Annotated in this window: 52 protein-coding genes (1 of these 52 running past the window's edge); 33 read left to right on the plus strand and 19 right to left on the minus strand. The window is 39.5% G+C overall.

Features of this window, described 5'->3' with window-relative positions:
- On the minus strand, nt 1–591 hold a 591-nt coding region (guaA, locus tag ACTF5Q_RS10495; protein WP_438954564.1), incomplete at its 3' end, for a glutamine-hydrolyzing GMP synthase.
- A 218-nt stretch (nt 592–809) separates the two neighbouring features.
- On the opposite strand from guaA, the gene ACTF5Q_RS10500 reads away from it, so the two are divergent.
- From ACTF5Q_RS10500 to ACTF5Q_RS10510, 3 genes are all read left to right on the plus strand, one after another.
- A complete protein-coding gene (locus ACTF5Q_RS10500) occupies nt 810–2,357 on the plus strand; it encodes a trimethylamine methyltransferase family protein (protein ID WP_438954565.1) in 1,548 nt (515 codons plus the stop codon).
- A 107-nt stretch (nt 2,358–2,464) separates the two neighbouring features.
- Entirely contained in the window at nt 2,465–3,418 is a 954-nt protein-coding gene (lipA, locus tag ACTF5Q_RS10505) for a lipoyl synthase (protein ID WP_438954566.1), read from the plus strand.
- Between the two features lie 49 nt (nt 3,419–3,467).
- Nucleotides 3,468–4,454, plus strand: a complete 987-nt coding sequence (locus tag ACTF5Q_RS10510) for an aldose epimerase family protein (RefSeq protein ID WP_438954567.1) — start codon at nt 3,468–3,470, stop codon at nt 4,452–4,454.
- An 8-nt stretch (nt 4,455–4,462) separates the two neighbouring features.
- Here the strand turns inward: ACTF5Q_RS10510 and mnmA are convergent, their stop codons facing one another.
- Complete coding sequence (mnmA, locus tag ACTF5Q_RS10515) at nt 4,463–5,602, minus strand: tRNA 2-thiouridine(34) synthase MnmA (RefSeq protein ID WP_438954568.1); 1,140 nt, start codon at nt 5,600–5,602, stop codon at nt 4,463–4,465.
- Nucleotides 5,603–5,895: 293 nt separating this feature from the next.
- Here mnmA and ligA point away from each other — a divergent pair, with 293 nt between their 5' ends.
- From ligA to ACTF5Q_RS10530, 3 genes are all read left to right on the plus strand, one after another.
- The gene (gene ligA / locus ACTF5Q_RS10520; protein ID WP_438954569.1) at nt 5,896–8,022 is read left to right on the plus strand and encodes an NAD-dependent DNA ligase LigA; all 2,127 of its coding nucleotides are present in this window, start codon (nt 5,896–5,898) and stop codon (nt 8,020–8,022) included.
- Nucleotides 8,019–10,112: an ATP-dependent DNA helicase RecG gene (gene recG / locus ACTF5Q_RS10525; protein ID WP_438954570.1), complete on the plus strand. Its 2,094-nt coding sequence runs from the start codon at nt 8,019–8,021 to the stop codon at nt 10,110–10,112. The genes ligA and recG overlap by 4 nt, the downstream gene beginning before the upstream one ends.
- A gap of 93 nt (nt 10,113–10,205) precedes the next feature.
- A complete protein-coding gene (locus ACTF5Q_RS10530; RefSeq protein ID WP_438954571.1) occupies nt 10,206–10,328 on the plus strand; it encodes a hypothetical protein in 123 nt (40 codons plus the stop codon).
- A gap of 28 nt (nt 10,329–10,356) precedes the next feature.
- Here ACTF5Q_RS10530 and ACTF5Q_RS10535 read toward each other — a convergent pair whose 3' ends face one another.
- Nucleotides 10,357–10,818, minus strand: coding sequence for an iron-sulfur cluster assembly scaffold protein (locus ACTF5Q_RS10535; protein ID WP_438954572.1), 462 nt, complete (start codon nt 10,816–10,818; stop codon nt 10,357–10,359).
- A 79-nt stretch (nt 10,819–10,897) separates the two neighbouring features.
- On the opposite strand from ACTF5Q_RS10535, the gene hisI reads away from it, so the two are divergent.
- Entirely contained in the window at nt 10,898–11,251 is a 354-nt protein-coding gene (gene hisI, locus ACTF5Q_RS10540; protein WP_438954573.1) for a phosphoribosyl-AMP cyclohydrolase, read from the plus strand.
- A 31-nt stretch (nt 11,252–11,282) separates the two neighbouring features.
- Here hisI and gluQRS read toward each other — a convergent pair whose 3' ends face one another.
- The 4 genes from gluQRS to ACTF5Q_RS10560 are packed head-to-tail and all read right to left on the minus strand — an operon-like array spanning nt 11,283 to nt 14,927.
- A complete protein-coding gene (gluQRS, locus tag ACTF5Q_RS10545; protein ID WP_438954574.1) occupies nt 11,283–12,122 on the minus strand; it encodes a tRNA glutamyl-Q(34) synthetase GluQRS in 840 nt (279 codons plus the stop codon).
- Nucleotides 12,119–12,706 carry a class I SAM-dependent DNA methyltransferase gene (locus ACTF5Q_RS10550; protein WP_438954625.1) on the minus strand — a complete coding sequence of 196 codons (588 nt, stop codon included), beginning with the start codon at nt 12,704–12,706 and terminating at the stop codon, nt 12,119–12,121. Before ACTF5Q_RS10550 ends, gluQRS begins: the two co-directional genes overlap by 4 nt.
- Before the next feature lie 57 nt (nt 12,707–12,763).
- Nucleotides 12,764–14,110, minus strand: coding sequence for a methylenetetrahydrofolate--tRNA-(uracil(54)-C(5))-methyltransferase (FADH(2)-oxidizing) TrmFO (gene trmFO, locus ACTF5Q_RS10555; protein ID WP_438954575.1), 1,347 nt, complete (start codon nt 14,108–14,110; stop codon nt 12,764–12,766).
- Between the two features lie 31 nt (nt 14,111–14,141).
- Nucleotides 14,142–14,927: an enoyl-CoA hydratase gene (locus ACTF5Q_RS10560; RefSeq protein WP_438954576.1), complete on the minus strand. Its 786-nt coding sequence runs from the start codon at nt 14,925–14,927 to the stop codon at nt 14,142–14,144.
- Nucleotides 14,928–14,985: 58 nt separating this feature from the next.
- Here ACTF5Q_RS10560 and ACTF5Q_RS10565 point away from each other — a divergent pair, with 58 nt between their 5' ends.
- Nucleotides 14,986–15,411, plus strand: coding sequence for a PaaI family thioesterase (locus tag ACTF5Q_RS10565; protein ID WP_438954577.1), 426 nt, complete (start codon nt 14,986–14,988; stop codon nt 15,409–15,411).
- A gap of 3 nt (nt 15,412–15,414) precedes the next feature.
- Here the strand turns inward: ACTF5Q_RS10565 and ACTF5Q_RS10570 are convergent, their stop codons facing one another.
- From ACTF5Q_RS10570 to ACTF5Q_RS10580, 3 genes are all read right to left on the minus strand, one after another.
- The gene (locus ACTF5Q_RS10570) at nt 15,415–15,969 is read right to left on the minus strand and encodes a bactofilin family protein (protein WP_438954578.1); all 555 of its coding nucleotides are present in this window, start codon (nt 15,967–15,969) and stop codon (nt 15,415–15,417) included.
- Nucleotides 15,959–17,260 (minus strand): DUF5930 domain-containing protein, encoded by a 1,302-nt coding sequence (locus ACTF5Q_RS10575; RefSeq protein WP_438954579.1) that lies wholly within the window; start codon nt 17,258–17,260, stop codon nt 15,959–15,961. Before ACTF5Q_RS10575 ends, ACTF5Q_RS10570 begins: the two co-directional genes overlap by 11 nt.
- Nucleotides 17,261–17,343: 83 nt before the next feature.
- Nucleotides 17,344–17,805 carry a peroxiredoxin gene (locus ACTF5Q_RS10580; protein ID WP_438954580.1) on the minus strand — a complete coding sequence of 154 codons (462 nt, stop codon included), beginning with the start codon at nt 17,803–17,805 and terminating at the stop codon, nt 17,344–17,346.
- Between the two features lie 189 nt (nt 17,806–17,994).
- Here ACTF5Q_RS10580 and ACTF5Q_RS10585 point away from each other — a divergent pair, with 189 nt between their 5' ends.
- The 5 genes from ACTF5Q_RS10585 to lpdA all read left to right on the plus strand — a co-directional run bounded on the left by ACTF5Q_RS10585 (nt 17,995) and on the right by lpdA (nt 25,631).
- Nucleotides 17,995–21,132: a hypothetical protein gene (locus tag ACTF5Q_RS10585; protein WP_438954581.1), complete on the plus strand. Its 3,138-nt coding sequence runs from the start codon at nt 17,995–17,997 to the stop codon at nt 21,130–21,132.
- On the plus strand, nt 21,129–22,187 hold the full coding sequence (gene queA / locus ACTF5Q_RS10590; protein ID WP_438954582.1) for a tRNA preQ1(34) S-adenosylmethionine ribosyltransferase-isomerase QueA: 1,059 nt from the start codon (nt 21,129–21,131) through the stop codon (nt 22,185–22,187). The genes ACTF5Q_RS10585 and queA overlap by 4 nt, the downstream gene beginning before the upstream one ends.
- Nucleotides 22,188–22,230: 43 nt before the next feature.
- On the plus strand, nt 22,231–23,487 hold the full coding sequence (locus ACTF5Q_RS10595; protein WP_438954583.1) for an MFS transporter: 1,257 nt from the start codon (nt 22,231–22,233) through the stop codon (nt 23,485–23,487).
- A 105-nt stretch (nt 23,488–23,592) separates the two neighbouring features.
- Nucleotides 23,593–24,168: a DUF924 family protein gene (locus ACTF5Q_RS10600; protein WP_438954584.1), complete on the plus strand. Its 576-nt coding sequence runs from the start codon at nt 23,593–23,595 to the stop codon at nt 24,166–24,168.
- 68 nt (nt 24,169–24,236) lie between these two features.
- Nucleotides 24,237–25,631 carry a dihydrolipoyl dehydrogenase gene (lpdA, locus tag ACTF5Q_RS10605; protein ID WP_438954585.1) on the plus strand — a complete coding sequence of 465 codons (1,395 nt, stop codon included), beginning with the start codon at nt 24,237–24,239 and terminating at the stop codon, nt 25,629–25,631.
- Nucleotides 25,632–25,683: 52 nt separating this feature from the next.
- Here the strand turns inward: lpdA and ACTF5Q_RS10610 are convergent, their stop codons facing one another.
- The 3 genes from ACTF5Q_RS10610 to ACTF5Q_RS10620 are packed head-to-tail and all read right to left on the minus strand — an operon-like array spanning nt 25,684 to nt 27,990.
- Nucleotides 25,684–26,742: a methyltetrahydrofolate cobalamin methyltransferase gene (locus ACTF5Q_RS10610; RefSeq protein ID WP_438954586.1), complete on the minus strand. Its 1,059-nt coding sequence runs from the start codon at nt 26,740–26,742 to the stop codon at nt 25,684–25,686.
- A gap of 17 nt (nt 26,743–26,759) precedes the next feature.
- Nucleotides 26,760–27,674 carry a methylenetetrahydrofolate reductase gene (locus tag ACTF5Q_RS10615; protein ID WP_438954587.1) on the minus strand — a complete coding sequence of 305 codons (915 nt, stop codon included), beginning with the start codon at nt 27,672–27,674 and terminating at the stop codon, nt 26,760–26,762.
- A 19-nt stretch (nt 27,675–27,693) separates the two neighbouring features.
- Nucleotides 27,694–27,990 carry a virulence factor gene (locus ACTF5Q_RS10620; RefSeq protein ID WP_153693610.1) on the minus strand — a complete coding sequence of 99 codons (297 nt, stop codon included), beginning with the start codon at nt 27,988–27,990 and terminating at the stop codon, nt 27,694–27,696.
- A gap of 190 nt (nt 27,991–28,180) precedes the next feature.
- Here ACTF5Q_RS10620 and ACTF5Q_RS10625 point away from each other — a divergent pair, with 190 nt between their 5' ends.
- The 8 genes from ACTF5Q_RS10625 (at nt 28,181) to ACTF5Q_RS10660 (ending at nt 37,389) form a co-directional block, all read left to right on the plus strand.
- On the plus strand, nt 28,181–29,308 hold the full coding sequence (locus tag ACTF5Q_RS10625; protein WP_438954588.1) for a Ppx/GppA phosphatase family protein: 1,128 nt from the start codon (nt 28,181–28,183) through the stop codon (nt 29,306–29,308).
- A gap of 41 nt (nt 29,309–29,349) precedes the next feature.
- Nucleotides 29,350–30,069 carry an RlmE family RNA methyltransferase gene (locus ACTF5Q_RS10630; protein ID WP_438954589.1) on the plus strand — a complete coding sequence of 240 codons (720 nt, stop codon included), beginning with the start codon at nt 29,350–29,352 and terminating at the stop codon, nt 30,067–30,069.
- A gap of 187 nt (nt 30,070–30,256) precedes the next feature.
- Complete coding sequence (locus tag ACTF5Q_RS10635; protein WP_438954590.1) at nt 30,257–31,168, plus strand: 3-keto-5-aminohexanoate cleavage protein; 912 nt, start codon at nt 30,257–30,259, stop codon at nt 31,166–31,168.
- 1 nt (nt 31,169) lies between these two features.
- Nucleotides 31,170–31,931: an SDR family oxidoreductase gene (locus tag ACTF5Q_RS10640; RefSeq protein WP_438954591.1), complete on the plus strand. Its 762-nt coding sequence runs from the start codon at nt 31,170–31,172 to the stop codon at nt 31,929–31,931.
- Nucleotides 31,932–31,962: 31 nt separating this feature from the next.
- Nucleotides 31,963–33,360, plus strand: a complete 1,398-nt coding sequence (locus ACTF5Q_RS10645; protein ID WP_438954592.1) for a carnitine 3-dehydrogenase — start codon at nt 31,963–31,965, stop codon at nt 33,358–33,360.
- Nucleotides 33,361–33,367: 7 nt separating this feature from the next.
- Nucleotides 33,368–34,528, plus strand: a complete 1,161-nt coding sequence (locus tag ACTF5Q_RS10650) for an acyl-CoA dehydrogenase family protein (RefSeq protein WP_438954593.1) — start codon at nt 33,368–33,370, stop codon at nt 34,526–34,528.
- A 16-nt stretch (nt 34,529–34,544) separates the two neighbouring features.
- A complete protein-coding gene (locus tag ACTF5Q_RS10655) occupies nt 34,545–36,590 on the plus strand; it encodes an acetate--CoA ligase family protein (protein ID WP_438954594.1) in 2,046 nt (681 codons plus the stop codon).
- A gap of 13 nt (nt 36,591–36,603) precedes the next feature.
- On the plus strand, nt 36,604–37,389 hold the full coding sequence (locus ACTF5Q_RS10660; RefSeq protein WP_438954595.1) for a carnitinyl-CoA dehydratase: 786 nt from the start codon (nt 36,604–36,606) through the stop codon (nt 37,387–37,389).
- Between the two features lie 18 nt (nt 37,390–37,407).
- On the opposite strand, the gene hpt is transcribed toward ACTF5Q_RS10660, so the two are convergent.
- Nucleotides 37,408–37,947 carry a hypoxanthine phosphoribosyltransferase gene (gene hpt, locus ACTF5Q_RS10665; protein ID WP_029208010.1) on the minus strand — a complete coding sequence of 180 codons (540 nt, stop codon included), beginning with the start codon at nt 37,945–37,947 and terminating at the stop codon, nt 37,408–37,410.
- Between the two features lie 68 nt (nt 37,948–38,015).
- Between hpt and ACTF5Q_RS10670 the strand changes: the two genes are divergently transcribed.
- On the plus strand, nt 38,016–38,462 hold the full coding sequence (locus tag ACTF5Q_RS10670) for a type II toxin-antitoxin system RatA family toxin (protein WP_438954596.1): 447 nt from the start codon (nt 38,016–38,018) through the stop codon (nt 38,460–38,462).
- Here ACTF5Q_RS10670 and ACTF5Q_RS10675 read toward each other — a convergent pair.
- From ACTF5Q_RS10675 to ispD, 4 genes are read right to left on the minus strand one after another with little or no spacing between them, the layout of a single operon-like run.
- Nucleotides 38,459–38,935 carry a CinA family protein gene (locus ACTF5Q_RS10675; RefSeq protein ID WP_438954597.1) on the minus strand — a complete coding sequence of 159 codons (477 nt, stop codon included), beginning with the start codon at nt 38,933–38,935 and terminating at the stop codon, nt 38,459–38,461. The two genes, ACTF5Q_RS10670 and ACTF5Q_RS10675, sit on opposite strands and share 4 nt — an antisense overlap.
- Nucleotides 38,936–38,937: 2 nt before the next feature.
- Nucleotides 38,938–39,423 (minus strand): phosphatidylglycerophosphatase A family protein, encoded by a 486-nt coding sequence (locus ACTF5Q_RS10680; RefSeq protein ID WP_438954598.1) that lies wholly within the window; start codon nt 39,421–39,423, stop codon nt 38,938–38,940.
- Entirely contained in the window at nt 39,420–39,899 is a 480-nt protein-coding gene (gene ispF, locus ACTF5Q_RS10685; RefSeq protein ID WP_438954599.1) for a 2-C-methyl-D-erythritol 2,4-cyclodiphosphate synthase, read from the minus strand. The genes ACTF5Q_RS10680 and ispF overlap by 4 nt, the downstream gene beginning before the upstream one ends.
- A gap of 2 nt (nt 39,900–39,901) precedes the next feature.
- Nucleotides 39,902–40,552, minus strand: a complete 651-nt coding sequence (gene ispD / locus ACTF5Q_RS10690) for a 2-C-methyl-D-erythritol 4-phosphate cytidylyltransferase (RefSeq protein WP_438954600.1) — start codon at nt 40,550–40,552, stop codon at nt 39,902–39,904.
- 178 nt (nt 40,553–40,730) lie between these two features.
- Between ispD and dusB the strand changes: the two genes are divergently transcribed.
- The 9 genes from dusB to hflX all read left to right on the plus strand — a co-directional run bounded on the left by dusB (nt 40,731) and on the right by hflX (nt 52,402).
- Nucleotides 40,731–41,702 carry a tRNA dihydrouridine synthase DusB gene (gene dusB, locus ACTF5Q_RS10695; RefSeq protein WP_438954601.1) on the plus strand — a complete coding sequence of 324 codons (972 nt, stop codon included), beginning with the start codon at nt 40,731–40,733 and terminating at the stop codon, nt 41,700–41,702.
- Nucleotides 41,699–42,763, plus strand: coding sequence for a two-component system sensor histidine kinase NtrB (locus ACTF5Q_RS10700; RefSeq protein ID WP_438954602.1), 1,065 nt, complete (start codon nt 41,699–41,701; stop codon nt 42,761–42,763). Before dusB ends, ACTF5Q_RS10700 begins: the two co-directional genes overlap by 4 nt.
- Nucleotides 42,764–42,775: 12 nt before the next feature.
- Nucleotides 42,776–44,161, plus strand: a complete 1,386-nt coding sequence (locus tag ACTF5Q_RS10705) for a response regulator (RefSeq protein WP_438954603.1) — start codon at nt 42,776–42,778, stop codon at nt 44,159–44,161.
- Nucleotides 44,162–44,228: 67 nt separating this feature from the next.
- Nucleotides 44,229–46,445, plus strand: coding sequence for an ATP-binding protein (locus ACTF5Q_RS10710; protein ID WP_438954626.1), 2,217 nt, complete (start codon nt 44,229–44,231; stop codon nt 46,443–46,445).
- Between the two features lie 22 nt (nt 46,446–46,467).
- Complete coding sequence (ntrX, locus tag ACTF5Q_RS10715; protein WP_438954604.1) at nt 46,468–47,850, plus strand: nitrogen assimilation response regulator NtrX; 1,383 nt, start codon at nt 46,468–46,470, stop codon at nt 47,848–47,850.
- A gap of 66 nt (nt 47,851–47,916) precedes the next feature.
- Nucleotides 47,917–49,293: a Trk system potassium transporter TrkA gene (gene trkA / locus ACTF5Q_RS10720; protein WP_164377353.1), complete on the plus strand. Its 1,377-nt coding sequence runs from the start codon at nt 47,917–47,919 to the stop codon at nt 49,291–49,293.
- A gap of 64 nt (nt 49,294–49,357) precedes the next feature.
- On the plus strand, nt 49,358–50,791 hold the full coding sequence (locus ACTF5Q_RS10725) for a potassium transporter TrkG (RefSeq protein ID WP_438954605.1): 1,434 nt from the start codon (nt 49,358–49,360) through the stop codon (nt 50,789–50,791).
- Nucleotides 50,792–50,891: 100 nt separating this feature from the next.
- Complete coding sequence (gene hfq, locus ACTF5Q_RS10730) at nt 50,892–51,131, plus strand: RNA chaperone Hfq (RefSeq protein ID WP_020044817.1); 240 nt, start codon at nt 50,892–50,894, stop codon at nt 51,129–51,131.
- Complete coding sequence (hflX, locus tag ACTF5Q_RS10735) at nt 51,128–52,402, plus strand: GTPase HflX (protein ID WP_438954606.1); 1,275 nt, start codon at nt 51,128–51,130, stop codon at nt 52,400–52,402. Before hfq ends, hflX begins: the two co-directional genes overlap by 4 nt.
- On the opposite strand, the gene ACTF5Q_RS10740 is transcribed toward hflX, so the two are convergent.
- Nucleotides 52,394–54,871, minus strand: a complete 2,478-nt coding sequence (locus tag ACTF5Q_RS10740) for a penicillin acylase family protein (RefSeq protein ID WP_438954607.1) — start codon at nt 54,869–54,871, stop codon at nt 52,394–52,396. The genes hflX and ACTF5Q_RS10740 overlap by 9 nt on opposite strands.
- A gap of 71 nt (nt 54,872–54,942) precedes the next feature.
- Here ACTF5Q_RS10740 and ACTF5Q_RS10745 point away from each other — a divergent pair, with 71 nt between their 5' ends.
- Both ACTF5Q_RS10745 and ACTF5Q_RS10750 read left to right on the plus strand, forming a co-directional pair.
- Nucleotides 54,943–55,839: an NAD(P)-dependent oxidoreductase gene (locus tag ACTF5Q_RS10745; RefSeq protein ID WP_438954608.1), complete on the plus strand. Its 897-nt coding sequence runs from the start codon at nt 54,943–54,945 to the stop codon at nt 55,837–55,839.
- A 403-nt stretch (nt 55,840–56,242) separates the two neighbouring features.
- On the plus strand, nt 56,243–57,671 hold the 5' portion of the coding sequence (locus ACTF5Q_RS10750) for an Rne/Rng family ribonuclease (protein ID WP_438954609.1). 1,259 nt of this gene lie beyond the right edge of the window; 1,429 of the gene's 2,688 nt are visible here — the first part of the coding sequence; it begins with the start codon at nt 56,243–56,245; its stop codon lies beyond the right edge, outside the window.

Genomic DNA, 57,671 nt, shown 5'->3' on the forward strand with positions numbered 1-57,671 from the left:
AAAGCCGGCTATGCGGCAAAAGTTTTCCAAAAGTGTTGAGCCCTTGGGAGTATGATGAACTTCAGGGTGAAATTGAACTGCGTACAGCTTTCGCTCATGATTTGCTATGATTGCAAAAGGTGCATTTTGAGAAGTAGCAAATACTTCAAAGCCTGGCGCAATCTTACTGACATGATCACCGTGGCTCATCCATACTTGTTCTTGATTTGTTGAAAACCACCCCTCAAGTAATGGCGTTTCACGATCTGTCTTATGCAAAATAGCTCTACCAAATTCGGCAGTGCCGATCCCTTTATCTACGTGACCTCCTAGCATCGCCATCATTACCTGTTGTCCATAACAAATACCAAGGACTGGTATATCTAGTTCGAAAACTAAATTAGGCGGTTTCGGTGAATTTTCGTCAGTGATACTAGATGGTCCACCTGATAAAATAATGGCTTCAGCTTTAAACTCTTGTAGAAATTTTTTAGTAACATTTTGGAATGGGTGTATTTCACAATATATTGACAGTTCTCTTAAACGCCTGGCGATTAGTTGAGTAACTTGGCTACCGAAATCTATAATAAGTAAGCGTTGGTGATTTTGCATGTTGAGGCTAATAAGCTTAACGTTCGATTGACGCAAGTAGCGTCGCGTTATTATGATAACAAACTTTCAAAACAGGATTTTTTGCAGTCATTTTGATCAACTTAATCAAGTTTCGTTAAAATGTCGCTTTCACGTCTGATTAGCCGTAAATTTCATATGGGATTTTAACATTGGATTATAGAACCTTAACGCATACAAAAATTGAAAGGCGCTAGGTAATGTCTGACTCTAAGGCAGTGAAAAGACGCTCTCGTGGTGGTGGTGGAGCAGCACGGAGAGCGGAGCGTACATCCGTAAATTTTGAGACTGCCAAGTATATTGAGCGCAACATTCCATTGTTTAATGTTTTAAATGATGAAGCGTTGGAGATAATTGAGACGAATGCAGAAGCAATACTAGAAGATGTTGGAGTTAATTTTGTAAATAATCCTGCAGCGCTTAAACGTTGGCAGGATGCTGGTGCTGAAGTTGATGGAGAAAGAGTGAGGCTGCCAAAGGGGTTAGCCAAAAGTCTAATGAGCACCGCTCCAAGCAAATATGTTCAGTATGCGAGAAATCCCTCAAAGAATGTCGCGATTGGGGGTAACAGCTTAGTATGCGCTCCTGTTTACGGTCCTCCCTTTGTGAGGGATCTTCAGGGTGGACGTCGCTATGCGACAATGGATGATTTCAAAAAATTTGTTAAACTAGGATACATGTCGAAGTGGCTGCATCATTCTGGGGGAACAGTATGTGAACCGACCGACATCCCGGTAAACAAAAGACATTTAGATATGCTCCATGCTCATATGACTTTATCAGATAAGCCGTTTATGGGGTCGGTTACCGAGCCAAGCCGTGCACAAGATAGCGTTGAGATGTGTGAAATATTATTTGGTAAAGACTTTGTTCAAGAGAACGCAGTAATGACTTCGTTGATAAATATCAACTCACCCATGACCTTTGATGATGTTATGATGGGCGCATTAGAAATTTACTCCAAGAACAATCAAGCCTGTATAGTCTCGCCCTTTATTGTTGGGGGAGCTATGGCGCCAGTTTCTGTTGCTGGAACTTTGACGCAGGTACTGGCGGAAGTAATGGCCGGGATTAGCTATTCTCAGTTAGTAAGACCAGGTGCGCCAGTTATTTTTGGCGCTTTTGTGTCTTCGATCGATATGAATTCTGGTGCCCCAACTTTTGGAACTCCAGAAGCATCTCAAATTTTATACGGAGCGGGGCAGCTAGCTAGGCGCTTCAATTTGCCGTTTCGCTCTGGTGGAAGTCTTTGTGGATCTAAACTGCCAGACGCTCAGGCAGCATACGAAACGACGCACACCTTGAACGCAGCGCTTCTTGGTGGCGTGAATTTTATGTTGCACGCGTGTGGCTGGTTAGAAGGTGGTTTGGTCTCATCTTTTGAAAAATTTGTTTTAGATGCAGATCAGTTAGGTATTTTACACCATCTCGCAAGAGGTGTGAGTATAACTGAAAATGATCAGGCGTTAGACGCGATACACGAGGTTGGCCCTGGGGGACACTATCTCGGTTGCGCGCATACTCAAGCGAATTTTAAAGAAGCATTCTGGCGTACTGAGGTGCTCGATTATAAACCTTTTGAAACTTGGGAAGAGGAAGGCGCAAAAGATAGCATGAATTTGGCTGCATTAAGAGTAGAGCAAATGCTAGCAAACTACCAAAAGCCTACTTTAAGCCCTGATATTTCAGAAGCTTTGGATACATACATTGCAAATAAAAAATCATCTATGCCTGATAGTTTTCTTTAAATTGACTGATATATGTGCTTTTTCCAGGATGCATAGCTGGTATGTAATATAATATTTTCACTTTATGAAAATATTTGATAAAATTTGGTTGGAGTACAGGAGTTAAAATGCGCAATTTAAAAATTCCAGCTGAGCGCCATCCGGAAAAAGCACATCGGTCGGATAATAAGCAACCTAAAAAACCGAGTTGGATACGGGTTAAAGCACCAACGAGTAAAGAGTATTTAAAAACAAAGAATTTGATCCGAGAGAATGGATTAGTCACTGTCTGTGAAGAGGCGGGGTGTCCCAATGTTGGTGAGTGTTGGAGCCAAGGGCACGCAACTATGATGATAATGGGTGACATTTGCACACGCGGTTGTACTTTTTGTAATATTGCCACAGGACGGCCAGAAGGACTTGATGTTTTTGAACCTGTTAAAGTAGCGGATACGGTTCAAAAGCTTGGGTTAAGTCATGTAGTTATTACGTCAGTTGATAGAGATGATTTGGAGGATGGTGGTGCGCAGCATTTTGCAAAGACAATAAAAGCTATTCGAAATAAATGTCCCAATACGACGATCGAAATACTGACACCAGATTTTCTGAAGTGTGACGAGACTGTTTTAGAAATTGTTGTTAACGCATCTCCAGACGTTTTTAACCATAATTTGGAGACAGTTCCTGGTCTGTATCCTGAAGTTAGGCCAGGGGCTCGATATTTTCATTCTCTACGTCTACTTCAGCGGGTAAAGGAAATAGCCCCAACGATGTTCACTAAGTCAGGGATAATGGTCGGCTTGGGTGAAGACAGACAGGCAGTGCTTCAGGTTATGGATGATATGAGGGCGGCAGACATAGATTTTTTAACTATAGGCCAATACTTGCAGCCCACTCCTAAACACCACAAAGTTGATCGATTTGTAAATCCAGATGAATTTTTATCTTATGAAAAAGCAGCTTTAGGTAAAGGGTTTTTAATGGTATCTGCAACTCCTTTAACGCGTTCATCCTATCATGCTGGAGAAGATTTTAAAAAACTACAACAAGCACGTAATAAGTTGTTTTCTGTGGAGCTTTAGGTTTTTAGTATTGGTCAAAAGAAATTACAGACAAAATTTATTTTGCTAAATGCCAGGCATTTCAAAAATAGGAACACATAATCAAGGCTTTGATGTCTTTTCGATTAGTTTAGAGAGCGACATATTGCAGGCCGAAATACTTAATTTTGGCGCAACTCTCAAAGATCTTAGGTTCAGTGGTTTTGAAAATTCTATAGTTCTAGGATATGCTTCGCTCCAAGATTATTTTTCTGATAAGAACTACTTAGGCGTAATAATTGGACGATATGCTAATCGTATTTCCAATGGTCAATATTTTTTTGAATCTAAGAAATTCGAACTAGATAAAAACGAATTTTCGACAACCCTGCACGGTGGCTCTCAATCCTGCCATAATGGGCCTTGGAAAATAGAGAACTATGATGATGATTTTGTTGAACTGTCATATCAATTCAATGATGGGGACATGGGGTTTGGCGGAAGTTTGTCTGTAAAGGTGAGATACGAGTTAGATGGCGCTAAATTAAAAATAATTATCGAAGCCAGAACTCCTCAAATAAGCCTGTGTAACTTTACCAATCATAGTTACTTCAATTTAGATTACTCCGGTAACTTAAAAAACCATTACCTTTTGGTTAAATCTGATGAAATTGTTGAGATCGATAATAATAAATTACCCACTGGAAGATTAATAAACGTTGGTGGGTCAAAGTTTGATTTTCGAAGAGAGACCAAACTTTCAGATCAGCGCGGGGCTGTAGCTTCGTTAGATAACAATTTTTGTTTTTCTTCCAGCGTGACTGAGCTGCGTGAGGTTGCAGAGTTGGTAGCTTCTGGATGCAAAATGGTTCTATCTACAACAGAGCCGGGTTTACAAGTTTATACTGGCTCGTCTCTTAATCCTCCTTTGAAGCCATTTCAAGGAATCGCCTTAGAACCACAACTTTGGCCAGATAGCCCAAATAACGAGGGGTTCCCGAATGCATTCTTAAGGGCCGGAGAAATATACAAACAAATGACAGAGTACACTTTTACCAATACTCGCAGCTTTAAGTGATCTTCAAATCAATTTTTTGATCGAGTAATCCAACCGCCGCCAAGTACCCGAGTTCCGCTTCGCTCGTAAAATACGCAGGCCTGTCCAGGTGAAACGCCTTCTTCTGGAGTAATTAGTTCAACAGAGGCAGAATAGTCGTTAATTGGTCTTAAAATTGCCTCACTAGGTGGTCTAGTTGAGCGAACTTTCACTGATAAATACCACTCTTTTTTGCTCTGAAGGGACCCATCTCCCAACCAGTTTATCTGCTCAATAGGTACATGAGTAGTTTTTAAAAGAGCTTTAGGTCCTACAATCACCTTTTTTTCTTCTACGTCTAATTTGATAACATATAGTGGTTTTTCTAAACCTCCAATGCCCAAGCCACGTCTTTGTCCTACGGTGTAATGAATTACGCCCTGGTGGGTTCCCACAAAATTTCCCTCATGATCCACAATCTCACCAGGATCCATAGCTTCTGGACGCAGTTTTTCGATGACAGACGCATAATTTCCATTGGGCACGAAACAAATATCTTGGCTATCTGGTTTATCGGACACACTTAGATTAAATTTTTTGGCAAGCATCCGAGTTTCTTTTTTTGAACCAAGACTTCCCAATGGAAATCTTAGGAATTCAAGTTGCTCATTTGTGGTGGAGAATAAAAAGTAACTTTGGTCTCTAGAATAATCCGCAGCGCAATGTAATTCCGCCTTATTAATGCCTTGAGTGCGGCGTATGTAATGGCCGGTTGCCATACAATCTGCGTTTAAATCTCTTGCAGTTTCTAAAAGGTCTTTAAATTTTATGCGTTCATTGCATCTTATACACGGTACCGGCGTAGCTCCGGCCAGGTAACTTTCAGCGAATTCATCAATTACCTGTTCCTTGAATACATTCTCATAGTTTAAAACGTAATGAGGGAAATTTAATTTTTCCGCGATGCGTCGTGCGTCGTGAATATCAATACCAGCACAACAGGCTCCTTTTTTTGATAATGCAGCGCCATGATCGTAAAGTTGCAGTGTTACACCAATAACATCATAACCCTCTGATTTAAGCATTGCTGCTACCACTGAGCTATCAACGCCTCCCGACATTGCAACAACTACTCTTGTTTCAGCCTCTGGTTTTTTAAAACCTAAAGAATTTAATTTCTGTAATCCCATAAGGTAGCTGTTCCTAAGACTATTTGGCCCTACTATGTGATAAATATAGTGTAATTAACTAATTTAACAGCCAAGAAATATACAAAATTTATTGATCCTCATCAATTTTAGTTGGCATAAACAACTAAAGAAAATAATCAGTGACTGTAGGTTTCATTAATGTTCTAGTAATCTACCTTTCGATGGTAATTGTTCACTTAAGTTAATACTATTAAAGGATAATGAAGTTTTTTTTATCTTTGAGATAGATAGGATTTAAAGTAAAAATTATTTTTGAATAAGAAGGTTTGAAGGTGATCAGAAATAAAAATATTTTAGATCTGTCCGAGCATGAAGCGGAAATAGAATTAAAAATATTGGCTAAAGAAATAAAGGATGCTGATAAAAATTATCATGAACTTGATGATCCTAAAATTTCCGATGCTGAATATGATCGGCTCAAAGTTCGCAATAAAGAAATTGAAGATCTTTTCCCTCATTTAAAGTTAGTAAATAGCCCATCTGATCAAATTGGCTCCACGGTCTCTAATGCTTTCGCAAAGGTCGTTCATGAAGTCAAAATGATGTCACTAAGTAATGCATTTAGTGAAGATGATATAGTAAGTTTTGATGAGAGATTGAAAAAGTACCTAAATATGTCGGGTAGTCAAAACTTGGAATACACTGCCGAGCCTAAAATTGATGGCCTATCACTCAGCATAAGATATGAAGATGGACGATTGGTATTAGCGTCCACAAGGGGTGACGGCTCTGTCGGTGAAAATGTAACTGAAAATGCAAAAACGATCGCTGACATACCTCACACACTAATAAATGCGCCTAAACTTTTGGAAGTTCGCGGAGAAGTGTATATAGGACACAAAGATTTTAATGACTTAAATGCTAGACAGGTGTCAGCGGGTGCCAAAGTTTTTGCTAACCCGAGAAACGCAGCAGCAGGGTCTCTTAGGCAACTAGATCCGCTTATTACAAAGGAAAGACCACTGCGGTTTTTCGCGTATTCTTGGGGATCAATTTCAGAGCATTTTGCTTCTAGTCAATATTTAGCAATTAGCAAGCTCGCGGAGTTTGGATTTTCTACTAATCCGCTTACTGAAACTTTTCAAAAAGTTGAAGATCTGATCAAATATTATGAAAAGATAGAAAAACAAAGAGCTTCTTTAGATTATGATATCGATGGCATTGTTTATAAGGTAAACAACCTTGAGGCCCAAAGAAGATTAGGATTTAGAACGACTACGCCACGTTGGGCAATTGCTCATAAATTTGCTGCTGAAAAAGCCTGGACTCAAATTTTATCTATAGAAATCCAAATTGGTCGCACAGGCGCTTTGAGCCCTGTCGCTCGGCTCCTCCCTGTGACAGTAGGTGGAGTGGTGGTATCGAATGCAACTTTGCACAACGAAGATTATATTTCCGGTTTTGATAATGTTGGAAAGCCAATAAGAGATGGGAAAGATATCCGTATTGGAGACTCGGTTCAGATTTATCGAGCTGGAGACGTAATACCCAAGATATCCGATGTGGACCATTCAAAGAGAGAAGAGAAATCGGAAAAGTTCGAATTTCCAACTGTTTGTCCAGAATGTGGTTCAGCAGCTTTAAGGGAGGTGGGTGACGCTGTTCGTAGATGCAGCGGGGGTCTTATTTGTCCGGCACAGGCCATTGAGCGTTTAAAGCATTTCGTCTCTCGTAAAGCACTTGATATTGAGGGATTAGGGGCAAAACAAATTGAGATGTTCTTCAATGATGTAGATTTATCAATTCGTGAGCCAGCAGATATTTTTACCATTCAAGAACGTGATGAAACAAACCCAGTAAAGCTAAAAGATAGGCTGGGATGGGGTGAGAAAAGTGCTGCAAATCTTTTTGAAGCTATTAATTCAAAGAAAGAAATTGACTTCGCAGTTCTACTTTTCAGCCTAGGCATACGGCATGTTGGTGAAACTGCTGCTAAGTTGCTTGCTGCACATTACCTTAATTGGACTGATTTTATAAGTTCTATGGAGCGTGTCGGAAACAGTAAAACTGATGAATTGGAAAAGCTTTTGTCGATTGATGGGGTTGGCAATGTAATGGTTCATTCGTTAGTTGAGGCTTTTTCACCTGGCCCTCAACGTACGAGTATTGACAGATTAGTGAAGCAGCTATCGATTAAGGATTTTCCCGTTCATGAAGTTTCAGATAGCCCTATTGCAAATAAAATAATTGTATTCACCGGTAAACTGGAGCGTATGAGCAGAGACGAAGCCAAGGTTTCAGCAGAACAGTTAGGGGCAAAGGTTGCAGGTTCTGTTTCTTCGAATACTGATTTGGTAGTAGCTGGTCCCGGCGCTGGTTCAAAAGCCAAGAAGGCAACTGAACTCGGTGTAGAAATAATTAATGAGGATGATTGGCTTTCTCTGGTTGAAAAGAGATGACTAATCGTCCGGAGATACTATTCCCTCTTCATAAATCTTTAACCAGTTTAGAAGGTATTGGCCCCGGTATTGAAAGAAAAATGAGAGGGCTATTAATCGAGAAGCCTTTAGATTTAATTCTCACATTGCCAATCTCAGGCATAAAGCGAGAATTAGTGGATACAGTTTTTATGTACCCCTCAGGCAGATATGTTGTGGTTGAAGTGACTGTTCTAAAACATCAGCCGGGGCGATCCAAACAAACTGCTTATAAAGTCATCGTGCAAGATCAAGAGGTAAGTTTCAATTTAGTTTTTTTTCATGCTCGAAAGGATCATTTAAATAAGGTTTTACCGGTTGGAGAAAAACGAATTATTTCTGGAAAACTCGAATTATTTGATGGTATTCAGCAGGTCGTGCATCCTGAATATATCGTTCAACCTTCAGAAAAGATAAAAATTGAGAGGTTCCAAGCAATTTATCCTTTAACTGCGGGTATCACTCAAAAAATCATGCGCAAGTCATTACATTCAGCACTTCAATTGTTGCCTGAACTTGAAGAATGGATTGATCCAAGTTTGAAGAAGAGCAGGTCATGGCCAGATTGGAGGCAAGCTTTAAAACTCGTGCATGAACCAACCTCACAAGAAGCAGTTGCTCCAAGTTACCCCGCTCGGGAACGCCTATCATATGACGAACTTTATGCGCACCAACTGACGCTTGCGATTGCGCGGGTTAATAATCGGAAAAAGGTTGGGCGCAAGACAGTCGGAACTGGTGATCTGGTAGCCTCGGCCGTAGATGAGTTGGATTTTAAATTAACAAAATCTCAAAAAGTTTCCATAGAAGATATAAAAGAGGATTTAGCTAAACCTTTCAAAATGAACAGGCTTTTGCAGGGGGATGTAGGCTCAGGAAAAACAGTTGTTGCTTTTCTGTCGTTATTATCAGCTGTTGAGGCTGGCGGGCAAGGTGTGTTGATGGCCCCAACGGAAATTTTGGTTCAACAACATCTTGAGAATTTACGCCCTCTAGGGAATAAAGTGGGAGTTGTTGTCGACGCTTTAACTGGAAGAGATAAGGGCAAACAAAGAGATAGAAAGCTTGCAGCACTACTAGATGGCAAAATTCATATTTTGATCGGAACTCATGCTGTGTTTCAATCTGGTGTTCATTTCTTAGACTTGCGTTTGGCAATAATAGATGAGCAGCATCGTTTCGGTGTTCGGCAGAGATTGGCTCTAGGTGAAAAAGGGCAAAGTGTAGATGTGTTAGTCATGACTGCGACCCCAATACCAAGATCGCTCGCGTTATCGCAATACGGTGAAATGGACCTCACAGTTTTAACTGACAAGCCAGCAGGTCGTAAACCGGTAAAAACTGTAATTATTTCCGATAATCGAGTGAATGAAATTGTATTAAAGTTAAAAAAGGCAATCGATAAAAAAAATCAAGCTTATTGGGTTTGCCCATTAATAGAGGAGAGTGAGGTTCTAGAATATACGGCTGCTGAGGATCGTTTTAAGGCTCTTCGAGCTAATTTAGGAGAAGGCGAAGTAGGCCTAGTCCATGGTCAAATGAATTCTGACGAAAAAGATGAAGTTATGAAAAAGTTTAGTGAGGGAGAAATTAAAGTTCTGGTTTCGACGACGGTGATCGAGGTTGGTGTAGACGTCCCAAGCGCTAATATAATCGTTATAGAGCATGCAGAAAAATTTGGTTTAGCTCAATTGCATCAGTTGCGTGGGAGGGTTGGTAGGGGAACCTCAGATAGTAGTTGTATTCTTCTATACAAGGCCCCATTAAGCGAAAATGGTGAGAGACGACTAAGTATTTTACGAGAAACTGAGGATGGGTTCAAAATAGCTGAGCTTGATTTGCAAATGAGAGGAGCCGGGGATATGATTGGAACTGCTCAATCGGGATTGCCGCGTTTTAGAATTGCCGACATCTATCATCAAGAACACTTAATTGAAATTGCTCAAAAGGACGCTCGACTTTTGCTTGAGAAAGACCCAACTTTGCGTTTGACAAAAAAAGGTAACGCATCCCGCAATTTGCTTTGGCTACTAGGCCAAGAGCAAGCGTTTCGTTTATTATCCGTAGGATAGATTATTTAAATATTCCCCAAATGTTCTTAAAAAGTTCTTTACATTTGAAACCTTTTGTGAAAAAAGAACAAAACATAAACAAAGGGTCTAATTATGCGCACTGAACTTAAGAATATTTTATCAGGTAACGGGATTGGTTTTGTAAAAGACGCTATCGGTTGTGTTTCTTTGATTTTAATATTGTTTGCCGGGCTTCACTTACCATCATTCTATTAAATTAGGATCATGAAATCTTATTTGAGATTTAGGATGTTTTTATAGGCTCCGGTTTATTTATTTCATCAATTGCATCTGCTATTGCATCAAAGGTTAAGAGAATAGATGAGTGTCTATTTTTAAAATCTTTCGCAGGTTGTAGCACTTCGAGCTCTTCAAAAGGTTTATTAGGGGAAGAACCATTTTTAGTTAGCATATCAATCAATTCTTCACGAGCAGTAAGTATTTGATCCACATCACTCCCAATAATTGATTTTGATATTACGCTTGCGGCTGCTTGGCCAAGTGCACAGGCTTTTACCTCATGTCCATAATCAACTACTTTGTTTTCATTTAGACATATATCTACTGTCACCATTGATCCACACATAGGAGATCGTTTTTTTACGGTGCTCTGAGGGTTATCCAACCTTTTTGTATGCTCAATGTCGGCTGCTAAGGCTAATATTCGCTTAGAATATAAATCGATTAGGTCGTTATTATTCGTCATTGTCCAAATATACTCTTTTACCCCGGCTGTCAGTTATATAAATAATACAATAATTATAAAAACAATATAGTGAATGAAAATGAAATTTGAATTAAGCCAGCTAAAATTTAATGAAAAGGGGTTGATGCCTGCGATCACTCAAGATTTTGAATCTGGAACAGTTTTAATGCTGGCTTGGATGAATGTGGACTCCATCCGGCAGACCCTAGAGACCAAGCGTGTTACTTATTGGTCTCGCTCTCGTAGTGCCCTGTGGGAGAAAGGGGCTACCTCTGGGCATACCCAAGAGTTAATAGAGCTTCGCTTTGATTGTGATAATGATGCAATTTTACTCCTGGTTAGGCAAAAAGGACCGGCATGTCACACAAACAGAACAAGCTGTTTTTTCAATAAATTAATTAATGAAAATGAGACTGTTATATTAGAGCACTAGTCATCGATTAGTTTTACTTGTTTGTTATTTTCTAGACTAACCCTAGTAATTCCCTAATATCTTCAGGGGTATACCCAAGTGCTCTGTACGTTTTTATTGATTGCGCATCACTTCTCTTTGCCAGTCGATGGCCTGCCTCATCAAGGATTAACCTATGATGATGATATTTAGGTGTCGGCAACTCTAGTACATTCTGAATGACGACGTGAATTTTTGTTGCCTCGAATAAATCTTCTCCTCTTATGACGTCCGTTACACCTTGATGTGCATCGTCTATAACGCTAGCTAAATGGTAGGCTGCATAACCCCGTCTCCATAAAACAACGTCTCCGATACTTTTTTTAAATTCAGAAAATGTGAAAGCTGGTTCGCTCTTCCGAAATATATTTTCTTGAAAATTGAAAGATGTTTTATCGAGCATTGGGTGCATGCGAATATTGCTTTGCAATAAATCTGGATTTTTTCGCATTTCCGTTGAGAAGCTATGTTTGCCATTTCGGCATGTGCCCGGATAAACTAGCCCATCCGCCCCATGTGGTGCTGACGTAATTGAGGCAATATCACCGCGAGAACATCTGCATATGAAAAGACCAAAATTTTCAGCTTTCTTTAACATTTCAGTGAAATAAAGTTCTAATCTTTCAGATTGTCTTAAAACAGTCTTATTCCATTTTATGCCGAGCCAGCTAAGATCTTCATATATTTGTTCTTCCCATTGAATTTTTGCTCTCGATTGGTCTAAATCTTCAATCCTTAAATAAAAATCGCCGTCGTTTTCCTGTGAAATATAATAAGCCAGCATTGCAGAGTAAGCATGTCCAAGATGCATAGGCCCCGTTGGTGATGGTGCAAATCGAGTTATAAAAGTCATAACTTTTTGATAATATATACCATTGACTTTAAATCTCGTTTTAAAATGTGCGGTCCTAGTTCGCAGAATAGTTGCACTGCTTTTTTTTCATTAACTGTTTGTTCAACTTTCAAAGAGTATTCTGGGACCATTAAAGAATGTTCATTGAACGAAAAAGCAAATAATCCATCTTTAGGAAGCAAATTGAAGACTTCATCAAATATTGAAATTGGGGCTGCGCCGACGCTTATTACGCCGATGGCAGTAATTATGGAATACTCATTTTTTTTAACTGGGATACCTTTGTCTGGATTAAAGCACTCTAAGTTTCTATAGATCCGTTTTTCACGGGCGATTTCAATCATTTCATTTGAAATATCAATGCCATCAATATTTGAAAATCCGCATGAAATGAGAGCTTCTGCAGACAGACCTGTGCCGCAGCCAAAATCTAATATCGATATAGACTTATTAGAAGCAAATTTTGTTAATGCTTTGGCTGTTCTAATGGGCGTGGTATATTCGTTTTGAGCTAGCTCGTTGTCGTAGGTATCGGCCCAGTCCCGATATAAATCTCTAGGGTCTTTGTATTCGGCCTTATACACCTTATCCAAAAAATCCGCACACATACATAAGATTTAGCTCTTTTTCCTCCTTAATGTCTAGTGCCAGCTAGCTTCCCACTCTTTCCACAAGGACTTCGCCCGATCAGTATATGCTTTGTATCTAGTTTTTCTTGCTTTTCTGCCAGATTTCAAACTGTCAATCGGATCAAACAGGCCAAAATTCACATTCATTGGTTGAAAAGAGTTATGGTCTGCCCCACCTGAGATGTGGTTTAAAAGTGCGCCAGTGGCTGTATTTGATGGGACTTCATCTTTCTGTAGGCCCAGAATCTCAGCTGCTGCAAAGCGACCTGCAATCAATCCCATTGCGGCACTTTCCACATAGCCTTCAACTCCTGTTATTTGTCCGGCAAATCTAATGTTTGGTGATGATTTTAAGCGCATTTCTCTATCTAATAATTGGGGTGAGTTTAGAAATGTATTTCGGTGAATCCCGCCCAATCGCGCAAAATTTGCATTTTCTAACCCGGGTATCATAGAAAAAACGCTTTTTTGAGCTCCGTATTTCATCTTTGTTTGAAAACCAACGATATTATACAGTGTGCCTATAGCATTGTCTTTCCTCAATTGAACGACAGCATATGGTTTTTCTTTGCTATTTGGGTTTGTTAAGCCAACTGGTTTCATTGGTCCAAACCTCAAGGTTTCCCGTCCACGCTCTGCCATAACTTCAATTGGTAAGCAGCCATTAAAGTATTCAATGTGTTCTTCGTCGCGAAATTCAGTTTTTTCGGCCTCCAATAAGGCATCTATAAAATTTTCATACTGAATTTTTGTCATTGGGCAGTTTAAATATGCTTTTTTTTCTTGCTCTGTTTCGCCCTTATCGTATCGCGATTGCATCCATGCTTTGGACATATCAATGGAGTCTTTGTATACGATTGGGGCGATCGCATCATAAAATGATAAGGCATCATTGCCTGTTAGTTTTCTTATACGATCTGCTAGTCTTTTCGAGGTTAATGGACCTGTCGCAACGATTACCTTATCAAAATGTTCTAATTCGACATTTTCATCGTTAATTACCCTTATATTAGGGTGTTGGTTTATTTTATTTGTGATGCATTTTGCAAAATTATCTCTATCAACTGCCAAAGCACCTCCGGCTGGAAGTCTATTATCAAGTGCAGATTTAATAATTAAGCCATTCCCTTCGTACATTTCCCATTGCAGAAGGCCAACGGCATTGTATTCGTTATCGTCTGACCTAAAGGAGTTCGAACAAACCATTTCACCCAAATAATCTGTATTATGTGCAAATGTTTTTACTTTCGGCCTCATTTCATACAAATTGACCCTAACTCCCATATTAGCAGCTTGCCATGCAGCCTCACACCCTGCCATTCCGCCACCAATAATTGTAAGGATTTTTGAGGTCTTCATATTTTACCTGCAATGTAATTGATTAATGAGATCATTGGTCCCATTCTGGTATTTTCTTATTTAAGAAAAGGTTAATTCCCTTCTTTGTTTGCTCGAACATCATATTTTCGGCCATCACAGCACCAGTATAACAGTAGGCATCATTTATGCCCATTTCACCTTGTTTGTAGAATGCCTCTTTCCCTATTTTAACTGCATCACCCAGTTTACTAGCTATTTGCAACGCTAATTCATCTGCTGTCTCTTCCAGTTTACCAATTTTAGAAACCTTGTTGATTAAACCAATTTCCTTTGCTTCTTTCGCTTCAATAAATTGCCCCGTCACAAGCATCTCGAAAGCTTTTTTGCGTCCAACGGCTCGTGTTAGAGCTACCATTGGTGTGGAACAAAACAGTCCAATATTAACGCCGTTTACGCCAAAGCGCGCACTTTCATCTGCAACTGCTAAATCACAACTTGCTACAAGTTGACAACCAGCAGCTGTTGCAATGCCATGCACTTGTGCAATTACAGGTTGTGGTAAAGATTGAATAGTAGTCATCATTTTTGAGCATCTTACAAACAGATCCTGAAAATAACCGACTCCGCCATCAGGATTTTGCCTTTGCTTAGTCATTTCCTTAAGATCATGACCAGCGCAGAAACCATTCCCAGCTCCTGAAATAATAACACAACGTATGTTATTACTTTTATTTATGCTATCAAGTTCCTTTTGTAGAGCATTCAGTAAATTATCTGAAAGTACATTTAATCTACTGGGCTGGTTAAGTAATAACCTACAGATTGCACCGCGATCAATTCTCTCTACCAGACTCATCTTGTTCTCTTTCTAGATTTAATTCATATGTAATTAGAGTTTTTGTACCGAGGTATCAATGAAATTACAATTTTCAATTTCAGAATTATCAAGTTACCTAGACGAAGTTTTTCCACAGGTAGTTAATAGGTATAGAATTGTTGATCTGCAGCAGGGATATGCAAGAGTTACTCAAAATATCACACAAGAAAATTTGCGACCAGGAGGAACAGTTTCCGGTCCAACGATTTTTAGTCTTGTTGATATCGGAATGTATATTTTGCTTCTGGCACATATTGGCAAGGAGCCTCTGGCCGTGACCACAAATTGTTCTATAGATTTTCTAAAAAAACCTACAATGGATGAGGAGCTATTTGCCGACTGTAATCTTTTAAAATTAGGTAAAACTTTAGTTGTTGGAGAGGTGCTAGTTAAATCATCTGAAAAGGAAGCCCTTTTAGCAAGGTCTTCAATCACATATTACAGGCCAAAAGCTCAAACCTAAATTTTATGAAATGATTTTTGGTGAGGAGGGATTTGAGCCAGACCCATTTGCCGAAATTTGCTTCATCTTAGAAGGGTCGGGTGAGGCTGCCTCATTTTTATTATTTTTTGCATTTTGGTTAATGGGATCATCCTGTCTTTGCACTGAACCTTCGAAGTGCGCTCCAGACTCAATTGCGATCGTTTTATGGATTATGTCTCCCTCTACGCGTGCGGTAGATGTGAGCCTTACTTTTAAACCTCTTACACGGCCAGCAATTCGACCATTTATAACGACATCGTCTGCAACTACTTCCCCTTTGATCGTGGCGCTTTCACCAATGGTTAATAGATGAGCTCTAATATCTCCTTCTACCAGGCCTTCCACTTGAATATCACCAAGGGTTTTAATGTTGCCAATCACTTTTAAGTCTTCCGACAGTACAGATGCCGCAGGCTTAGATCGAGAAAAAGGAGCTGAAAAAGTTAGCTCTTTTTCTTCACTTGATGCGTCTGATACTAATGGTGTTGCAGCATCGCTACTTTTTTTCTGGTCTGTAATTTTGGTTTTAGAAAACATTTTGTCTAGCCCTGATGTATTTCATTGGATTTATCGGTTTACCATTTCTTCGAATTTCATAGTGCAAATGCGTTCCGGTTGATCTGCCAGTATTACCCATTTTGCCAATCCGATCGCCTTGAGAAATTCTTTGACCCACGTTTACACTAATTTTTGACAAGTGAGCATACCGCGTTTCATAACCGAAGTCATGTTTTATTTTTATTAATTTTCCATAACCTTTTTCCCACCCGGCGAAATTAATAACACCGTCCGCTGTGGCCAGGATTGCACTCCCTTGTTTTGCAGCCATATCAGTACCATAGTGCATTGTACCCCAACGCGGTCCAAAACCGGATGTGTATTTGAAAGTTTCATTTAAGGGATGCGCAAATGGTATTTTTTGCACTGCTATTCGCCAAGCGCCGAGCTCTAAGATTTGGTCTACCAACTCGGCCGCTAATTTTTCATCATCAGTCAAGCTGTCTATTGGGAGTTTTGAAATTGGTAGATTTGGCCCCCCATATCCAGAATAAGTATTTCTTATAACATTTAGTATACTGTTTAAATCAAGGCCGACAGATTTAAACATTTTTTCCAATGGTTTGACTGATATTACTAATGCTTCTTCAATTTGTCTGAATATTTGTTCGTTGTTTTGTTGAGACAAGTCTGCTTTATATGACAGTTGATCAACTTTTCTTAATGCTTTTACTAATTTTGCTTTAATGTCATCGCGCTCTTTGACAGTCTCCTCCAATAGTGACAGTAGAATGGAAATTCGTGGTAGTGTGTTGATAGTATTCTCTTGTTGCAGACCAGTCACGTTATTGCGGCGGTTCTTTTGTTCTTCTAACCCCGCAAGGTTATTACTTTTTGTTTGTTTTATAAGGTCTTGTAGTATCAGAATGCCTGATTGCAATTCTTCTTCTCGTATTTGTGCTCTTGTTATCTCAACCTGGAAGTCTTCAATGGCTTCCAATGCTTCTCTCAGTTTCGCTTCCGCATCTTTAACTCTTTGGAAATATGAATATTTTTCATCTGATATTTGTTCAATTCGATCTTCGTAATTCACGTTTGATCTGGCGAAATAGTCTTCTTTAACCCCTAAATTCAGCGCTTTGAAAGTAAATATTAGCGAAGAGAAAAGTGACCAACCTACAAAAATAAATACTGCAAAGATAATTATAGCTTGAGTTGATGAACTGAGAGTAAAAAATTTAGTGTCTGATCCCGTTTTTAGTAATAGTTGCCTACTGGGAAAATAATTGCTCCAGAAATTTTCGATAAATATAGGAATTTTACGTAACATAGACTTTGGTGATATATTTTACTTAATAAGCTTTATGTAAACTAAAATGATTAGAAACAAAAGTTACGAGTAAACACAAAATTTTACAAGTTCTTCACTGCATTGAGCACATCTGTAACATGATTATCAATTCTTACTTTTCGCCATTCTTTTACCACAGTGCCGTTCCCATCTATTAAAAAGGTGGAGCGTTCAATTCCCATGTAAGTCTTACCGTACATAGATTTTTCTTTCCAAACGTCGAAAGCCTCGCAAATTTCAGCTCTATCATCGGAAAGTAGAGGTATTTTAAGATCATTTTTTAAAATAAACTTCTCATGGCTTTTTATATTATCTTTTGAAATTCCAATTATGACGGTATTGAGTTTTTCGAAATCTTCTTTTGCTTGAGAAAAGGCAATTGCCTGTTTAGTACATGTTGCTGTTGCGTCCCTTGGATAAAAAAATAATACCACATTTTTTGGTCGTAATTTGTTTAAGTTTAACATTTCGCCACCATCTCGAGGAAGTGATACGTCTGGTGAGCTGTAAGGAACATTCATCATATTTTTACTTTCTAAACTAGTCGCAAATAGATACAGAAGTTAGTGTGGGTAATCTAGAGTTAAAGGAAAGAATAGATATTGCAAACGCTACTTAAAATATTTTTTAGAACGTTTTTTGATAATTCTATAATTCGGACTTTTCTCACAGTTTTTTCTATTACTATTAGTTCTGCTGCAGTGGCAGTTTTAATGATGCTTTTTACTTTATCAGTTAGAGCTGTGGATGCACCGAAATTCCTGAAAAATTATATAATTGAAGAGATTGAAAATTTACATTTTAATAGTCAGCTTGAATTTGGACGCGTTCAGATTGCGTTAAGTGAAAATTTTAATCCAAAAATTATCGTCTCTGATGTTACGATTTATGATAATGTAGATAGTCTTCCATTTCTAGAGATATCTAAAGTTGAATTGGGGGCATCTCTGCGACAGATAACTACTGGAAACTTTAATTTAAGCACCATTTTGCTTGATGGCCTAACAATTGGGATACGCAGAGATGCCGCCGGGTATTTTTCAATAAAATTTGGACAAAATATCCTTATCACCAGTGAAAGTGATGATATTTTTTCCCCAGAATCGATGGGTTTAAGGAAATTTTTTGAAAGAGAAGCTTTTTTGGATTTAGAGAATTTTACAGTCACTTCCATGACTGTGCAGTATGATGATCAAAAAGAGTCGAAACTTTGGGTTATCGACGGTGCTAGGATAGAATTAAATAGACAGCTTGACGATGTAGTTGTGCGTGGAGACGCTGCATTTTTACTGGGTGGAGCTGACATTTCAATGCTTCAAGTTAACTATGAAACAAATCTGAAGTCAGGAGATGGAAGCGTTGGAATATTATTTGAGGGTTTCCCATCTAAAGAAATTGCCGCACAAGCCCCAGCTCTGTCTTGGTTGAATGTTGTTGAAGCACCAATTTCAGGTGCCTTTAGAACAAAGGTCGGTTCTGAGATGGAAGTCGATGAAATTAATGCTTCACTAAAGATTGGTTCAGGGGTTATACGCGCCGATGATAAAAGTAAACCTTTGGGTTTCGATAATGCAAATGTCTATTTTTCATACAACAGAAAAATTAATCTTCTTAATTTTGAGGAAATAACCATAAACAGTACTGACCTACAGACAATCTTAGCAGGATCAGTCCAGCTAAAGATTGATGAGAATGAAAGGACTTATTACACCGGCACTCTTAAGGCAACTGAACTAAAAGCCAACCCGCTTGAAGTATATAGGCGCCCACTCGAATTAGAAGATGTAGTGATTGACTTTATGCTGGAGCCTAAGCCTTTCAATTTAGAAATCTTGAAATTATCCGCACGGGATCCATTGAGAGAGTTGGTTATCCTCGCAAAGGGACAAATTATTTCAGGAAAAGGGGGTTGGGAGGTTTCGTCAGATCTAGAAAGTAGTCAAGCAACAAAAGACGATATCATAGCTTACTGGCCTCCTGAATATAAAAAGAATGGGCGCATTTGGCTGGAGAAAAATGTTTTTGGTGCAAACTTAAATAATCTCTACGCTTCGGTAACTTTTGGAAGCAACATTAAACCAAGAGTTGTAATGGGTTATTCTTTTTCTAATGCAACAATAAATCTAATGAATGGCTTTCCTCAATTGGAGAATGCAGCTGGAAATTACTCATTCTATGACAAAAGATTTTCTGTGAGTTTAACAAATGGCTATGTTGGTGATCAAGCTAACCGGTTAGATCTTTCTGGATCAAATTTGGTTGTAAATAATACAGATATTAAACCATATCCTGCCCAAATTAATTTAAAATCAGTCGGTCCTCTATCCGCTCTGATTACATTGTCTAATTTGGAAAAAAATAATGGTTTTGAGGTGCCAAATAGTATTCAAGGAGGTTCTAAACTAAAGGGAATTCTAAATCTACCACTTAAAAGTGAGATAAAGCCTCAAGAAATTATATATAAATTGTTTGGAGCTCTTGAGGATATCAAGATTAGTGAGAAAACATTTCCTTATGATCTTGAAGCAGCAAGGCTTTCATTAGAAATAAACGAGGGTCGCTTACAATTAAATGGACCAATACTCGTTGGGGATATTCCAGTTGATTTGAAATATATTTCTGGATTTGGAAAAGAAGGTCTCAATATCGCTCCCCGTATTGATGGAAAAATATTAATATCAGAGCCTATATTACACAACTTTGTAATGGGTACTGGAAAGGAGTGGTTTTCTGGCAGTTCCGAAGCATTTTTCACTTTAGACTTTCCGAGAAATAAAGACGCAACATTCCGATTAACGTCAAACCTAAAAGGCCTTGAAATAAGAATTCCGGAACTTGGATGGATGAAAAATGAGACTTCCTTGGCTAATTTGGAAGTGCTTGGACATATCGGGGATCGAATACAATATGACAAACTAACTATGTCAGGAGAGGGTTTAGGGGTAGATTTGAGGATCAACAATAATGAGAAATTTGTTGTAGAGCGGTTGGTCAGAGAAGATATCTTGGATATTTCTGGTGTTATATCCCAAAATGGATTGGAAATCACAGGTGGTGAAGTTAACATTGCAAACTATCTTAAAACTATTGATTCAAATGGGAAAAGTAAATTTAGCACTCCGATTTTTGTAAATTTGGATAGGCTTGATATCACAGACTCTTTTTATATTGATAATTTTTCAACAAGCTTTGTATCAGACCAGATTAACGGAAATTTTAATGGTTTATTTATGGGCATTGATCCTGTCACTGGTACGTTTGATTCCAAACTTGAAAATAGCTCTACTGAAATATTATCCAATAATGCCGGGGCTTTCTTACAAGCAGCTGGAATTATAAAGAGGGGTGCTGAAGGTTCTCTTAAGTTAAAAATTGATCGTAATAACGACAAAATTGAAGGAAGGTTATTAACAGAAGATCTGAAGATTTATGATTTGCCAGCTCTAGCTAAATTACTACAAGCACTTTCGATTATTGGATTGCTTGAGCAAATGCTAGGACAAGGGCTTTTTCTGACTGAAAGTGATATAAATTTTAGACTTGATGATGATCAATACATCATTGATCGTGCGAGCTTCTTCGGTCCGTCACTCGGTATTTCACTCGATGGGTATTTGGATAGAGATGATCGATTATTGGATTTTCAGGGTGTTTTTTCTCCTGTTTATGCGATTAATGCGATTGGTTCCGTTTTAACTCGAAAAGGAGAGGGCCTAATCGGTTTCAATTTTGACCTTTGGGGTGATCCAGATTCACCAAAGGTTCTCGTAAATCCATTTTCTGTACTGACACCTGGAATGTTTCGAGAAATTTTCAGAAGGCCGCCACCAAAGGTTGAGGTAGATAAATGAAGCTTGAAGATTTTGACTTTGAACTTCCAACAGATTTAATTGCACTTAGGCCCAAAACCCCTAGGGTGTCCGCACGACTACTTGTAGCAACAGATAATACTATTGATGATTTAATAGTTAGTGACTTGGTAAACTTGCTGCGACCGGGAGATAGGTTAGTTCTGAATAATACCAAGGTCATACCAGCGCGTCTGTCTGGAACACGTACCAGAACCATAAGTCCAAAAAAAATTGTAACAGCCAAAATAGCAATAAATTTGATCGAACGTGTCGCAAAAGATACATGGGTCGCTCTTGTAAAACCTTTACGAAAACTAGATCTTGGCGAAATCATAGATCTTGGGTTAGGTTTGAATGCAAAAATTACTCATAAATCTAACGGTACTGCTACTCTTTGTTTTAACAAATGTGGCCAAGAATTAGATGAAAGTCTATATGCTATTGGCTCAATGCCATTACCTCCTTACATCGAAAAAAAAAGATCGGCGGACTCAAGGGACGTAGTAGACTATCAAACGATATGGGCAAAAGAACCTGGGTCGGTAGCAGCACCAACCGCTTCACTGCATTTTGATAAAGAATTATTAACTAAGCTCAAAAGGTTAGGCGTTACCACCACTTTTGTCACGTTGCATGTTGGTGCAGGGACTTTTTTGCCTGTAAAGGCTAATTATATTAGCGAACACCAAATGCATCCAGAGATTGGCTATATTTCGGAAACTGCAGCTACAGAAATAAACGAAACCAAATCAAGCGGGAATCGCGTGATACCAGTAGGAACGACGGCTCTAAGATTGATTGAGTCAGCAGCTCAAGATGATGGCTTAGTTAATGCGTGGAGCGGTCAAACAGATATATTCATTTATCCAGGATTTAACTTCAAAGTAGCTGACGGTCTTATGACGAATTTTCATCTGCCAAAATCTACTTTACTAATGCTAGTGTCGGCGTTAATGGGAGCTGACCGTATAAAGAAAATCTATGCACATGCTCTACAGAAAAAATATAGATTTTTTTCATACGGTGATGCGTCGCTTTTGTTGAAGAAACTTTAGTAAAACACGCTTTAAAATTGCTTGAATTTTAGAGGTCTGATTCATGTTTGTCGTCTTAGGAAATACATGGGCGCTCATGCTCGGCATGATGTTGTTGATGGTCGGAAATGGTTTGCAAGGAACCTTGATTGGGATCAGAGGTGAATTAGAGGGCTTTAGTACTATTGAATTGTCAGTCGTGATGTCTGCTTATTTTGTAGGTTTTTTAGGAGCCAGCCGTCTTGTTCCAGAATTAATCCGACGTGTCGGCCACGTTCGCGTTTTTGCAGCGCTTGCATCATTTATTTCTGCAGTTTTGATAGCGTATCCGCTTCTGGCAAATCCTATTTTTTGGTCATTCGGTCGGATCGTTATCGGTTTCTGTTATTGTGGCGTCTACATTACTGCAGAAAGTTGGTTAAATAACTCCGTTAATAACGATAAGCGGGGACAAGCTTTATCTCTTTATATGATAGTGCAAATGATCGGAATTGTTTCTGCACAGGGTGTGTTGGCAATTGGAAATCCAAATGGGTACAGTTTGTTCATTATTATTTCTATACTTGTATCTATCTCTTTTGCACCAATTTTGTTATCCGTAAGTCCCACTCCTGCTTTTGAGCGCACAAAACCTATGAGCCTTGCGCAGCTATTCAGAAGCTCGCCATTGGGCTGCGTAGGTATGTTCTTACTAGGAGGTGTATTTTCGGCTCAATTTGGCATGTCTGCTGTATTTGGTTCCCAAATAGGCTTATCTTTACCTAAAATCTCTTTATTTGTTGCAGCTTTTTACATTGGAGCGATGATCTTCCAATATCCGATCGGATGGATGTCGGATAGAATGGATAGAAGATTGTTGATCTTTCTAATCTCTGCTTCGTCCGCAGGCGGATCTGTGTTTGCTTATTTTGCGGGAGATTATTTTTTTGCATTGGTATTTGCGGCATTTTTAGTTGGTGGGCTATCAAATCCGCTTTATTCTTTAATTATTGCCCATGCAAATGATTTTATTGAGTATGAAGATATGGCTTCTGCTGCCGCTGGTTTATTGTTTGTTAATGGGATTGGAGCAATTTCTGGGCCTCTTATAATAGGTTACGCTATGAACGCCTTTGGGCCTGAAATCTTTTTTGTTATTATATTTTTGTTAATGAGCACTTTGGCTGCATATGCGGGTTATAGAATGACGCAACGGGCGACTGTTAGTGATACCTCCGTTTATGCAGCAGTTTTGCCGAACTCAACAGGTGTTGCAGTGGAAATAGCTCAAGAATATGCTTTCGAGATTGCTAATGAAGACGATGAAAAAAGTGATGCATAAATCACACTGAGTTTTAACATTTGTTTCTTGTCCGTATTGCTATAATAACGCATCGCTTTAACAATAAAAAAGGGCAGTATAATAAAATATGGGAGGATCTTTAAAATGACCCCCGAGAAGATTTTAAGTTTTTGGTTAGATGAAACCAATCCCAAGCAATGGTACGCTGCGTCAAAAGAATTAGACGGTATAATTTTACGGGAATTTTACTCTACATGGGTATCCATAATGGATGGAAAGTTTGGAATGTGGTTAACCTATCCATCAGGTTCACTTGCGTATATTTTGGTTTTAGACCAATTTTCAAGAAATATGTTTAGAGGTTCCTCAAAAGCGTTTTCATCTGATAGTATTGCTCTCGCAGCTGCAAAACAGGCGATAACGCATAAATTTGATCTTGCTATTAGCGAGCCAGCTCGTCAATTTTTCTACCTTCCCCTTATGCATTCGGAAAGCTTGCAAGACCAAGAGCGATGTATCAGGTTAATGAATGAAAGAATGCCAGCCGATGGGATTAATAATCTCTTGCATGCCAAAACGCATCGTGAAGTTATTCGAAAATTTGGTCGTTTTCCAACCAGGAATGAAGCTTTAAATCGAAAGAATTCTGCTCTTGAGACCGATTTTATGAAAAATGGCGGGTACGGTATGACCTATACACAACTCGCAAATTCCGCTTAAGCATAGCTCCTGCATTGAGTTGATTTAAAAATTAGTTTAATACTAAACTTATTTGGAAGGTGGTGTTTATGGCTTCTACTTTATTTGATTTGATCGTGTTGGGTGCTGGGCCTGGAGGGTACGTGGCCGCCATTAGAGCTTCCCAGTTAGGTCTTAATGTGGCCGTGGTTGAGCGCGAACATCTTGGTGGTATTTGTCTTAATTGGGGATGCATTCCAACAAAAGCAATGTTGCGGAGTGCTGAAGTTTATCACTTGGCAGAACGTGCAAAAGAATTTGGGTTATCTGCAGAAAAAATAAGCTTTGATTTAAATAAGATAGTAGAAAGATCGAGAAAGATCTCAGGTCAATTAAATCAGGGTGTTGGGCATCTTTTGAAAAAAAATAAAGTAACTGTGTTCTCTGGTGAAGCTAAATTGTTGGATAGGTCCAATGTTAGTATTACTAGTGACGGGAAATACGAAAAAATCACAGGAAAAAATATTGTTCTAGCGACCGGTGCTAGAGCGCGAGAGCTTCCGGGCATGGAAGCAGATGGAGATCTTGTTTGGACCTATAAGCACGCTTTAACTCCGTCAAGAATGCCCAAAAAGCTTTTGGTTATTGGGTCGGGCGCAATAGGTGTAGAGTTTGCTAGTTTTTATAACACATTTGGTGCCAACACGACTATTGTGGAGGTTCTTGATAGAATACTGCCAGTTGAAGACGAGGAGGTTTCTTCGTTAGCTGCAGAACAATTTGCAAAGCAAGGAATGACCATCAAAACAGGCGCGAAAGTACAAAAATTAGAAAAGAAAAAGAACCAAGTAGTAGCGTCAATTGACTGTAACGGTGTTACTGAAGTGTTGGAATTTGATACAGTAATCTCTGCAGTCGGAATAATCGGTAATATAGAAGGGCTAGGATTAGAAGAAGTTGGTGTGGAAACGAAGGCCAATCACGTGGTTACCGATGAGTACTGTGAAACAACTACGTCAGGTATCTATGCAATAGGTGATCTAACAGGCGCTCCTTGGTTAGCGCATAAAGCTAGCCATGAGGGTGTGCTCGTGGCAGAAAAAATAGCGGGGCAGAGCGTAAAGCCAATAAATCCAATTGCTATTCCGGGTTGTACTTACTCTTACCCTCAAATTGCATCGGTTGGTTTAACCGAGGCTCAAGCTCAAAAAGCGGGTTATAAAATAAATGTTGGAAAGTTTCCTTTTATAGGAAATGGAAAGGCTATCGCTTTAGGGGAAAAAGAGGGTTTTATCAAAACAATATTTGACACAAGTTCTGGTGAGTTGTTAGGTGCGCATATGATTGGCGCTGAGGTAACAGAGCTAATTCAAGGGTATGTAATTGGTCAAGCGCTGGAAACTACTGAAGATGATCTGATCCACGTCGTGTTTCCACATCCAACTCTTTCTGAAATGATGCACGAGTCGGTTTTAGATGCACATAGTCGGGTAATACATTATTAGTATTAGTATCTTATACAAGTAAAGTTATGTAAAAATGATTTTTAATTTTCTACTATGCAGTTCGCCTACGTCCGCCACGTCTTCCACCTCGACCGGAGACTTGACTGCCTGAAGATGAAGGTTTGTTAAATTGTATCCAAGAGGAGCCATGAGAATCATTATCTGTTAATAAATTAGCAGCACGTATAGCTTCCATTTCTTTACCAGCGCTGCTCTTAGTTGATCCTAGACCGAAAATTTTAACAAAAGTTTCTTGGTCTAAGTCTACAGGAAGAACAATCCCAGCTTTTTGAATTTCTTCCTTTTTTTCTTCAATCTTTTTCGTAGAAACGGGTAATGCTACTGGGTTCATAATTGCAGACGTCATTCCTGCTCCCATTGCCATTGGCAGAAAGGCGTTATTAATTCCATGCCTGTTTGGCAAACCAAAAGATATGTTTGAAGCGCCGCATGTGGTATTAACCCCAAGTTCTTCCCTTAACTTTCGAACTAAGGTAAACACCTGGTTTCCTGCAGTCGCCATTGCGCCAATTGGCATCACCAAAGGGTCAACTACAATATCGTGCGCTGGTATATTAAAATCTGCTGCTCTTTCAACTATTTTTTTTGCAACCATAAATCGTACATCGGGGTCTTCTGAAATTCCTGTGTCGTCATTGGATATTGCTACAACAGGAACATTATATTTTTTAACGAGAGGCAGAACGAATTCTAATCGGTCCTCTTCCCCAGTAACAGAATTTAACAACGGTCTACCTTCTGCGGCCACCAATCCAGCTTCCAATGCTGCAGGCACGGAGCTATCTATACAGAGCGGTACGTCTGTTAAATTTTGAACTAAATTTATAAGATCAACCATAAGTGGTGGTTCAGTCTCGTTTGGATTTGGGTTCGAGTTGTATACAACACCTGCATTTATGTCTAAAATGTTCGCGCCGGCTTCCACTTGAGCTAATGCATCACTTTGCACCGTAGTAAAGTTTCCGGCTTCGAGTTCTGATGCTAATTTTTTTCGACCTGTTGGATTTATACGTTCTCCAATAACACAAAATGGTTCATCAAAACCTATTATTGCAGTCTTTGACTTTGATTCAATTATGGTTCGCGCCATTTTTTACCTCGCAAGTATTAAGCAGACTTAATATTTTTCTTTAAGTTATTTGAAATCCACTCGGCGTTAGTCTTAATGCCGCCTAGTGGAAAAAAATGAATACTGGATATATTTGCATTAGGGTTTTTGCCTACACCTGTCGCCAATGCATCCAAAACTTCTGTCGGCTCATAAGGAAGTAAAAGCTTTGTAAGATCCAAGGCCCTTTTCTGAAGAACTTTCAGTGATGGACCTACTCCACATGCTATCGCGAATTTAATTAACGTTTGTAACTTAGCAGGTCCCGCTACGCCCACGTTTATGGGTAAAGTGATCCCCGCTGCATTAATTCTGTTTGCCCATTCAAAAATTGGGACTGAGTCAAAAGCGAACTGGGTCGTGATACCCATATTAGCGTCAGTTCGTTCTGAAAACTTTTGCTTCCATTCAAGAGCCATATCAACATTTTTATTGGTATTGTCCGAGTCGATATCCTTATTTCCCTCTGGATGGCCTGCGACATTTAAATCCGTGAAACCATATTTATCGAACATTTCAGTTTCAAGTAACTGCATCGAAGAGTCAAAGCTGCCCTTTGGTGTATCGATCCCGCCGGCCAGTAGAAGAGCTTGCTTAACGCCAGCTTCTGATACGTAACGGTCTATCCAGTCCGATAAAGTGGGCTTGTCTTTAATTATGCGCGCCGGAAAATGTGGCATTACTTTAAATCCTTCATTTCCTAGCCTTACTGCGGTTCTAACCATATCATCAATTGAAGTTCCATCGATATGAGCGATGTAAATTAAAGTATTCTTGGGTAATATACTGGCAAAACTTTCAACTTTTGCAGCAGTTCGAGGCATTATTTCCATAGAAAACCCGTTAAGAAGACCATTGAAGTCTTTGATAGGCGCAGGTTGGTCTTTAGATTTTTTAAAGTTTAAAAGTGCCATTTTAACTCCTAGAAAAGTATCACTTCCAGCCTTCGTTTTCGATAAGATATTTCAGTTTTTCTTGACTGTATTCTGACTCAATTCGTTCTGCCTCACTTCTGGCAACTGTATCGGGATCACCCTCGATGAGGTAAGGCTCTGCCTTGTGCCATTCAGCCAAATAATCGTCGGAACCTCTTAGATTACACTTCATGGCTGCTCTATCGATTGCTTGTTCAAACCGTTCACTCAACTGAATTTTTGAGCCACGTCTACCCTTGCCAACGATCACTTGGGCTGGGATGTCGCGCCAGTACACAACTGTTACTTCAGGCATTCCTATTCCTTCTCATCGAGTCTCACATGTAGGGCAGCTGCACTTTTATGCCACGTCGGTTTTCGACTAGCTTTTGTCAAAGAGCGACTAAAATTTTTTGTAAAATTATAAATCCTCATTAAATTGCCTTGCGAAATGCAGCCGTCACATCTATCGTCTACTTAAGTTATTTAATAGGGGGCGTAATGCTATGGCGCCCAAGCGTCCAAAAGGTGTGGATGTTTTCCCGAAAGTGGTTGAGGACGCCTCACCAATGTCGCCAAGTCCGACCGACTTATATGCCGCTTTGGACTTGGGGACAAATAGTTGTAGAATGTTGATTGCCCAGTCCAAGGGTAGTCAATTTCATGTCGTGGATAGTTTTTCCAGGACTGTTCAGCTCGGGGCTGGTCTTGAGCGTAGCGGACGTATGAGCCGAACTTCCATGTATCGTACAATCCAAGCTCTTCGAGTGTGCAAACAAAAATTGAAAAAACACAAAGTCCGGCGGATGCGATTAGTAGCAACTGAGGCGTGTAGAAGAGCTTTGAACGCAAGTGATTTTATCGCTGCCGTCAAGAGAGAAACTGGTCTCAGATTAGAAATTATAAAGCCGGAAGAAGAGGCGCGTTTGGCTGTAATTTCGTGTGCGCCTCTTGTTAGCGCAAAAACGGAGCAGCTATTGGTGGTTGATATTGGAGGTGGGTCAACCGAGTTAGTTTGGATTGATCTGAGCTCGGTGCCAAGCTGGGATAGACCAAGATCAATAATGAGACTTCACGCTGGTTTCCATCATTTTGATGGTCCATTTCCAGCGGCCAAGGTGATTGATTGGATTTCAGTGCCGCTTGGAGTGGCAACTTTACGTGATCAATTCAGAGATGTTCAAGACGACCCTGCTCGCTACGCACTAATGAGCTGTTATTTTGAAGAAAAATTGGCTGATTTTGCTCCTTATGATTTTGCTCCGCTAAAAAATGCGGAGGAGCGACAAGCATTTCAGATTATTGGAACTTCCGGTACAGTCACGACAGTTGCATCCAGTCATCTTGGGCTTAAACGATATGACCGCACAAAGGTGGACGGACTTAGGATGAGTTCAGAGCAAATTGATAAAGTTATAAATTCATATTTAGAGCTTGGTCCAGATGGTCGTAGACATGATCCAAGAATAGGAAATGATCGACACGCTTTAATTATGTCGGGATCGGCTATACTTCAGGCGCTTTTACGCTGCTGGCCAACAGACCGACTATCGGTTGCCGATCGTGGATTACGAGAAGGACTTTTATACGCTCAAATGTGCGCAGACGGTTTGATAGAAGGTACTGCTTTATAGCAGGTCTGATAGAGACAATAAGGATTGCAGGATCTGAAATTTTGGCTGGTAAACAAAAAAACTCTGGCAGAGGGCAGAGAGAATTAAAAGCAAGTGTAAAAAGTGCTCGTGGAAGAACTGTTTCTCAAGTTAAATGGTTGCAAAGGCAACTTAATGATCCTTATGTGAAAAGGGCAAAAGCGGAGGGTTATAGAGGTAGAGCGGCTTATAAAATTATGGAGCTTGATGATAAATTTAAGTTCCTCGAACCCGGATCTCGGGTGGTTGATCTGGGATGTGCTCCGGGCGGTTGGTGTCAGGTTGTATCCGAAAGAGTAAATGCACAAGGAAATTTCAAAGGAGAACATACTGGGCAAGTTATTGGAGTAGACTTGCAGGAAGTAGAGCCCATCCCCGGTGTAGAGCTGTATCAATTAGACTTCTTATCGCATGATGCTGATGCACAAATAAAAAATTTTTTAGGTGGTAAGGCTTCAGTTGTTTTATCGGACATGGCGGCGCCATCTTCGGGGCATAAAAAAACGGATCATCTGAGAATCATGGCTCTTTGTGAAGCGGCTGCATTTTTTGCGTTTGATGTTCTGGAATTAGAAGGTACTTTCGTAGCAAAAGTTCTGGCTGGTGGAGCAGAGGGCGAGTTGCAGAAAATTCTTAAAAACCGTTTTAGAAAAGTTTTCAACTTTAAACCCCCAAGCAGTCGCTCAGATAGTTCTGAAAAATTTGTTGTAGCATTGGGGTATAGAGCTGTTGAAAAAGAGTAGTCAGCAATAATTGCAGATATACATAACCGCAGATATGTTTTGAGCTAAAAAAGTTCAGCAACTTACATGTGTCAAATTATAAGACTATGTCGGTAATTTGTTATATAATACCGTAAATTCTTCTTAATAATTAATCGGTTTTTAGTTACATTAGTAATATAGATCATATAATTTTAGAAAGTTAAAAATGCCCCTAAATTTTAGCAAAAAGGTATTTATCACATGCGCGGTAACGGGATCGGGCAGTACACAAGATAGAAGTAAATTTGTGCCCCGAAGCCCCAAAGACATTGCTGACAGTGCTATTCTCGCCGCAAAAGCAGGGGCTGCAATAGTTCATTGCCATGTTAGAGATCCTGATACTGGTGAGCCAAGTCGTGATTTATCCTATTATCGTGAAGTGACTGACAGAATACGCTCCTCGGAAGTTGATGTCGTGTTAAACCTAACTGCTGGAATGGGGGGTGATTTAGTTTTGGGAGGACCAAAATCTCCGTTACCTTTGGCAAAAGGAACTGATATGATAAGCGCTGAAGAGCGAGTTGCTCATATAGTGGAATGTTTACCTGAAATTTGTACCCTGGATTGTGGGACGATGAATTTTGCCGAAGCTGATTACGTGATGACCAATACGCCTGGAATGTTGCGTTCTATGGGGGGCATGATGACTGAATTAGGCGTTAAGCCAGAAATAGAAGCCTTTGATACAGGGCATCTATGGTTTGCACAACAGCTTGTATCAGAAAAAGCTATCGCTCCGGATGCTTTGGTTCAACTTTGTATGGGAGTGCCTTGGGGGGCCCCTGACGATTTAAATACTTTTATGGCAATGGTTAATAATGTGCCAAAAGATTGGACTTTTTCAGCCTTTTCCCTGGGACGAAATCAAATGGCTTACGTCGCAGCAGCAGTTTTGGCGGGAGGAAATGTACGTGTTGGACTTGAAGATAACCTTTGGTTAAGAAAAGGAGTTCTGGCAACCAATGAGCAATTGGTTGAGAGAGCGAAAGTTATAATTGAGGGGATGGGGGCCGAACTTATGGATGCTAAAGAAGTTAGAAATAAATTAAATTTAAAAAAGCTTGCACCGAGTTCATAAGATGTCTCGTCGTATTGTTATTACTGGTGGTGGAAGTGGTATTGGGCTAGCCATTGCTAAGCGTCATCTTGCAGAGGGCGCGAGGGTGGCAATTTGTGATGAAGATATTGCGCTGGTGAAGAGGGCGTCTGAAAATTACGAAATAGCCATTTCGTTTTGCGCTGATGTTTCTGACAGCAATCAAATGAAAAATTTCCATAATAATATTATTGATGAGTTTGGCGGGGTCGACGTGATGTACGCAAATGCAGGAGTGGGAGGCCCGGCAGGTCCCATTGACGAAATTGATCACAATGAATGGAAGAGATGTGTAGAAGTCAACCTGTTTGGTGCATTCTATAGTGCTTCGTGGGCATCTGGAATAATGAAGGTACAAAAAAATGGATGCATAATTTTTACCTCATCTACTTCCGGATTATTCGGTGTTCCAAATAGATCTCCTTATGTTGCAGCAAAGTGGGGTATTGTTGGCCTAACAAAATCAATGGCTATGGAATTAGGTGATTATGGCGTGCGTGTGAATGCCATTTGCCCAGGTGCTGTGAGTGGAGATAGAATGAAACGCGTTTTGTCGATGGAAAGTAAGGCTTCAGGAATTTCGGAAGATGATCTCAGAACGGTTTATTCTGAGGGTACTTCTATGAGAAGTTTTGTTAGCGAAGAAAATGTTGCTGATATGGCTCTATTTTTGGCTAGTGATCAAGCCTCCATGATAACAGGACAAGCTATGGCTGTTGATGGATACACAGAGCGGACCGCGTAAATTTGGTGTAAGGGCATGAAGCGTTAGAAATATGATAAAGAAAGTCGCAATTATAGGGGGTGGAGTAATCGGTGGTGGTTGGGCTGCCAGGGTTTTGTTAAACGGTTTAGATGTTTACGTTTATGATTCAGATCCAAATGCAGAGCAAACTCTATTGGAAGTTATCGATAATGCGAGATTTTCCCTCCCTATGCTTTACGAGTCTAAGTTACCTAATGAGGGAAAAATTAAGTTTTGCGAGAGCGTTGCTGAAGCTGTTGTTGATGCGGATTGGATTCAAGAAAGTGTTCCCGAAAGATTAAATGTCAAACATGATGTATATGACGAAATTCAAACATTTTGTAAGACCTCAGCAATAATTGCGTCTTCAACGTCCGGGTTCAAGCCTTCGGAATTGCAAGAAAATTCCAAAGCACCAGAAAAAATTATAGTTTGTCACCCATTTAATCCGGTTTATTTGCTGCCCCTTATCGAAGTTGTCGGAAGCGATAAAACGTCCGCGCGGGATATAAAAAAAGCGATGGATGTTTTAAAAAAGTTAGGGTTCTTTCCATTGCATGTTCGAAAAGAGATTGATGCTCATTTAGCTGATAGATTTCTTGAGGCAGTTTGGCGAGAAGCTCTGTGGTTAATAAATGATGATATTGCTACTACTTCAGAAATTGACAATGCAATTCGATATGGTTTTGGTCTTCGTTGGGCTCAAATGGGCTTATTTGAGACATATCGCATTGCGGGCGGTAAAGCAGGCATGCAACATTTTTTATCTCAATTTGGTCCATGCTTACAATGGCCGTGGACAAAGTTGATGGATGTACCCGAACTGACGGATGAGCTTGTAAAAAAAATAGCATCCCAATCTGATAGCCAGTCCGGCGATAAATCAATCCGTGAACTTGAGCGTACTAGGGACAAAAACTTAGTAGCAATTTTACGTAGTCTGAAACAGCAAAACTTTGCCGCTGGCAATTTGATTTCTAATCACGAGGAAATGATATCTGAGAAGAAAACTTTAAAAAATAAAATGATTGTTAGCGTGGAGAGGGTTATTCCCGTTGATTGGACAGATTATAATGGTCACATGAACGAAGGTCGATATGGTCAAGTATTTTCAGATGCGGCTGATGGCTTTTTATCTTCAGTAGGTGTTGACTCTGTGTATATTGATTCTGGGAATAGTTATTTTACAGTTGAAAATCATATAAAATATTTAAATGAAACTTTAGCCGGTGAGCATATTTATGTGGATACATCTGTTCTGCTTGTCGATGGAAAAAAGCTTAAGCTTTTTCATACAATGAGACGCAAAACAGATAAGATCGAGCTAGCGACTTGCGAACAATTTCTACTTCATGTCGATCTAAATACGCGAAAATCAAGTGAGCCAGTGGGTGAAGTTGCTTCAAAATTACAAGAAATATTCAAATAGGTGAGTTATGGATTTTGGATTGTCTGACGAACAGAAGATGATAGTAGATACTGTCAGAAACTTTGTCGAAAAAGAAATTTATCCATTTGAGAGTGAGGTGGAGGCTACCGGGGTAGTTCGTAAAGAAGTTTCTGATGAAATTAAAAAGAAGACTATCGATCTTGGATTTTACGCGTGTAATTTTCCAAGCGAAGTCGGTGGTGCCGGCCTTAACCATCTAGAGTTTGCATTGGTCGAACGAGAGTTAGGTCGTGCTTCGATGGCGCTAAATCACTTTTTTGGACGTCCTCAAAATATTTTGATGGCGTGCACCGATGATCAAAGAGAGAGATATTTATTTCCAGCTGTAAGAGGCGAAAAAATGGATGCGCTGGCTATGACGGAACCAGATGCTGGATCCGATGTGAGAGGTATGAAATGCTCGGCTTATCGTGATGGGGGCGATTGGCTATTAAATGGTGTCAAACATTTTATTTCAGGAGCTGATCATGCAGATTTTGTGATTGTATTTGTTGCTACTGGTGAGGATCAAACCCTCAAAGGGCCTAAGAAGCGGATTACTGCATTTTTAGTTGATAGAGGAACGCAAGGTTTTACCATACGAGATGGCTATAAGTCAGTCAGTCATCGAGGTTATAATAATATGATCCTTGAATTCGATAATTGCCGATTATCGAACGAGCAAGTTCTTGGCGAAGTAGACGGTGGTTTTGAAGTCATGAACACCTGGTTATATGCCACTCGTATTACGGTTGCCACTATGTCAGTCGGCCGAGCAAGGCGATGCTTTGAATATGCATTGAATTATAGTGCAGAGCGGAAGCAATTTGGAAAAAGTATTGGAAAATTTCAAGGTGTTAGTTTTCAGTTAGCAGATATGATCACTGAAATCGATGCTGCAGATCTGCTTACATTAAGTTCTGCATGGAAATTAGACCAAGGTATGAACGCTAATAGAGAAATTGCTTCTGCGAAACTTTATGCATCCGAGATGCTTGCACGTGTAACTGATGCGACCTTGCAAATTCATGGTGGTATGGGACTAATGAACGACTATCCTATTGAAAGATTCTGGCGTGATGCGAGAGTAGAACGTATTTGGGATGGCACTTCAGAAATCCAAAAACACATAATCAGCAGAGAGCTGTTAAGGCCTCTTGGCTCATAGTACTGTGAAATTATAAGTGGTAAAAACAATCAAAATCAATAGTTTAGATAGGTTTCTTAAACCTAGAAATGTATTAGTTATTGGGGGAGGGGTTTGGGGCAAATCTATTGTTTTCCAATTAAAAAAAATTGGGTTTAATGGAAAGATATTTGCAGTGCATCCATCTGAAAACATGTTTTGTGGTTGTAAAACATACAGAAATATTGATGAGTTGCCTGTTCTGATTGATGCTGCTTTTGTTGGGGTTAACAGAGTTGCTACAATCGATATCATTTCGCAACTTTCGAAGGCCAACTGTGGCGGCGCAGTTTGTTTTGCGTCTGGGTTTTCAGAAGCTGTAAGTGAGCTAAATGATGGTCGCGAATTACAAGAAACATTGATTAATATGGCTGGAAAGATGCCCATTCTGGGACCTAATTGTTACGGCATAATAAATTATTTTGACAATTTTTGTTTGTGGCCGGACCAGCACGGGGGCCAAAAGGTAGATAGTGGCGTTGCCGTTATTACACAGAGCTCAAATATAATGATCAATCTAACGATGCAAAAAAGAGGTTTGCCCATAGGTTACGCAGTAACTGCTGGAAATCAAGCGCAGCTTGGACTGGCTGAACTGGCTATGAATATCGTAAAAGATAAAAGAGTTTCCGCTTTGGGATTGTATGTGGAGGGCCTAGGGTCGATAAGGAATTTTGAAAAGTTAGTGAGTTTATGTGATCGGCTGGGCAAAGCCATCGTTATTATAAAAATTGGTAAGTCAGAACACGCAAAAGTATCCGCGGTATCTCATACGGCCTCACTCGCGGGCAGTGACAAAGGGGCGGCAGCCCTAATGAAAAGGCTTGGAGTTGCAAGGGTGGATTCCTTAGCCGAATTTATCGAAACTCTAAAAATTTTTCACTGTCATGGTAGATTATCAGGTCCATCTGTAGCGTCTGTATCCTGTTCTGGTGGAGAGGCAAGTTTAATTGCAGATATTTCCAATGGTAAGCAGATTTCGTTTCCAAAGTTAACAAAAACACAAATAGAGGACCTTAAGATTGCATTAGGAGCCAAAGTGGCGCTAGCAAATCCATTGGATTATCATACCTACATTTGGGGGAATGCAGATAAAATGGCGCAAACATTTATATCAATAATGCAAGGTACAAATATAGATATTGGAATAATTATTGTGGACTTTCCCAGACCAGATTTGTGCGACCCTGCTGCTTGGGACTGCGTTGTGGAAGCCGCAATGGTTACAAAAAAAGCAATCAAAAAACCGGTTGCTTTGCTGTCCACGCTTGCTGAAAATATTGAAGAAAGTTTAGCAAAAGAATTAATGCAAAAAGATCTAATTCCCCTTTGCGGAATAGACGAAGGTTTAGCAGCAATAGTTGCAGCGTCTACTCAAAAAACTGATTTCGATATATTTAAAAATCCGGTAATTTTGCCTAATAATAATAAGAACTCCCGCCTGCTAGACGAAGCGTATTCAAAATCATTATTATCTGAAATTGGAGTCGATACGCCGCGAAATGTTGTGGTTAAAAATAACGAACTATTGGACAGTCTGCCCTTTGAGTTTCCTGTAGTTATCAAAGCGCTTGGATTATCTCACAAAACTGAAAATAGGGGAGTTCGATTAGGTCTAACTAGCGCTGAAGAATTAAAAATAGCTTTTGGTGAAATGGCTTTTTCTGAATATTTGATTGAAGAGATGATAAGTGATGTACTACTTGAGTTATTAGTTGGTATTATCAATGATCCCGCCCATGGTTTTGTTCTAACGATTGCGGCTGGAGGGATTTTTACTGAAATTTTATCTGATAGCCAAAGTTTAGTCATGCCATTTAATAGAAATGAATTAAATGCCGCGATTAAAAATTTGAGAATATCAAAAGTAATTGATGGCTATAGAGGCTCGGATGCAATAAATATGGATCCATTTATAAAGAATATTTTTAAGCTTCAGGAATTTGTAATCAAGAATAGTCATTGCTTGTCTGAGTTAGAAATAAATCCATTCTTAATCACAGCTTCTAGAGCCATTGCTGTTGATGCTTTAATAAAAATGTAGTTAGGGTTAGTGTATGTCTACTGAATCTGTAAAGACAAATATCGACGGACACGTTCTTGAAGTTACTTTGGATCGGCCAAAAGCAAATGCCATAGATTTAAAGACAAGCAAGATTATGGGTGATGTATTTTGTGATTTTAGAGATAACCCTAATTTGAGAGTTGCAATTATTACCGGGTCTGGAGAAAAATTTTTTTGTGCGGGCTGGGACTTAAAAGCTGCGGCAGATGGCGACGCGGTAGACGGCGATTACGGCGTTGGTGGTTTTGGTGGTCTGCAAGAGTTACCCCACATGAATAAACCAGTTATTGCGGCCGTTAATGGTATCTGTTGCGGCGGCGGTCTTGAATTAGCTCTTTCTGCAGATATTATATTGGCGGCAGAACATGCCTCATTTGCCTTGCCGGAAATACGTTCTGGTACTGTTGCAGATGCTGCATCATTAAAGTTACCAAAACGCATCCCATATCACATAGCAATGGAAATGTTATTTACTGGGAGATGGCTTGATTCGGAGGAAGCGGCGAGATGGGGTTTGATAAACCAGGTTCACAAGTCAAATGATTTACTTTCAAAAGCCAGAGAGCTAGCTGAACTTTTAGCTTCAGGTCCTCCTTTGGTATATGCTGCAATAAAGGAAGTTGTTCGAGAAGCAGAAAATATGAAGTTTAACGATGCCTTAAATATGATTACAAAAAGTCAGTTTCGAACGGTTGAAACCTTGTATCGTTCAGAAGACCAATTAGAGGGAGCACGTGCCTTTTCTGAGAAACGTGATCCAGTATGGAGAGGGAAATAAAACTTGACTAGGTATATTCTAGCCAGTAAAACGAACTTTTCCAATGTGGTCCAAATTTCTGTTGCGTTGAGCATAGTCAATTCCATAACCAACAACAAACTCATCTGGTATCTCAAAACCTGTCCAGTCTGCTTTAACATCAATCTCTCGTCTGCTTGGCTTATCAAGTAAAGCAATTGATTTTAACCGAGCGGGCCCCCTCGATTTCAGTAATGCTATTACATGGCTCAAAGTATAGCCAGTATCGACTATATCTTCTACGACCAGTACGTCTCTTCCTTCAATTGCTCCCCTTAGGTCTTTTAATATGCGCACTTCTCTTGAGCTTTCCATCCCATCGCCGTAAGATGATGCTTCTAAGAAATCAACTTCTACCGGCAGATCTAACTCACGCACCAAGTCTGCAATAAATACGAATGAACCTCGCAGCAAACCTACTACAATGAGTTTATCTGTACCTACGAATTCATTCTGAATATTTTTGCAGAGCTCCTCTACTCTGGCCGCAATTGCTTTTGCAGAAATCATTTCATCAATGACATATGGTCGCTCTGACATTAAATCACCCTTTATTTTTTCAACAACATTACGTATCTCTGACAAACTGTCACTACAAAAAAATATTAATGCCTACTCACTCTGAAACAAAAATTTTAAAATATCAGCCGGAACAGATGTTTGAATTGGTGGCGGATGTAGATAGTTACCCCCAATTTCTCCCTTGGTGTTCGGCTTCGAGAATACACTCTAGAAGTTTTATTGAAAATAATGAAGTTCTAGAAGCTGATCTGGTTATTAGTTTTAAAGTATTCCGTGAAAAGTTTGGGAGTAAGGTTACCTTGATGCGATCTGAAAACCAGATAATCACCGAATATATAGACGGACCTTTCAAACGAATGTACTCCAAATGGAGGTTTAAAAGTGTCAATAACGGTAGTGAGGTTTCTTTTTACGTAGATTTTGAAATGAAGAATGCTGTATTGCAAAAAATAGTAGGTGTTGTCTTTAATGAAGCAATGCATCGTGTTTTAAATGCATTTGAAAAGCAGGCAGAGGCTCTTTATCCTGATTAGGTTACCGAAAGCTCCTCATGCAATAGTTCTATTGCTTTTATGACTGCTGAAGATCTAATATTATTTCTTACTAAAGGGCCATATTCCACAGTTTCAACTCTAATTTTACCATTTTTTTTAGCAATTGCAAAGCAAACTAAACCTTCGGGTTTGTAATCGCTCCCACCGGGACCAGCAATACCTGTGATTGAAATAGCTATGGTACCCATTGATCTATTCAAAGCTCCTTCTGCCATCTGCTTTGCTACTTCCTCACTGACGGCTCCATGTTTTTCTAGAGTCTTCTTATCTACTCCTAAGACACTAATTTTAGAACGGTTTGAATATGTAATATAACCTTGCTCAAAAAAAGCTGACGAGCCAGGCATTTCAGTTAGGCAAGCCGCTAGCAAACCGGCAGTACAGCTTTCGGCGGAAACAATTTTACTCCCGCGTTTTTTTGCGATAGCATATAAGTCCTTGAGATCAGTCATATTCAAGAAATACCATGATAAAAAACTGCTAAAATAATTGTACAAATTGCTGCAGTGATTCCGGCAAAAATATCATCTAACATGACTCCTAATGCCCCGTTTTTCTCATCCGCCCAACCGATTAACGACGGTTTATAAATATCAAATATGCGAAAAAAGAAAAATGAAGATATCCACCCTGGCCATAAGTCTAACGAGGGTAGGTTGTAAAAAAAAACTGCCCAAGCAATCGGTAAGACTGCAATCCACAGTCCTATAAGTTCATCAATAACAACTTCGGAGGGGTCTTTATTTGCCGTTCTTTTTAAGTACTCGCTTGTAGCCCACCACCCAAATACACAAACAGATAAGAGTGCAATTGCAAACCCTATTATTCCAAAAGACTCTAACAATAATATTGCTAGAACGAGAGCAAATAAAGAGCCCCAGGTTCCCGGAGCAGGCCGAAGGTAACCAATTCCAAATATTGTGGCAATTGCTGCGCTCATGGGGTGATAAGAGTTGCTGTGGCTAAAGCAGCAATTCCCTCCTCGCGCCCGGTAAAGCCCAACCTTTCGGTGGTTGTGGCCTTTACAGAAATTCTATCCTTTTTTAGATTAATAATATTTTGAATGTTTATCTTTATTAATTCAGAATGATGTTTAATTTTTGGTTTTTCACAAATTATGGTACAGTCAACATTACCTATTTCAAAGTTTTTACTTTTTGCCAGCTTCACTGCATATTTGAGAAAAATCTCGCTCGGGGCATCCTTCCATTTTTTGTCATCTGGTGGAAAATGAGTGCCGATGTCTCCCTGTGCTAGTGCTCCGAAAATGGCGTCTGTTATGGCATGCAGTACCACATCTGCGTCTGAGTGTCCGCTAAGTTTAGAGGTGTGAGGAATTTTAACTCCACCTAAGATTACAAAGTTTCCTTCCTCAAAAGCGTGTACATCAAAGCCGTTACCAATTCTTATATCCATAATTAATATCCTAAAACAGCCGTAACGCGATCAAAATCTTCGGCTGTTGTTATTTTAATATTTTTTTCGCTACCGCGTATTACTTTAACTTTTATTCCCGCTGAAGTGGCAACTTCAACATCATCAGTCGCAGTCGATGAACTGGCTACGTGAGCATCAAATATCTTTGTGAAGTTAAAGCCTTGTGGCGTTTGAGCCCGCCAGATATTCTTCCTACTTTTGGTTTGCATCACCTCTTCGTCGATGACTTCCCAGAGCGTGTCTGTAACAGGTAACCCAGGCGATACGGCATCGGCCGTATCTAAATTATCAAGAACATTATTAATAACATTTAGTGGAGTTGATGGCCGCGCTGCATCGTGAATTAGCACGTAATCTGGCATTTCATTTTGTTTCAAAGCCTCTAGGCCAAATTTAACAGACTCGGATCTTGTATGCCCACCTTTCGTAAACAAAACATCGCTTCTATTTAAAAGATGAAGATCATCTGGGTGAAGGACTACCATTACATTATTAATTCTGGAGATATTCTTAAATAAATCTATTGAGTGGTCGATAATTCTTTTATTACCCAGTTTCTGCCATTGTTTTGGCATTGCACTCCCAGCTCGCGTTCCTCTACCAGCGGCAAGTATTAAGGCAATAATCTTCATCGAATGTCACACTTTTTATTATTAGTCGTTAAGAATGGTCTAAGTGTTCTTCTCAAAATATTCAATATAAGCATTTATTGCCTAAAATTTAATCATTTAATGTAGAGTGATGAAAAAAAAAGCATAAATTATTGTTCAAGTTTAATTGCCATACTAATTTCAAGTGAATGGAGTTATCATGACGCTAAATTCAAACATAAATACTGGTAAGGTTCCTGTTCTTCTGGCTCCTATGGCAGGAGTTACGGATTTACCATTTAGAAATGTGGTTTCTAAATTTGGTGTGGATATGGTTTTTAGTGAAATGATAGCGGATAATAGCTTACTTTCGAGACCTGTAAAAAACCAAAAGATTGAATTGGGCACCAGTTTCTCCAATACAGCGGTGCAGCTCGCAGGGTGTGAGCCAGCAACAATGGGCGAGGCCGCAAAAATAGTTTCGGATCTTGGCGCCGGAGCAATAGACATTAACATGGGCTGTCCTGCGAAAAAAGTCGTTGGAGGTTATTCTGGCTCGGCCCTTATGCGCGATTTGAAAAAAGCTTCAGCGATTGTAGAGAGAGTTGTAAACGCTGTTAACGTGCCTGTATCCTTGAAGGCGCGTCTTGGATGGGATGATGGCTCGAAAAATGCAAAAGACCTTGCCCTATTAGCTGAACAGTGTGGTGTACAGTTAATTACAATCCATGCACGAACTCGCAATCAATTTTATAAAGGCTTTGCGGATTGGAATGCCATTCTGGAAGTTAAAAAAGCGGTTAAGATTCCAGTTATAGCCAATGGGGACATTGTAGATATAAGCTCGGCTAGCCAAGCCTTAAAGGTGTCCGAGACTGATGGATTAATGATGGGGCGGGGTGTAATCGGAAAGCCTTGGGTAATCTCTCAAATATCAGCATTTGTGAATGGAGAGCCTCAGCCGTCAAGTCCTGCTGGATTGGGCCTTATTGAAGTAATCGCCGGACACTACGATGAAACTTTATCATTTTATGGCGAATTTCTCGGAGTAAGGATAGCTCGAAAGCATCTAAAACGTTATTTGGATATTTTCGGTTTATCAAAACAATTAACAACTGAGTTTTTAAGAGAGAACTCCGCAAAAGAGGTAATTAGAAAGCTTTTTGAAATACCAGAGCGGGTTAACCCATGAAAGTGGATTATGAGAAGGTTTGGATGTCTATTCCGCTTCCTTCTGTCGTTTTAAACGGCGACGACATTGTTGTTCAAGTTAATCCGCCAGGTGAGGGGTTTTTAAATGCATCAAGCAAATCCGTGAAAAATAAACGTATTTGGGACCTTATAGAAATCGATGCATCTCTAGAGGATAGCTACAAGAAAGTAAAAAAATTCCATTCTCCTTTGTTCATTACAGATGTTAAAGTTGGAGCTAACGGACGAGATCCAGTCCGTTGTAATATACAAATTGCCCCAGTCATTGGCCTTGAAGATAGTACTATCATATTGATTGCCCCAAGAGAGATTGCTGGTCGAATTTCCCAATCAAAGTCCGTAAAAGCAGCCGCAAAGTCTGCCATAGGAATGGCTGAGATGCTGGCCCATGAAATAAAAAACCCTCTCGCAGGTATTACAGGTGCTGCGCAGTTATTGTCGATGGGACTTTCGGCAACTGATCTGGAAATTACAGATTTGATTGTTGCCGAAACTAAAAGAATATTAAGTTTATTAGAGCAGGTAGAGCAGTTTGGGAATTTGAAACCTATTGATCCTAAACCACTAAATATTCATGATGTAATTGATAGGGCGAGGCGTTCTGCGCAGTTAGGTTTTAGTGCACATATAATTTTCAAAGAGGAATACGATCCTTCTTTGCCGTTAGTTTACGGAGATCCAGACCAATTACTTCAAGTATTTTTAAATTTAATCAAAAATGCCTCTGAAGTACAGCCAAATAATGGTAATATTAAATTACGTACATTTTTTGAACACAGCTTTAAACTACGAAGAGCCGATGGCTCGGGTCACTCTATGCCGATCCAAGTCGAGGTCATAGATAATGGGCCTGGTGTTTCTGAGGACATAAGAGATGAAATTTTTGATCCTTTTGTTTCAGGGCGAGATAATGGAACTGGCCTTGGTCTAGCTTTAACAAGTAAAATCATATCGGATCACAATGGTCTAATCTCTCTCGAATCTAAGCCTGGAAATACTGTGTTTCGTATTTCTTTACCTTTTGTGACAAAACTTAATTAAGGGGAATTTAGCATGGATGGCACTGTTTTAGTTGCGGATGACGATAGGACAATTCGAACAGTTCTTACTCAGGCGCTTACTCGCGCGGGTGTAAAAGTTCATGCAACTTCAAGCTTAACTACGCTAATGCGATGGGTTTCGGAAGGAAAAGGCGATGCAGTAATTACTGATGTCATGATGCCGGATGGGAATGGGTTAGAGATGTTGCCAAAAATTTCTCAAGATCGTCCAGATTTACCAGTTATCGTTATTTCCGCCCAAAATACTATCATGACCGCGATACAAGCAGCAGAAGCGGATGCATACGATTATTTGCCTAAACCTTTCGATTTGCCAGATTTAATGAAGAGATGCGCAAAAGCATTATCAAAAAAAGGAAAAGGTCTTTCGGCTTCATCTAGTGCTTCTATCAGAACTACCAACATGGATGCAGCTGATGAAGGCTTACCAATAGTTGGCAAAACTGCTTTAATGCAAAGTCTCTACCGTTTTGTGGCCAGGCTGATGAATTCTGAATTACCAGTACTAATATCTGGCGAGTCAGGAACTGGTAAAACTTTAGTCGCACAAGTATTACACGACTTTTCGGATAGAAGGAATATGCCTTTAGTTAGAATGAGGGTGGATGATTTAGTCGAATTGGATGGACCGTCTAAAATTCTTGCGCGGGCAAAGGACGGCACAATTCTTATCGAAGAGATATCGGATTTGGGGCCAGCCGAGCAAGGAAGATTGGTCAGTATGATTGACTCACCTGGAGAACATTCTCCACGTTTTCTGGCTACCTTAGTCGGAGAAATGACTGGGGCTGTAGATGACCAGAAAGTCAGACGTGATCTCTTTTATCGTTTAGGAGGAGCCCCCATAACAGTTCCTCCACTCAGGGAGCGGTTTGAGGATATTCCGTTATTAGCAAGCTTCTTTCTGGAAAAAGTTGACAAAGAAACGGGCATATCAAGAAATTTTGATCCGTCTGCAATGAAATTAATACAGACCTATACTTGGCCAGGAAATGTTAGGCAGCTAGAGAATATGGTTAAAAGGCTTGGTTTGACGGCAAAAGAGGCAGTCATTTCACTTAGTGAAGTCGAGCAAGCATTGTCTAACCAACCTGAAGTAGCTGCAATCTTGTCCATCGGAAAAAGCGATAGACTTGCATCCGATGTCGACAAGCATCTCAGGAGATATTTTGACCTACATGGCTCGCAACTTCCACCAAATGGTGTTTATCAGAGAATATTAAAAGAAGTTGAATTTCCGCTTATAACGATTGCCTTGGATGCTACAGGTGGTAATCAGGCTAAGTGTGCAAATTTGCTTGGAATAAATCGGAATACGCTCCGCAAAAAGATATCTGAATTAGATATTCAAGTAACAAGGAGAAGAAAACTGATGTAATGCGGCAACAATAGTGTTACATATTGTCAACAATATGTATAAGTGAGTCTTTGTGTCAGTAAGTACAATGCGGTTTTCACTAACCAGGTTTTTAAATACTAGGGCTTTCGATCGTTTAAGGGCTTCTTCAACTATTTATCTAGTTTTTCTAGGTCCGTTTTTGGCTTTTGTTACATATGTTGTTCTGGGCCCTTTTGATTTGCGAGCGCAGTCTAGGCTGCTCCAGCTAGTTTTATTGGCAGATCTTATATATGTAATCACAATAGTTGCGTTCGTAATATTGAGAATATTGCGGATTATTTCACAAAGAAGACAAAGGTCGGCTGGCTCGCAACTACATTTGCGTTTAACTGGATTTTTTACTGTAATGGCGTTGTTGCCCACAATTGGGGTAGCTATCTTTGCTACTTTCACGGTCAACATGGGGCTTGAGGCTTGGTTTTCTGACAGAGTTCAAAGTGTCATAGGTGCGTCAAGGTCTGCTGCTGAGGCCTATGAGACTGAACAGCGGCAAGCAATGGTAGAAGACATTACCGATTTAGCTAATGAGTTAGGGAATTTTAGAAAGAGTCGATTCGGCGTAGATTCATCTGAGTTTAGAACTCATTTGGCAAAGCTCCAACAAGAGATGCAAAGGGGAATGAAAGAGGCCTTCGTTATTGATGATAAAGGAAAAATAAAACTTAGGGGTTTTCGTAATTATGCATTTGATTACGATGAGCCAGAACCTTCACTTTTTGATGCTGCATTGAATCAAGTTCAGATTATTGAAGACTGGGACAATAATGAAATCCGTGCTTTGGTTTATATTGATGGTTTCCCTGGACATTACTTGTACGTAACCCGCTTGGTGGATGGGAATTTACTAAACTTACTTGATGACACACAGGAGACAGCATCTTTATACCAGCAACTGGAGAATGAAAAAGGCAAAGTGTTATTTAACTTTGCACTTGTCTATCTTGCATTTGCTATTCTCATGATTGTTAGCTCAGTTTTATTGGGCTTGTGGTTTGCAGAAAGACTATCTAGACCCATTGGTCGTTTGACTGGTGCTGCACAAAAAATTGCTGAAGGTGAACTTAATGTTAGGGTGCGAGAGGAATCCGGTGATGATGAAATAGCTCAGCTTTCTAAGCTGTTTAATCGTATGACAGTTCAGTTAAAGATACAACGTGATAAACTGTTACAAAATACCTCTCAAATTGATGAGAGACGGAGGCTCTTTGATAGTGTTTTGGCTTCTGTTACTTCTGGAGTAATCGGCTTAAATCCGAGTGGTAAAATATCCTTTATTAATCGTTCTGCTATCAGTTTGCTAAGCTGTGATCATAAAAATTTAGAAAATACTAAGCTCGATATATTAGTTCCAGAATTTGCACCAGTGTACACCGCGCTATTTGCTAACAATTTGAAGAGCTTTCAGCAAGAAATTAAGCTGTTGAGAGCAGGTAGATTGGAGAACCTTTTAGTCAGAATGGCGCCCATGAAAGATGAAGATGATAATATCGATGGTTTTGTCGTTGCTTTTGACGACGTTACGCAACTTGTGTCTGCTCAGAGAGCGGCTGCTTGGGGAGATGTAGCGCAGCGAATAGCTCATGAAATTAAAAACCCACTTACTCCAATTAGATTGTCAGCTGAGAGAATAAAGCGGAAGTTCATGCCTCTAGTGGACAGAGAGGGTGATACGCTAGCTAATATGACAGAAGTAATTGTTAGACAGACAAATGACCTTAGCCGAATTGTAGATGAGTTTTCAAAATTTGCAAGGATGCCTGAACCGGAAAAGCAGTCTGAGGATATCATTAAAGTTGTAAATTCTGCTATTTCACTACAAGAATCCGGCTTTCCAGAAATTTTATTTAAGAGAAACATTGTCAAAGGACCGATTATGTTTGAATTGGATGCAACCATGATTTCACAAGTTCTTATCAATCTCTTGAAAAATGCAGGGGAGTCGATTGAAAGTAGACAGAGTAAGGAAGAGTCTTCAGAAGTTAAGGGTCAAATAGACATTATTGTTGCGCGCCACGATACGTTTCTTGAAGTCTCAGTTGTTGATAATGGCATTGGTTTGCCTGCTGACAGAGCGCGATTGTTTGAGCCATATGTTACAACACGTGAAAACGGCACTGGCTTGGGTTTAGCTATAGTTAAGAAAATAATTGAAGAGCATGGTGGAACATTCCGACTGGAAGATGCCCCTAACTACAAAAATAGTAGGAAAGTTGGTGCTGCTGCCATAATAGAGCTACCGTATTTTGCAATGAGTGAGAATTGAGACTAAAACTTGGAGAAGAGCTATGAAAGATATCCTGATAGTTGATGATGAACGTGATATTCGCGAGCTCATTTCGGAGATATTAATAGACGAGGGATACCAAACAAGACTTTGTGGTAGTGCCGATGAGTGTCTTCAAGAATTAAAAAAATCTGTGCCTGGGCTATTAATACTAGATATTTGGTTAAAAGATAATGAAATGGATGGCATTGACATATTAGTAAAAACAAAACGGGAATTCCCTCAAGTTCCGGTTGTTATAATTTCAGGGCATGGAAACATTGAAATTGCAGTTGCTGCAATAAAGCAGGGTGCCTACGACTTTATTGAAAAACCCTTTAATATAGAACAGCTGCTTGTTGTTGTAAGGCGCGCTATGGAAACGTCTCGGTTGCGTCAGGAGAATTTTGAATTGAAACGCAAAGATACTCCTCTATCGGTTATGGTTGGTGAGTCAAATGTATTCAAAAATTTCGTAGCTAATTTGGACAAAGTTACAAAGACTAATGGGAGGGTCTTACTAACTGGTGGTTCAGGAAGTGGTAAAGAAATGGCAGCAAGATATATTCATGCAAATTCTGAACGGGCATCTAAACCATTTATAATTGTGAATTGTGCCTCAATTGCTCCGGATAGGATGGAAGATGTGCTGTTTGGCAGAGATGTTGGAAATAGTTTGCCATCTGATGGTTTGCTCTCGCAAGCCGATGGAGGCGTGATCTACTTTGATGAGATAGCAGATATGCCATTAGAGACGCAGTCAAAAATTTTAAGAGTACTCGTTGATCAGAAATTTCAAAGAGTAAACGGAAAGTCTGAGGTTAAAGTTGATCTTCGCGTAATTTCTTCAACATCTCAAGACTTAAGGGAAGCAATTAAGCAGCGATCTTTCCGAGAAGAGCTCTACCACCGACTTAATGTGGTCCCGATAAACGTACCGTCACTCTCACAAAGACTTGAAGATATTCCATTATTGTTTGAGCATTTTGCTAAAACTTTTCATGAAACGCAGGGTTTAAATTTTAGGCAGCTTTCACTCGAAGCATCAACGATGCTTCAGACTATGGCGTGGCCTGGTAATATAAGACAGTTAAAAAACATGGTTGAAAGAGTTCTTATTCTGGGCGACGGACAGGGAGACGTATCAATCGAGGATTTGCCCTCAGAAACAAAGTCAACAAATGAAAATTTGAATAATGTTGCCTCTGGTCCAATTGCAACGATGCCACTTAGAGAGGCAAGAGAGGCTTTTGAGAGAGAATATTTAGTAACTCAAATTAATAGGTTTAATGGAAATATTTCAAAGACCGCAAAGTTTGTGGGAATGGAGCGCAGTGCATTGCATCGGAAGTTGAAGTCACTAGGTGTGGTTTCGATTTCAAGGACTCAAAAAGAGGATGACTGATGATTTCAATGAATATTTAAAAAATAAAATTAATTCATCCATTTCTGATTATAACAGGAGCTAAGTATGAAAGTAATAATTTGTGGTGCTGGCCAAGTTGGGTGGCAAATAGCCCGTCATTTGTCGGGAGAACGCAACGATGTAACGGTAGTAGATAATGATCCAGAACTAATCCGCCGCGCTACAAATACTCTAGACGTTCAAGGTATCTCTGGATTTGCTTCTTATCCAGATATCTTGGATAGGGCGGGCGCGCGAGATGCTGATATGATTATTGCTGCAACTTATTCTGACGAAGTGAACATGGTTACCTGCCAAGTTGCACACTCAATTTTTTCGATCCCACGCAAAATAGCTCGGCTTAGAAGTCAGTCGTATCTAAATGCGATTTATTCTGATCTATACAGGCGAGACCATTTACCAATTGATGTAGTAATAAGTCCTGAAAGGGAAGTTGCCGACGCAGCATTGAAGCGAATGGCAGCACCCGCTGCATTTGACACTGAAATGTTTTTGAATGAAAAAGCACAACTTATCGCATTGAGGCTAGATGACGATTGCCCGGTTTTAAATACGCCACTAAAGCAGTTAACTGATTTGTTTTCGACACTTAGAACTATTGTTGTAGCCGTAAGACGTGAAGGCACTCTCTTTTCACCCGAGTCAGGCGACCAATTGTTTTCAGGCGATGAATGTTATCTTATGTGTCACGTGGATGATGCTTACAGATCTGTTGAGGTTTTTGGTAAGCCAAATTTGGAACAAAATCGGATAATTATAATTGGTGGTGGTAACGTAGGACAGAGAGTAGCCTCTAAACTCGAGGCAAACCAAAAAAAGATTTCCACAAAAATAATAGAAAAAAATATCACAATTGCTGAGGCAGCCGCCGAAAATCTTGAGAGAACTATCGTTTTAAACGGTGATGGATTAGACGTTAGTATTTTGTCGGAGGCTAATGTTTCTAGAGCCGATACAGTTTTAGCCATTACTGATGATGATAAAACAAATATGCTTGCTGCTGTTCGAGCTAAGGCTCAAGGATGTAAAATGGCCGTCGCGTTGATCAATGATCCTACATTAGTTCCATTAATGCAACCGCTTGGGATTGATGCCTACATTAATCCAAGAGCAACAACAGTTAGTTCGATTTTAAGACATATTCGACATGGTCGCGTTAAAGGTGTTTATGCAATAGGTGATGCTGAAGCTGAAATAATGGAAGCAGAGGTTCTGTCAACATCCCCAATTGCTGGACAAAAAATTCGTGATATTGAGTTTCCAGAAAGCGTGTTAATTGGCGGGCTAATTAAAAACGGAGAATTTGTTAAGCCTTCTGGAGGAACGTTGATCGAAGAGGGTGATACAATAGCCCTTTTCACAATGGCTGAGGACATTCCCGAAGTAGAACGGCTTCTGCAAGTTTCTATAGACTTTTTTTAAGATGAGGCTCTCATTTATAGATAGGGCAATTTTTTTACAATTATTTGTAATAATTTCCTTATTAATGATTATACCTTCTATAATTGCATTTGCAGAAAAAGATTATTTTGTTGGTAGAACGTTTTTGTACAGCAGCTTTGCTGGTGTATTTGTCTTTCTGTTAATCTCTATTGCATTGAGTAATATTCCTAAAACGCAAAATAATTTTGATCAGCTAGTTTCATTTATTCTTTCATATCTATTTTTACCAGTATTTATGGCTATGCCGATGGTTCTTTGTTTTGATTATGTTAGTTTTTTGGACGGTTGGCTTGAAATGGTGAGCGCTTTTTCAACTACGGGTTTAAATATCACTCCTGTTGGGACATCAGATGGAAGTGCTTTTCAGTTATGGCTAGCGATGGTTTCGTGGATCGGTGGTATATTTTTTTGGATAGGTGCAGTAAGTATTTTGTTGCCTTTAAATATTAGTAAATTTGAAATTGGTGTTACTGATTTTCCAAGTGGACTGTCAAATGAGGCTCATACAAGTAGTAATTCAGTAATAAATTATGCACGGCAATTAATTCCAATTTACATCGCAATTACAATTTCTTTATGGCTTTTCTTAACTCTCGCAGGCGTTCCGGCTTTCAAAGCTGTTTTAATGTCCATGTCTGTAATATCGACTTCTGGCTTTGAGGCAACGAGCTATAATGCAACTAATATTTTCATTGTAGAGGGGATTATTTTGTTATTTTTTGTCTTTGCATTGTCAAAATCATTATTCATACGTGATATCAATGAAATACAGAAGTTTAGAATTTTTAAAGATCCTGAAATTCGCTTAGCTTTAATCATTATTTTGACTGTAACGGTTCTTATTTTTGCTAATTCTTTTATTGTAATGATTTCAGAAAATGCCAAAATAAGCATAATATTCCTTTTTAAACATTTATGGGGGATATTTTTCACTGTTACGTCATATTTAGTCACCATGGGTAATGAAAGTAACGTATGGTTTAAAGATCTGCATTCCCCCACAGCAGAGATGACAGTAGTTGCACTTATGGGCCTAACTATAATTGGGGGGGGCGTTGCCACTACGGCTGGGGGAGTAAAATTATTAAGGGTCTATATTCTTTACAGGAATGCTGCTCAGGAAGTTGATATGATGCTGCACCCAAATTCAATTCCTTCAAAAAAAGGTAAAGGATTAATTTCAGATAACAAAAGTAATCGTCTCATGGCATGGATATTTTTTATGCTTTTTATGGCCGCATTGGCTTTTTTTACTTTTACATTTTCAATGCTTTTTGATGATATTGGACCAGGCCTTGCTCTCTCGGTTTCTGCACTTACTACCACAGGACCTCTATTTGTTAATGTCGGATATGAATTATTAATTAATGACCTAAACCAAATATTTAAATTTTTGCTTGGAGTAGCAATGATATTAGGTCGCCTTGAAATATTGGTTATAGTTGCTCTAATATCTCCTTCAGTTTGGAGTAAATAATTTAAGGGATCAATATCTCCCTGAGATTGATTTCTAAATTAGCTGTTGTTATTTACATTTTTATGCCAATATAATCTAAAACAATAAATGAGGCTAATAAATGGCATCCGATCGTCAGAATTTACAAGACGCATTTTTAAATCAGGTTCGCAAAGAAAAAAACTCGGTAACGGTTTTTCTTATAAATGGTGTTAAATTACAGGGTGTAATCACCTGGTTTGATAACTTTTGCATACTTTTACGTCGCGATGGACAGTCCCAGCTTGTCTATAAACATGCTATTTCTACGATAATGCCTTCTCAAAACGTTTCGTTGTATGATGGAGAAGAGCCTAGTTGAATCAGGTAGATCGTGCAAAGACTCGGATTTGGGTCCTTCAGGTTGAATTACGGTCTAATTTTAATGAAACAGAAGCTAATTTTAAGCTTGAGGAAGCGGTTTCACTTTCAACTGCGTTACCTGAGCTAGAGTTGGCAGGCTCTCAGGTAGTAAAAATTTCTTCGTTTAACCCTTCAGCGATTTTTACAAAGCAAAAGCAAAACGATCTACATCGTTTATTTGCATTTAATAATGTGAATATTGTTTTCATTAATTGCAATGTATCTCCTGTTCAGCAAAAAAATCTTGAAAAAGCTTGGAATGTAAAACTGCTCGATCGTACAAGTTTAATATTGGAGATTTTCTCAAATAGGGCCGCAACAAGAGAAGGTGTATTGCAAGTTGAAATGGCAGCTCTTTCGTATCAGCGCACGAGACTTGTCAGGGCTTGGACGCATTTGGAAAGACAGCGTGGTGGATTAGGTTTTGTTGGAGGTCCTGGAGAAACACAGATTGAATCTGATAAAAGAGCAATTGACTCTCAATTGAAGAGCCTTGGAGGTCAACTGCGAAAAGTGGTCAAAACTAGAGAATTGCACCGGAAAAGAAGATCTAAAACAGCCACGCCAATTGTTTCGCTTGTTGGATATACTAATGCTGGAAAATCAACACTTTTTAACAAACTAACAAATGAAGACGTTTTGTGCAAAGATATGCTATTTGCAACTCTTGATCCTACACTTCGTATTTCTAAATTACGTTCTGGGGTTTCTGTAATAATTTCCGATACTGTAGGTTTTATATCGGATTTGCCTACTGAGCTTATTGCTTCGTTCCGTTCAACTCTAGAAGAAGTCTTAAATTCTGATGTGATTTTACATGTCCGAGATATTAGTCATCCTAATTCTGATAACCAATCTCAAGATGTGTTAGGCATTTTAGAAAAGATTGGGTTAGATGAGAATATTCCGGTTTTGGAGGTCTGGAACAAAATAGATTTACATCCAGAATGTCAAAAAATGCAACAACCCGATATAAGTTTAAATAAAAGAAAAATTTATCCAGTTTGTGCCGCTTCTGGACTGGGTTTGGAAAATCTTAAGACAGGTATTATCAATGTGATGTCGTCAAGATATAGTAAGGACATTAGGAGCGTATCTACGACTGATGGTAAAAAAAGGGCTTGGCTATACAGAAATGGGGTGGTTGAGTCTGAGCGCTTAGTAGATGAAAACTATAGAATGGTCTTAAGGTGGAGCGAAAAACAAAGGAAGCAGTTCGATCTATTGTAATTTTGATGCAGGAATAATTTTTGTAGTCCCAGTTGATGCAGCCCTGGCCAGATCTAGGTCAAGAGACATTGTAATATATTCACCACGACGCCACAATTGCCCAAGATCATCATAATGTCTTGAGAATAAATGACCAGATTGTCCTGTAGAAATTACATAGAGTGAGCTGTCTGGATCGGAAAAATCATAAACCCCTCGGTAAACGGCTGCATGAACGTTTTCAAATGGGTTATAAGGATCTCCAGAACTTAACCCTCTTTGTAGTGTGAAATCACCGCCAGATACGGATTGCCTTAAGTTAATTAATAGATTTAATACCGGAATATGTCCCAATGTTAAATGGTCGTGCATCGCTATGTGAGCATCTCCCCATCTAAGAGAGGTAATGTCAATTTTATACATGTCCTTGAGCTCAGATACTGCGTCATAAAGTGCAAGTTCTGCCACTTTTTCACAATTTTCCAAAGGAACACTTTGCACAATATCACACCACTCTGATGCGCCTTCTATATTTCTGAACACACGTTCCAGAAAGATAGGGTCAAAATTTCTGAATTCTTGCGAAAGCACTCCTAATTCATCCTGGATCAGTCTTTTTTGCAAGTTTTGCATCCATGAATAAAAAATTAAGGGTTCTGGTAGATGTTCATTCATTTCGCCATTCCACTCTGCAAGTAGCTTAAGTGCTACTTTCACATCTTGATCCAAGTCTGAATTTAAATTTGTTATTGGCTTGTACCACAGATTGGCTCCAATAATTGGGAGTAATGATTTTGCAGGAAAGCTTACTGTATCTAATTGTGCCTCTATAAAGCTTTCTCTTGTGTGAACTTTTCGAGATCCGAGTAGACGGGATAATCGTTCAATTCTCTGAGTATCGCCCCAATCAAATGAAATATGATTAGGAAATTTGTCATCTGAAATTTTATTGTTTGTATTTGTAATTAATCCATTTTTGGGATTAACAAATCGTGGATTATTATCGTAAGGTTCATATCCTAACCATCTATTTTCTTTTACATATCCGAGACTTGGCAAACGACCTTTAGTAGCGTGATTAGCGTTTCTAATTGGAAGTCTTCCAGCCAGCTGAAGAGCTATATTTTGATTATCGGTTATAGTGTAATTCAATGAGGGTGCTACATGTTTCTCAAGAGCTTTTAAAGCAGTGGAAAGATCTTTGGAATGGGTTAGGTTGATTAGGGCAGAAATTGACGTATCCTTAGGAGAAAGCATAGTCCAACTTAACGCCATTTCATGATCTTCAGGAGTAATATCAAAAATTTGTGAGGTTTTTTTATTCAAAATGGGTCCGTTTTCACTCCATTTTAATATAATTTTTTTTGATTTATCCCCTTTTATTTTTATGTAAGTCTCTTCTGTTCTAAACTTCTTCCACCCATTTAGAGATCTATACATAGAGCTATCACTCTCCCTTACTTCTTCTGCATATAGATCTTGATCATCAGCATATGAGGCAGATATACCCCAACCTATATAAGGAGTTCGCCCAGCAACTATTGTGGGTATTCCTGGTATCGTTCCACCTATGACCCCACCACTCGATAAATCTAAATGAGCCAAATAAAATTGGCTAGGTACACTTAATTTAAAATGGGGGTCATTTGCCAGTAACGTGCCATCAGCTGCTGTTCTATCGTTTCTCGCTGCGAAAGAGTTTGAGGCGCCAGCAAATCGATTATTGGAGAAACTGGTAAAGAAGTTTGAGTTAACCTTCATTTTTGGGGGAGATATAGAAACGTTTCTATCCAGTTTTCGTAGAACCTCCATAGTGGCTTCTCCAGTCGGTACTGGAGAGTCTGGTAAAATGTCTTTTACCCTTTTCGGGTCGGGAAGAGTTATTAGAGTTCTTGCTCTTAGGATTTCTTTTGCATAGTGGCTAGTTGAATTCACAGCGAACAATTTCAGAAGTGCAATACTGTCCGCAGGATGCCATGACGCTAATGGTATGTTGTACAAGAGTAATTCTGGAGCTCCACGCCCGAGTGATTCACGATTAATTTCCATAAATCTAGCATTCACACCTGCCGCGTAAGCCTCTAAAAACCTTTTTGTCCTGTCATCCTGCGCAACCACCGAGTCCTGAGCAAGGGAGTATATATTTATGCGTCTCATAAATTCATCTAAGGGGAGCGCTTGCTTTCCGAAAATCTCAGAGAGTCTGCCCTGTGCCGTCAAGCGGTCCACCACTAATTGCCAAAGCCTATCTTGTGCATGTGCATACCCTAGGCCAAAGTACAGATCAGTATCATTTTTGCCGTATATATGAGGTATATTAAAGGTGTCACGCACGATCTCAATAGGAGCTGTTACTCCGGGTAATTCAACACTTTTATCGTAGTCGGGAATTGATCTGAGTACGATGTAAAAAATAAAAGCTAATATAATTAAGGATAAAATTAGGGATCCACCAATTATTCTAAATATCCAGTGTAGAACTCTTGCCATTTTTTCCTCTTGATGACCGAATGGCTATTGAAACTTCATAGATTGTAAACCAAAATTAGCAAAATCAGAAATTGAGGGGAAATGCTATGGCAAAAATTGCTTTTTTAGGTTTAGGAGTAATGGGGTACCCTATGGCTGGACATCTTGCCACTGCAGGGCACAAAATCACTGTTTACAATAGAACTCTTTCAAAGGCTAAAAAGTGGAATTCAGAATTCAAGGGAAGTATTGCTGAAACTCCATACAAAGCTGTCAAGGATGTAGATTTTGTTATGTCATGTGTGGGAAATGACAACGATCTTCTAGATATAACAATCGGTGAACACGGTGCTTTTCCCAATATGAAAAAGGGAGCACTTTTTATTGATCATACAACAGTATCAGCCCAAGTAACTGAAAAGCTTTATAAAAAATCACAAGAGCTTGGTATTAGGTTTATTGATGCTCCTATTTCCGGTGGGCAAGCAGGAGCAGAAAACGGCGTATTGTCAATAATGTGTGGTGGGGATGAAGGAGATTATAAACTGGCTGAGCCGATTTTAGAGATATATTCGAAGATTTGTCGTCGAATTGGAGACACCGGCGCCGGGCAGAAAACAAAAATGTGCAATCAAATAGCTATAGCAGGGTTGGTGCAGGGGCTCTCAGAAGCACTTCATTTTGCAGAAAAATCTGGATTGGATGGAAATGCGGTTATTGAGGTGATTTCTCAGGGTGCTGCTGGGAGTTGGCAGATGTCTAATCGTTACGAAACCATGCTCAAAAACGAGTTTGAGCATGGTTTTGCAGTCGATTGGATGCGTAAAGATTTAAAGATTTGTTTGGATGCTGGAGATAGTAACGGCGCATCCTTACCCGTAACCTCTCTTGTTGATCAATTTTATAAAGATATTCAAAAAATGGGTGGCGGTCGCTGGGATACATCAAGTCTTTTTAAGCGACTTAGAGCAATTGATGGTCTTAACTAAGTCAGTAAGATTAGCTGAAAATAACATAATCGTGTAATTTTCGATTGTGTTTTGGTAGATTTTTCAATTAATAACAAATCAGTACTATTGAAAAATATAGTGTTTAAAGAGTTTTAGGGTTTGATGCAGCGCGAGCTTAGCGAGTTTAACTGCGCAAGACCTTCTGGTCTAAAACAGATCAATCGTCCTATTCTAAGAGGATGGTAGTTTATAATTGGTGAACAAAGTTTGCCGGAGATGTTAACGCGATGAAACGTACTGATTGCACTTCTTTTATAACAGTGGCATCTGGCCCCGTACATGAGGGCCCTTGTACAAATTTTATCGCCCAAATGGGATGCGGCAGGAAAGAAGCTAATTTTTTCAAAGAAATTGTTTCCATACCTGCATGTATATATATTTTATGCCTAAAAAAATGCTTATTGATGCCGCACATGCTGAGGAAACTCGCGTCGTTGTGGTTGACGGAAACCGCGTCGAAGAATTTGATTTTGAATCTGAGACAAGGAGACAGCTAGCAGGTAATATTTATCTTGCTAAAGTAACACGAGTTGAGCCAAGTCTGCAGGCTGCTTTTGTTGACTATGGTGGAAATCGCCACGGATTTTTGGCCTTCTCCGAGATTCATCCTGACTATTATCAGATTCCAATAGCCGATAGAGAGGCTCTGATGGAAGAAGAGCGTGCTTATGCTGACGCACTGCGCGAACAGGAGGAAAATGCTCAAGCTGAGAAAAAACGTAGTAGGGTAAAAACTAGATCAAAAGATACTAAATCTGCCGACTTTATTGAAAAACAGGATTTAAATGAGGGGGATGCGAGCCAGCTCTTAGAGAGTGATGTACCAGGTTCTGAGGAGGATCAGAACGGATCGTTCGGTAAACTAGACAAGGACGCTTTAGAAAATACTCGTGAGATTAATCCTGGCTTAGAAGCTGGTCCAGATAATAAACCTGCTGCTGAGGAAACTACGGATATAGATCAAGACGATTCATCTGAAGATAGCTTAGATGAAATTGAATCTGTTTCTGAAACTGATGATCCATTAGATTTAGTGATCGCAAGTAAGCCAAGACCCCGCCGCTATAAAATCCAAGAAGTAATTAAAGTGCGGCAAATTTTATTAGTTCAAGTAGTGAAAGAGGAGCGTGGAAATAAGGGAGCGGCATTAACAACTTACTTATCTCTTGCGGGTCGTTATTGTGTTCTAATGCCAAACACAGCCAGGGGAGGAGGGATAAGTAGGAAGATAACTAATGCCGTAGATAGAAAAAAATTAAAAGAGATTGCCGGTGGTATAGAGGTTCCCTCAGGTGCTGGTTTGATAGTACGTACCGCAGGTGCAAAGAGAACTAAGACTGAGATCAAAAGAGATTATGAATATTTGCAGAGGTTATGGGAGCAAATAAGAGAGTTAACTTTAAAATCTATCGCTCCAACAAAAATTTATGAAGAGGGTGATCTTGTAAAACGTTCAATACGCGATTTGTACAATAGAGATTTAGATGAAGTATTAGTTGAAGGAGAGGCAGGCTACAAAATCGCAAAAGATTTTATGCGCATGATTATGCCTAGTCACTCGAAAAACGTTAAACATTACAATGATCCCCTTCCTCTATTCTCCAGGTATCAAGTGGAAACTTATCTTACGTCGATGTTTAACCCAGTAGTGCAGTTAAAGTCAGGCGGATATCTAGTAATTGGAGTTACGGAAGCTCTTGTAGCGATAGATGTAAACTCTGGACGTGCTACAAAAGAGGGTTCGATTGAAGACACTGCTTTAAAGACTAATCTAGAAGCCGCTGAGGAAGTGTCCCGTCAATTGCGCTTAC

Origin of the sequence: Candidatus Salinivivens marinus (assembly GCF_965655845.1) — a bacterium.
Lineage (GTDB): Bacteria > Pseudomonadota > Alphaproteobacteria > Rhodobacterales > Rhodobacteraceae > Salinivivens > Salinivivens marinus.

What these genes read in the sequence shown, in the direction of transcription:
- ACTF5Q_RS10500 (WP_438954565.1), top strand. Translation starts at nt 810, where the DNA reads ATGTCTGACTCTAAGGCAGTGAAAAGACGCTCTCGTGGTGGTGGTGGA.
- lipA (WP_438954566.1), top strand. Translation starts at nt 2,465, where the DNA reads ATGCGCAATTTAAAAATTCCAGCTGAGCGCCATCCGGAAAAAGCACAT.
- ACTF5Q_RS10510 (WP_438954567.1), top strand. Translation starts at nt 3,468, where the DNA reads ATGCCAGGCATTTCAAAAATAGGAACACATAATCAAGGCTTTGATGTC.
- mnmA (WP_438954568.1), bottom strand. Translation starts at nt 5,602, where the DNA reads ATGGGATTACAGAAATTAAATTCTTTAGGTTTTAAAAAACCAGAGGCT.
- recG (WP_438954570.1), top strand. Translation starts at nt 8,019, where the DNA reads ATGACTAATCGTCCGGAGATACTATTCCCTCTTCATAAATCTTTAACC.
- ACTF5Q_RS10530 (WP_438954571.1), top strand. Translation starts at nt 10,206, where the DNA reads ATGCGCACTGAACTTAAGAATATTTTATCAGGTAACGGGATTGGTTTT.
- ACTF5Q_RS10535 (WP_438954572.1), bottom strand. Translation starts at nt 10,818, where the DNA reads ATGACGAATAATAACGACCTAATCGATTTATATTCTAAGCGAATATTA.
- hisI (WP_438954573.1), top strand. Translation starts at nt 10,898, where the DNA reads ATGAAATTTGAATTAAGCCAGCTAAAATTTAATGAAAAGGGGTTGATG.
- gluQRS (WP_438954574.1), bottom strand. Translation starts at nt 12,122, where the DNA reads ATGACTTTTATAACTCGATTTGCACCATCACCAACGGGGCCTATGCAT.
- trmFO (WP_438954575.1), bottom strand. Translation starts at nt 14,110, where the DNA reads ATGAAGACCTCAAAAATCCTTACAATTATTGGTGGCGGAATGGCAGGG.
- ACTF5Q_RS10560 (WP_438954576.1), bottom strand. Translation starts at nt 14,927, where the DNA reads ATGAGTCTGGTAGAGAGAATTGATCGCGGTGCAATCTGTAGGTTATTA.
- ACTF5Q_RS10565 (WP_438954577.1), top strand. Translation starts at nt 14,986, where the DNA reads ATGAAATTACAATTTTCAATTTCAGAATTATCAAGTTACCTAGACGAA.
- ACTF5Q_RS10570 (WP_438954578.1), bottom strand. Translation starts at nt 15,969, where the DNA reads ATGTTTTCTAAAACCAAAATTACAGACCAGAAAAAAAGTAGCGATGCT.
- ACTF5Q_RS10575 (WP_438954579.1), bottom strand. Translation starts at nt 17,260, where the DNA reads ATGTTACGTAAAATTCCTATATTTATCGAAAATTTCTGGAGCAATTAT.
- ACTF5Q_RS10580 (WP_438954580.1), bottom strand. Translation starts at nt 17,805, where the DNA reads ATGATGAATGTTCCTTACAGCTCACCAGACGTATCACTTCCTCGAGAT.
- ACTF5Q_RS10585 (WP_438954581.1), top strand. Translation starts at nt 17,995, where the DNA reads ATGATGCTTTTTACTTTATCAGTTAGAGCTGTGGATGCACCGAAATTC.
- queA (WP_438954582.1), top strand. Translation starts at nt 21,129, where the DNA reads ATGAAGCTTGAAGATTTTGACTTTGAACTTCCAACAGATTTAATTGCA.
- ACTF5Q_RS10595 (WP_438954583.1), top strand. Translation starts at nt 22,231, where the DNA reads ATGTTTGTCGTCTTAGGAAATACATGGGCGCTCATGCTCGGCATGATG.
- ACTF5Q_RS10600 (WP_438954584.1), top strand. Translation starts at nt 23,593, where the DNA reads ATGACCCCCGAGAAGATTTTAAGTTTTTGGTTAGATGAAACCAATCCC.
- lpdA (WP_438954585.1), top strand. Translation starts at nt 24,237, where the DNA reads ATGGCTTCTACTTTATTTGATTTGATCGTGTTGGGTGCTGGGCCTGGA.
- ACTF5Q_RS10610 (WP_438954586.1), bottom strand. Translation starts at nt 26,742, where the DNA reads ATGGCGCGAACCATAATTGAATCAAAGTCAAAGACTGCAATAATAGGT.
- ACTF5Q_RS10615 (WP_438954587.1), bottom strand. Translation starts at nt 27,674, where the DNA reads ATGGCACTTTTAAACTTTAAAAAATCTAAAGACCAACCTGCGCCTATC.
- ACTF5Q_RS10620 (WP_153693610.1), bottom strand. Translation starts at nt 27,990, where the DNA reads ATGCCTGAAGTAACAGTTGTGTACTGGCGCGACATCCCAGCCCAAGTG.
- ACTF5Q_RS10625 (WP_438954588.1), top strand. Translation starts at nt 28,181, where the DNA reads ATGGCGCCCAAGCGTCCAAAAGGTGTGGATGTTTTCCCGAAAGTGGTT.
- ACTF5Q_RS10635 (WP_438954590.1), top strand. Translation starts at nt 30,257, where the DNA reads ATGCCCCTAAATTTTAGCAAAAAGGTATTTATCACATGCGCGGTAACG.
- ACTF5Q_RS10640 (WP_438954591.1), top strand. Translation starts at nt 31,170, where the DNA reads ATGTCTCGTCGTATTGTTATTACTGGTGGTGGAAGTGGTATTGGGCTA.
- ACTF5Q_RS10645 (WP_438954592.1), top strand. Translation starts at nt 31,963, where the DNA reads ATGATAAAGAAAGTCGCAATTATAGGGGGTGGAGTAATCGGTGGTGGT.
- ACTF5Q_RS10650 (WP_438954593.1), top strand. Translation starts at nt 33,368, where the DNA reads ATGGATTTTGGATTGTCTGACGAACAGAAGATGATAGTAGATACTGTC.
- ACTF5Q_RS10660 (WP_438954595.1), top strand. Translation starts at nt 36,604, where the DNA reads ATGTCTACTGAATCTGTAAAGACAAATATCGACGGACACGTTCTTGAA.
- hpt (WP_029208010.1), bottom strand. Translation starts at nt 37,947, where the DNA reads ATGTCAGAGCGACCATATGTCATTGATGAAATGATTTCTGCAAAAGCA.
- ACTF5Q_RS10670 (WP_438954596.1), top strand. Translation starts at nt 38,016, where the DNA reads ATGCCTACTCACTCTGAAACAAAAATTTTAAAATATCAGCCGGAACAG.
- ACTF5Q_RS10675 (WP_438954597.1), bottom strand. Translation starts at nt 38,935, where the DNA reads ATGACTGATCTCAAGGACTTATATGCTATCGCAAAAAAACGCGGGAGT.
- ACTF5Q_RS10680 (WP_438954598.1), bottom strand. Translation starts at nt 39,423, where the DNA reads ATGAGCGCAGCAATTGCCACAATATTTGGAATTGGTTACCTTCGGCCT.
- ispF (WP_438954599.1), bottom strand. Translation starts at nt 39,899, where the DNA reads ATGGATATAAGAATTGGTAACGGCTTTGATGTACACGCTTTTGAGGAA.
- ispD (WP_438954600.1), bottom strand. Translation starts at nt 40,552, where the DNA reads ATGAAGATTATTGCCTTAATACTTGCCGCTGGTAGAGGAACGCGAGCT.
- dusB (WP_438954601.1), top strand. Translation starts at nt 40,731, where the DNA reads ATGACGCTAAATTCAAACATAAATACTGGTAAGGTTCCTGTTCTTCTG.
- ACTF5Q_RS10700 (WP_438954602.1), top strand. Translation starts at nt 41,699, where the DNA reads ATGAAAGTGGATTATGAGAAGGTTTGGATGTCTATTCCGCTTCCTTCT.
- ACTF5Q_RS10705 (WP_438954603.1), top strand. Translation starts at nt 42,776, where the DNA reads ATGGATGGCACTGTTTTAGTTGCGGATGACGATAGGACAATTCGAACA.
- ACTF5Q_RS10710 (WP_438954626.1), top strand. Translation starts at nt 44,229, where the DNA reads ATGCGGTTTTCACTAACCAGGTTTTTAAATACTAGGGCTTTCGATCGT.
- ntrX (WP_438954604.1), top strand. Translation starts at nt 46,468, where the DNA reads ATGAAAGATATCCTGATAGTTGATGATGAACGTGATATTCGCGAGCTC.
- trkA (WP_164377353.1), top strand. Translation starts at nt 47,917, where the DNA reads ATGAAAGTAATAATTTGTGGTGCTGGCCAAGTTGGGTGGCAAATAGCC.
- ACTF5Q_RS10725 (WP_438954605.1), top strand. Translation starts at nt 49,358, where the DNA reads ATGATTATACCTTCTATAATTGCATTTGCAGAAAAAGATTATTTTGTT.
- hfq (WP_020044817.1), top strand. Translation starts at nt 50,892, where the DNA reads ATGGCATCCGATCGTCAGAATTTACAAGACGCATTTTTAAATCAGGTT.
- ACTF5Q_RS10740 (WP_438954607.1), bottom strand. Translation starts at nt 54,871, where the DNA reads ATGGCAAGAGTTCTACACTGGATATTTAGAATAATTGGTGGATCCCTA.